Source organism: Arcobacter sp. F155, from assembly GCF_004116455.1.
GTDB lineage: Bacteria > Campylobacterota > Campylobacteria > Campylobacterales > Arcobacteraceae > Halarcobacter.
In genome coordinates, this window is sequence record NZ_PDJU01000009.1 from 1 (window position 1) to 57,334 (window position 57,334).

At 28.9% G+C, this 57,334-nt stretch carries 59 protein-coding genes and 4 tRNA genes (1 of these 63 cut by a window edge); 32 read left to right on the forward strand and 31 right to left on the reverse strand.

Features of this window, described 5'->3' with window-relative positions; all coding sequences use genetic code 11:
- Both CRV03_RS09980 and pckA read left to right on the forward strand, forming a co-directional pair.
- The coding region (locus CRV03_RS09980) for a sodium ion-translocating decarboxylase subunit beta (RefSeq protein ID WP_164968626.1) at positions 1–137 on the forward strand (137 nt) is incomplete at its 5' end.
- A 28-nt stretch (positions 138–165) separates the two neighbouring features.
- Positions 166–1,746 (forward strand): phosphoenolpyruvate carboxykinase (ATP), encoded by a 1,581-nt coding sequence (pckA, locus tag CRV03_RS09985; RefSeq protein WP_129084997.1) that lies wholly within the window; start codon positions 166–168, stop codon positions 1,744–1,746.
- A 23-nt stretch (positions 1,747–1,769) separates the two neighbouring features.
- Here the strand turns inward: pckA and CRV03_RS09990 are convergent, their stop codons facing one another.
- The gene (locus CRV03_RS09990) at positions 1,770–2,801 is read right to left on the reverse strand and encodes a bifunctional 3,4-dihydroxy-2-butanone 4-phosphate synthase/GTP cyclohydrolase II (protein WP_129084998.1); all 1,032 of its coding nucleotides are present in this window, start codon (positions 2,799–2,801) and stop codon (positions 1,770–1,772) included.
- Between the two features lie 124 nt (positions 2,802–2,925).
- Here CRV03_RS09990 and CRV03_RS09995 point away from each other — a divergent pair.
- The 6 genes from CRV03_RS09995 (at position 2,926) to CRV03_RS10020 (ending at position 5,602) form a co-directional block, all read left to right on the forward strand.
- Positions 2,926–3,000 (forward strand) — tRNA-Gln (locus CRV03_RS09995).
- An 18-nt stretch (positions 3,001–3,018) separates the two neighbouring features.
- Positions 3,019–3,095, forward strand: a tRNA-Met gene (locus CRV03_RS10000).
- A 23-nt stretch (positions 3,096–3,118) separates the two neighbouring features.
- Positions 3,119–3,195 (forward strand) — tRNA-Met (locus CRV03_RS10005).
- A gap of 102 nt (positions 3,196–3,297) precedes the next feature.
- Positions 3,298–3,374, forward strand: a tRNA-Thr gene (locus CRV03_RS10010).
- A 125-nt stretch (positions 3,375–3,499) separates the two neighbouring features.
- On the forward strand, positions 3,500–4,177 hold the full coding sequence (locus tag CRV03_RS10015) for an alpha/beta fold hydrolase (RefSeq protein WP_129084999.1): 678 nt from the start codon (positions 3,500–3,502) through the stop codon (positions 4,175–4,177).
- Between the two features lie 21 nt (positions 4,178–4,198).
- Positions 4,199–5,602 carry an ATP-binding protein gene (locus CRV03_RS10020; protein WP_129085000.1) on the forward strand — a complete coding sequence of 468 codons (1,404 nt, stop codon included), beginning with the start codon at positions 4,199–4,201 and terminating at the stop codon, positions 5,600–5,602.
- 2 nt (positions 5,603–5,604) lie between these two features.
- Here the strand turns inward: CRV03_RS10020 and CRV03_RS14115 are convergent, their stop codons facing one another.
- The 8 genes from CRV03_RS14115 to ribA all read right to left on the reverse strand — a co-directional run bounded on the left by CRV03_RS14115 (position 5,605) and on the right by ribA (position 11,477).
- Positions 5,605–5,772, reverse strand: coding sequence for a hypothetical protein (locus CRV03_RS14115; RefSeq protein WP_164968650.1), 168 nt, complete (start codon positions 5,770–5,772; stop codon positions 5,605–5,607).
- A gap of 12 nt (positions 5,773–5,784) precedes the next feature.
- Positions 5,785–7,797, reverse strand: coding sequence for a glycine--tRNA ligase subunit beta (gene glyS, locus CRV03_RS10025; RefSeq protein ID WP_129085001.1), 2,013 nt, complete (start codon positions 7,795–7,797; stop codon positions 5,785–5,787).
- Positions 7,798–7,923: 126 nt separating this feature from the next.
- Positions 7,924–9,483: a BCCT family transporter gene (locus CRV03_RS10030; RefSeq protein WP_129085002.1), complete on the reverse strand. Its 1,560-nt coding sequence runs from the start codon at positions 9,481–9,483 to the stop codon at positions 7,924–7,926.
- Between the two features lie 70 nt (positions 9,484–9,553).
- Positions 9,554–9,715, reverse strand: a complete 162-nt coding sequence (locus CRV03_RS14120) for a hypothetical protein (protein WP_164968651.1) — start codon at positions 9,713–9,715, stop codon at positions 9,554–9,556.
- Entirely contained in the window at positions 9,716–10,090 is a 375-nt protein-coding gene (locus CRV03_RS10035) for a hypothetical protein (RefSeq protein WP_129085003.1), read from the reverse strand. It lies immediately after the preceding gene.
- Positions 10,091–10,099: 9 nt separating this feature from the next.
- A complete protein-coding gene (locus CRV03_RS10040; RefSeq protein ID WP_129085004.1) occupies positions 10,100–10,324 on the reverse strand; it encodes a PP0621 family protein in 225 nt (74 codons plus the stop codon).
- Positions 10,321–10,902, reverse strand: coding sequence for a 16S rRNA (guanine(527)-N(7))-methyltransferase RsmG (rsmG, locus tag CRV03_RS10045; protein WP_129085005.1), 582 nt, complete (start codon positions 10,900–10,902; stop codon positions 10,321–10,323). Before rsmG ends, CRV03_RS10040 begins: the two co-directional genes overlap by 4 nt.
- On the reverse strand, positions 10,902–11,477 hold the full coding sequence (gene ribA / locus CRV03_RS10050) for a GTP cyclohydrolase II (RefSeq protein ID WP_129085006.1): 576 nt from the start codon (positions 11,475–11,477) through the stop codon (positions 10,902–10,904). The genes rsmG and ribA overlap by 1 nt, the downstream gene beginning before the upstream one ends.
- A 59-nt stretch (positions 11,478–11,536) precedes the next feature.
- On the opposite strand from ribA, the gene hemB reads away from it, so the two are divergent.
- Genes hemB through CRV03_RS10065 form a run of 3 tightly spaced genes read left to right on the forward strand, consistent with a single transcriptional unit; the run spans position 11,537 to position 14,399 of the window.
- Positions 11,537–12,511, forward strand: a complete 975-nt coding sequence (gene hemB / locus CRV03_RS10055) for a porphobilinogen synthase (RefSeq protein WP_129085007.1) — start codon at positions 11,537–11,539, stop codon at positions 12,509–12,511.
- A gap of 4 nt (positions 12,512–12,515) precedes the next feature.
- A complete protein-coding gene (locus CRV03_RS10060) occupies positions 12,516–13,715 on the forward strand; it encodes a PAS domain S-box protein (RefSeq protein ID WP_129085008.1) in 1,200 nt (399 codons plus the stop codon).
- Complete coding sequence (locus CRV03_RS10065) at positions 13,716–14,399, forward strand: response regulator transcription factor (protein WP_129085009.1); 684 nt, start codon at positions 13,716–13,718, stop codon at positions 14,397–14,399. It abuts the gene before it with no gap.
- On the opposite strand, the gene CRV03_RS10070 is transcribed toward CRV03_RS10065, so the two are convergent.
- Genes CRV03_RS10070 through CRV03_RS10080 form a run of 3 tightly spaced genes read right to left on the reverse strand, consistent with a single transcriptional unit; the run spans position 14,376 to position 17,278 of the window.
- A complete protein-coding gene (locus CRV03_RS10070; RefSeq protein WP_258239060.1) occupies positions 14,376–15,047 on the reverse strand; it encodes an anaerobic ribonucleoside-triphosphate reductase activating protein in 672 nt (223 codons plus the stop codon). The two genes, CRV03_RS10065 and CRV03_RS10070, sit on opposite strands and share 24 nt — an antisense overlap.
- Positions 15,028–15,186, reverse strand: coding sequence for an anaerobic ribonucleoside-triphosphate reductase (nrdD, locus tag CRV03_RS10075; RefSeq protein ID WP_129008778.1), 159 nt, complete (start codon positions 15,184–15,186; stop codon positions 15,028–15,030). The genes CRV03_RS10070 and nrdD overlap by 20 nt, the downstream gene beginning before the upstream one ends.
- Positions 15,167–17,278 (reverse strand): ribonucleoside triphosphate reductase, encoded by a 2,112-nt coding sequence (locus CRV03_RS10080; RefSeq protein WP_129085011.1) that lies wholly within the window; start codon positions 17,276–17,278, stop codon positions 15,167–15,169. The genes nrdD and CRV03_RS10080 overlap by 20 nt, the downstream gene beginning before the upstream one ends.
- Positions 17,279–17,518: 240 nt before the next feature.
- Here CRV03_RS10080 and CRV03_RS10085 point away from each other — a divergent pair, with 240 nt between their 5' ends.
- From CRV03_RS10085 to lgt, 6 genes are all read left to right on the forward strand, one after another.
- Positions 17,519–18,673 (forward strand): 5-(carboxyamino)imidazole ribonucleotide synthase, encoded by a 1,155-nt coding sequence (locus CRV03_RS10085; protein WP_258239061.1) that lies wholly within the window; start codon positions 17,519–17,521, stop codon positions 18,671–18,673.
- Positions 18,670–19,212 (forward strand): 5-(carboxyamino)imidazole ribonucleotide mutase, encoded by a 543-nt coding sequence (gene purE / locus CRV03_RS10090; protein ID WP_129085013.1) that lies wholly within the window; start codon positions 18,670–18,672, stop codon positions 19,210–19,212. The genes CRV03_RS10085 and purE overlap by 4 nt, the downstream gene beginning before the upstream one ends.
- Before the next feature lie 66 nt (positions 19,213–19,278).
- On the forward strand, positions 19,279–20,211 hold the full coding sequence (gene argF / locus CRV03_RS10095) for an ornithine carbamoyltransferase (RefSeq protein ID WP_129085014.1): 933 nt from the start codon (positions 19,279–19,281) through the stop codon (positions 20,209–20,211).
- A complete protein-coding gene (gene hemN / locus CRV03_RS10100; RefSeq protein WP_129085119.1) occupies positions 20,211–21,578 on the forward strand; it encodes an oxygen-independent coproporphyrinogen III oxidase in 1,368 nt (455 codons plus the stop codon). The genes argF and hemN overlap by 1 nt, the downstream gene beginning before the upstream one ends.
- A gap of 108 nt (positions 21,579–21,686) precedes the next feature.
- A complete protein-coding gene (locus tag CRV03_RS10105) occupies positions 21,687–22,982 on the forward strand; it encodes a (Fe-S)-binding protein (protein WP_129085015.1) in 1,296 nt (431 codons plus the stop codon).
- A complete protein-coding gene (gene lgt, locus CRV03_RS10110; RefSeq protein WP_129085016.1) occupies positions 22,982–23,800 on the forward strand; it encodes a prolipoprotein diacylglyceryl transferase in 819 nt (272 codons plus the stop codon). Before CRV03_RS10105 ends, lgt begins: the two co-directional genes overlap by 1 nt.
- Here the strand turns inward: lgt and CRV03_RS10115 are convergent.
- The 5 genes from CRV03_RS10115 to polA form a co-directional block, all read right to left on the reverse strand.
- Positions 23,793–25,079 (reverse strand): hybrid sensor histidine kinase/response regulator, encoded by a 1,287-nt coding sequence (locus CRV03_RS10115; protein WP_129085017.1) that lies wholly within the window; start codon positions 25,077–25,079, stop codon positions 23,793–23,795. The two genes, lgt and CRV03_RS10115, sit on opposite strands and share 8 nt — an antisense overlap.
- Entirely contained in the window at positions 25,057–25,317 is a 261-nt protein-coding gene (locus tag CRV03_RS10120) for a DUF2116 family Zn-ribbon domain-containing protein (RefSeq protein ID WP_114839111.1), read from the reverse strand. The genes CRV03_RS10115 and CRV03_RS10120 overlap by 23 nt, the downstream gene beginning before the upstream one ends.
- Entirely contained in the window at positions 25,317–25,520 is a 204-nt protein-coding gene (locus CRV03_RS10125) for a hypothetical protein (RefSeq protein ID WP_129085018.1), read from the reverse strand. Before CRV03_RS10125 ends, CRV03_RS10120 begins: the two co-directional genes overlap by 1 nt.
- A gap of 19 nt (positions 25,521–25,539) precedes the next feature.
- Entirely contained in the window at positions 25,540–26,238 is a 699-nt protein-coding gene (locus CRV03_RS10130; protein ID WP_129085019.1) for a response regulator transcription factor, read from the reverse strand.
- Between the two features lie 104 nt (positions 26,239–26,342).
- Positions 26,343–29,045 carry a DNA polymerase I gene (gene polA / locus CRV03_RS10135; protein ID WP_129085020.1) on the reverse strand — a complete coding sequence of 901 codons (2,703 nt, stop codon included), beginning with the start codon at positions 29,043–29,045 and terminating at the stop codon, positions 26,343–26,345.
- A 101-nt stretch (positions 29,046–29,146) separates the two neighbouring features.
- Between polA and CRV03_RS10140 the strand changes: the two genes are divergently transcribed.
- The 3 genes from CRV03_RS10140 to CRV03_RS10150 are packed head-to-tail and all read left to right on the forward strand — an operon-like array spanning position 29,147 to position 32,745.
- On the forward strand, positions 29,147–30,649 hold the full coding sequence (locus CRV03_RS10140) for a PAS domain-containing sensor histidine kinase (protein WP_129085021.1): 1,503 nt from the start codon (positions 29,147–29,149) through the stop codon (positions 30,647–30,649).
- Positions 30,646–31,371: a 3-deoxy-manno-octulosonate cytidylyltransferase gene (gene kdsB, locus CRV03_RS10145; protein WP_129085022.1), complete on the forward strand. Its 726-nt coding sequence runs from the start codon at positions 30,646–30,648 to the stop codon at positions 31,369–31,371. The genes CRV03_RS10140 and kdsB overlap by 4 nt, the downstream gene beginning before the upstream one ends.
- Before the next feature lie 57 nt (positions 31,372–31,428).
- Complete coding sequence (locus CRV03_RS10150) at positions 31,429–32,745, forward strand: diguanylate cyclase (RefSeq protein WP_129085023.1); 1,317 nt, start codon at positions 31,429–31,431, stop codon at positions 32,743–32,745.
- Here the strand turns inward: CRV03_RS10150 and lptB are convergent.
- Genes lptB through CRV03_RS10170 form a run of 4 tightly spaced genes read right to left on the reverse strand, consistent with a single transcriptional unit; the run spans position 32,742 to position 35,116 of the window.
- The gene (lptB, locus tag CRV03_RS10155; RefSeq protein ID WP_129085024.1) at positions 32,742–33,464 is read right to left on the reverse strand and encodes an LPS export ABC transporter ATP-binding protein; all 723 of its coding nucleotides are present in this window, start codon (positions 33,462–33,464) and stop codon (positions 32,742–32,744) included. The two genes, CRV03_RS10150 and lptB, sit on opposite strands and share 4 nt — an antisense overlap.
- A complete protein-coding gene (gene tsaE, locus CRV03_RS10160) occupies positions 33,457–33,867 on the reverse strand; it encodes a tRNA (adenosine(37)-N6)-threonylcarbamoyltransferase complex ATPase subunit type 1 TsaE (RefSeq protein WP_258239062.1) in 411 nt (136 codons plus the stop codon). Before tsaE ends, lptB begins: the two co-directional genes overlap by 8 nt.
- 8 nt (positions 33,868–33,875) lie before the next feature.
- The gene (gene trpD, locus CRV03_RS10165; RefSeq protein WP_129085026.1) at positions 33,876–34,859 is read right to left on the reverse strand and encodes an anthranilate phosphoribosyltransferase; all 984 of its coding nucleotides are present in this window, start codon (positions 34,857–34,859) and stop codon (positions 33,876–33,878) included.
- Between the two features lie 5 nt (positions 34,860–34,864).
- Entirely contained in the window at positions 34,865–35,116 is a 252-nt protein-coding gene (locus CRV03_RS10170; RefSeq protein ID WP_129085027.1) for a S4 domain-containing protein, read from the reverse strand.
- Between the two features lie 147 nt (positions 35,117–35,263).
- On the opposite strand from CRV03_RS10170, the gene CRV03_RS10175 reads away from it, so the two are divergent.
- Positions 35,264–36,511, forward strand: coding sequence for an argininosuccinate synthase (locus CRV03_RS10175; protein ID WP_129085028.1), 1,248 nt, complete (start codon positions 35,264–35,266; stop codon positions 36,509–36,511).
- Between the two features lie 138 nt (positions 36,512–36,649).
- Positions 36,650–37,150 carry a gamma carbonic anhydrase family protein gene (locus tag CRV03_RS10180; RefSeq protein WP_129085029.1) on the forward strand — a complete coding sequence of 167 codons (501 nt, stop codon included), beginning with the start codon at positions 36,650–36,652 and terminating at the stop codon, positions 37,148–37,150.
- A gap of 20 nt (positions 37,151–37,170) precedes the next feature.
- On the opposite strand, the gene CRV03_RS10185 is transcribed toward CRV03_RS10180, so the two are convergent.
- Genes CRV03_RS10185 through CRV03_RS10195 form a run of 3 tightly spaced genes read right to left on the reverse strand, consistent with a single transcriptional unit; the run spans position 37,171 to position 38,551 of the window.
- A complete protein-coding gene (locus CRV03_RS10185) occupies positions 37,171–37,356 on the reverse strand; it encodes a hypothetical protein (protein ID WP_129085030.1) in 186 nt (61 codons plus the stop codon).
- A gap of 11 nt (positions 37,357–37,367) precedes the next feature.
- Positions 37,368–37,751 (reverse strand): response regulator, encoded by a 384-nt coding sequence (locus CRV03_RS10190; protein WP_129085031.1) that lies wholly within the window; start codon positions 37,749–37,751, stop codon positions 37,368–37,370.
- Positions 37,752–37,804: 53 nt separating this feature from the next.
- A complete protein-coding gene (locus CRV03_RS10195) occupies positions 37,805–38,551 on the reverse strand; it encodes a response regulator transcription factor (protein WP_129085032.1) in 747 nt (248 codons plus the stop codon).
- A gap of 64 nt (positions 38,552–38,615) precedes the next feature.
- Between CRV03_RS10195 and CRV03_RS10200 the strand changes: the two genes are divergently transcribed.
- Positions 38,616–39,656, forward strand: coding sequence for a PAS domain-containing sensor histidine kinase (locus tag CRV03_RS10200; RefSeq protein WP_129085033.1), 1,041 nt, complete (start codon positions 38,616–38,618; stop codon positions 39,654–39,656).
- A 20-nt stretch (positions 39,657–39,676) separates the two neighbouring features.
- On the opposite strand, the gene CRV03_RS10205 is transcribed toward CRV03_RS10200, so the two are convergent.
- The 3 genes from CRV03_RS10205 to recR all read right to left on the reverse strand — a co-directional run bounded on the left by CRV03_RS10205 (position 39,677) and on the right by recR (position 41,411).
- Positions 39,677–40,597: a dUTP diphosphatase gene (locus tag CRV03_RS10205; protein WP_129085034.1), complete on the reverse strand. Its 921-nt coding sequence runs from the start codon at positions 40,595–40,597 to the stop codon at positions 39,677–39,679.
- 63 nt (positions 40,598–40,660) lie between these two features.
- Entirely contained in the window at positions 40,661–40,837 is a 177-nt protein-coding gene (locus CRV03_RS10210) for a uracil-DNA glycosylase (RefSeq protein ID WP_129085035.1), read from the reverse strand.
- A gap of 1 nt (position 40,838) precedes the next feature.
- Positions 40,839–41,411 carry a recombination mediator RecR gene (gene recR, locus CRV03_RS10215; RefSeq protein WP_129085036.1) on the reverse strand — a complete coding sequence of 191 codons (573 nt, stop codon included), beginning with the start codon at positions 41,409–41,411 and terminating at the stop codon, positions 40,839–40,841.
- A 71-nt stretch (positions 41,412–41,482) separates the two neighbouring features.
- Here recR and dnaJ point away from each other — a divergent pair, with 71 nt between their 5' ends.
- The 3 genes from dnaJ (at position 41,483) to trpB (ending at position 47,367) form a co-directional block, all read left to right on the forward strand.
- Positions 41,483–42,610, forward strand: a complete 1,128-nt coding sequence (dnaJ, locus tag CRV03_RS10220; RefSeq protein ID WP_129085037.1) for a molecular chaperone DnaJ — start codon at positions 41,483–41,485, stop codon at positions 42,608–42,610.
- Between the two features lie 36 nt (positions 42,611–42,646).
- Positions 42,647–46,054 (forward strand): transporter substrate-binding domain-containing protein, encoded by a 3,408-nt coding sequence (locus CRV03_RS10225; RefSeq protein WP_129085038.1) that lies wholly within the window; start codon positions 42,647–42,649, stop codon positions 46,052–46,054.
- 95 nt (positions 46,055–46,149) lie between these two features.
- Positions 46,150–47,367 (forward strand): tryptophan synthase subunit beta, encoded by a 1,218-nt coding sequence (gene trpB, locus CRV03_RS10230; protein WP_129085039.1) that lies wholly within the window; start codon positions 46,150–46,152, stop codon positions 47,365–47,367.
- An 18-nt stretch (positions 47,368–47,385) separates the two neighbouring features.
- Here the strand turns inward: trpB and CRV03_RS10235 are convergent, their stop codons facing one another.
- Both CRV03_RS10235 and CRV03_RS10240 read right to left on the reverse strand, forming a co-directional pair.
- Positions 47,386–47,913, reverse strand: coding sequence for an AAA family ATPase (locus CRV03_RS10235; protein ID WP_129085040.1), 528 nt, complete (start codon positions 47,911–47,913; stop codon positions 47,386–47,388).
- A 113-nt stretch (positions 47,914–48,026) separates the two neighbouring features.
- The gene (locus CRV03_RS10240) at positions 48,027–48,845 is read right to left on the reverse strand and encodes a ferritin-like domain-containing protein (RefSeq protein ID WP_129085041.1); all 819 of its coding nucleotides are present in this window, start codon (positions 48,843–48,845) and stop codon (positions 48,027–48,029) included.
- 66 nt (positions 48,846–48,911) lie between these two features.
- Between CRV03_RS10240 and CRV03_RS10245 the strand changes: the two genes are divergently transcribed.
- The 3 genes from CRV03_RS10245 to CRV03_RS10255 are packed head-to-tail and all read left to right on the forward strand — an operon-like array spanning position 48,912 to position 51,414.
- Entirely contained in the window at positions 48,912–49,505 is a 594-nt protein-coding gene (locus tag CRV03_RS10245) for an MBL fold metallo-hydrolase (RefSeq protein WP_129085042.1), read from the forward strand.
- A gap of 14 nt (positions 49,506–49,519) precedes the next feature.
- Positions 49,520–50,431: a GGDEF domain-containing protein gene (locus CRV03_RS10250; RefSeq protein WP_129085043.1), complete on the forward strand. Its 912-nt coding sequence runs from the start codon at positions 49,520–49,522 to the stop codon at positions 50,429–50,431.
- A gap of 8 nt (positions 50,432–50,439) precedes the next feature.
- The gene (locus tag CRV03_RS10255; RefSeq protein ID WP_129085044.1) at positions 50,440–51,414 is read left to right on the forward strand and encodes a GGDEF domain-containing protein; all 975 of its coding nucleotides are present in this window, start codon (positions 50,440–50,442) and stop codon (positions 51,412–51,414) included.
- Between the two features lies 1 nt (position 51,415).
- Here CRV03_RS10255 and cmoB read toward each other — a convergent pair whose 3' ends face one another.
- Positions 51,416–52,330, reverse strand: a complete 915-nt coding sequence (gene cmoB / locus CRV03_RS10260; protein WP_129085045.1) for a tRNA 5-methoxyuridine(34)/uridine 5-oxyacetic acid(34) synthase CmoB — start codon at positions 52,328–52,330, stop codon at positions 51,416–51,418.
- 160 nt (positions 52,331–52,490) lie between these two features.
- Between cmoB and ccsA the strand changes: the two genes are divergently transcribed.
- The 3 genes from ccsA to CRV03_RS10275 all read left to right on the forward strand — a co-directional run bounded on the left by ccsA (position 52,491) and on the right by CRV03_RS10275 (position 56,718).
- Complete coding sequence (ccsA, locus tag CRV03_RS10265) at positions 52,491–55,241, forward strand: cytochrome c biogenesis protein CcsA (protein WP_129085046.1); 2,751 nt, start codon at positions 52,491–52,493, stop codon at positions 55,239–55,241.
- A gap of 97 nt (positions 55,242–55,338) precedes the next feature.
- Positions 55,339–56,076 carry a response regulator transcription factor gene (locus CRV03_RS10270; protein ID WP_129085047.1) on the forward strand — a complete coding sequence of 246 codons (738 nt, stop codon included), beginning with the start codon at positions 55,339–55,341 and terminating at the stop codon, positions 56,074–56,076.
- Positions 56,077–56,091: 15 nt separating this feature from the next.
- Positions 56,092–56,718, forward strand: a complete 627-nt coding sequence (locus CRV03_RS10275; protein ID WP_129085048.1) for an HAD family hydrolase — start codon at positions 56,092–56,094, stop codon at positions 56,716–56,718.
- On the opposite strand, the gene CRV03_RS10280 is transcribed toward CRV03_RS10275, so the two are convergent.
- Positions 56,711–57,334: the 3' portion of an energy transducer TonB gene (locus tag CRV03_RS10280; protein ID WP_129085049.1), read on the reverse strand. Its footprint extends 57 nt past the window's final position; only the last 624 of its 681 coding nucleotides appear in the window; its start codon lies off the right edge, out of view; its stop codon occupies positions 56,711–56,713. The two genes, CRV03_RS10275 and CRV03_RS10280, sit on opposite strands and share 8 nt — an antisense overlap.

Consider the following 57,334-nt stretch of genomic DNA (forward strand, 5'->3'; position numbering starts at 1 on the left):
TGGCTGCTAGGGTTGTATCAAAAGTTGGACAAGAATATGACAAATCGAATGTATTATTAATGCATGCGATGGGTCCAAATGTTGCTGGTGTTATCGGTTCTGCCGTAGCTGCTGGTGTACTTTTATCAATTTTTTAAAAATTTTAATTAGTAGGGAATGTAGGAAATGTCTGAAATTAAAGACTCACTTGGTTTAGAAAACGTAGGTAAAGTTTATAGAAACTTAGATGTAGATAGTTTAATGAAACACGCAGTAGAAAATGAGGGAGCTAAAATCTCTTCTACTGGTGCGTTAATGGTAGATACTGGAATTTTTACAGGAAGAAGTCCTAAAGATAAATTCTTTGTTAACCAAGATCCATCAAATAAATATATTGCATGGGGTGATATTAATAGAAAAGTTTCTAAAGAAGTATATGAAGATTTAGAAGTTGTTGCTAAAAAACAATTAGGTGGTAAAGATTTATATGTAACTGACGTTTATTGTGGTTCTTCTTTAGATAGTAGAAAATCAGTTAGATTTATTACTGAAGTAGCTTGGCAAGCACATTTTATTCAAAATATGTTTATTGTTCCTCCAAAAGAGGATTTAGAAAACTTTGAGCCAGAGTTCACTGTTTATAATGCTTGTAAAACTGTAGATATGGCATATGTAAGTCATGGTTTACATTCAGAAGTATTTGTTGTATTTAATGTAGAAGATAACACTGCACTTATTGGTGGTACTTGGTATGCTGGTGAGATGAAAAAAGGTGTATTCTCAATGATGAATTATTGGTTACCTTTAGAAGGTAAACTTCCAATGCACTGTTCTGCTAATATCGGAGAAGATGGTGATACTGCCCTATTCTTTGGTTTATCAGGAACTGGAAAGACTACACTTTCAACTGATCCAAAAAGAAGATTAATTGGTGATGATGAGCATGGTTGGGATGATAATGGAGTATTCAACTTTGAAGGTGGTTGTTATGCTAAAGTTATTAACTTAGATGGTGAGTCTGAACCAGATATCTTTAATGCAATTAAAAAAGGTGCTATTTTAGAAAATGTAGTAGCCGATGAAAATGGTGTTGTTGACTATACTGATGGTAGTAAAACAGAAAACACTAGAGTATCTTATCCAATTGATCATATTCCAAACCATACTCCTGATATGAGAGGTGGTCATCCAGAGAATATTATCTTCTTATGTGCAGATGCATTTGGAGTACTTCCTCCTGTATCAAAACTTGATAAAAGACAAGCAATGTACTACTTCCTAAGTGGATATACTGCAAAAGTTGCAGGTACTGAAAGAGGAATTACTGAGCCAGTAGCAACATTCTCTTCTTGTTTCGGTGAAGCATTCTTACCACTTAACCCAACTGTTTATGCAGAATTACTTGGTAAAAAAATAGATGAGCATGGTGTAAATGTATACTTAGTAAATACAGGATGGACTGGTGGTCCTTATGGTATTGGTTCAAGAATGAGTATTAAAAATACAAGAGCTTGTATTGATGCTATTTTAGATGGTTCAATTAATAATTCAGAGTTTGAAACTCTTCCAATCTTTAATTTAGAAATTCCTAAAACACTAAACGGTGTTGATACTGAGGTTCTAAACCCAAGAAACACATGGGAAGACAAAGAGTCTTATGATGAAACAGCTGTTAAACTTGCAGGTATGTATATTGATAACTTTAAAAAGTATTTAACTTTAGAGAGTGATTATGACTTTACGTCAGCAGGACCAAGATTAATCTAAATAAATAAAACAAATAGAGTGTATTAACACTCTATTTGAATCTCTTCAATAATTTCTAAACCAAATCCATTTAATCCTACAAACGAGTGTTTTCCCCCACTTGTCATTAATTTGATTTTCTTTACATTTAATGAGTTTAAGATTTGAGCTCCTATACCATAATCTTTTTGAGACTCTTTATGTACTTTGTCTTGTCCTAAGAAGATTAATAATCCACCTTTTGCTTGTAAAAAGTTTATTGTTTTTAGCATTGAGTTTAATTTCTCATCATTTAAGAATAAATCAATATCAGGAATTACTGTATGGAATTTAACATGAGTTACTTCTTGAGGCTCTCCAAATTGAATAACAGTATGAATATCCCCTAAATGATCTTTAAACTCTCTTTTAACAGCTTTTGAACCAAAAAACTCTATATCATCTTTTTTTACTTCATCAACTAGTTTTTCATGGCTTAATCTATACTCTACTAAATCAGAGATATAAATTTGTTTCATATCATGTTTTTGAGCAAAGATATCTAAATCATCTCTTCTTGCCATAGTTCCATCATCTTTCATGATTTCACAAATAACAGCTTCACCATTTAATCCTGCTAACTTACATAAGTCAACACTACCTTCCGTATGTCCTGTTCTAACTAATACTCCACCATCTTTTGCAATTAATGGAAAGATATGACCTGGTTTTACTAATTCTACTTCTTTTGAAATAGGATTAGCTAAAATCTTAATAGTATCATCTCTCTCCCCTGCACTAATTCCTGTTGCTGCATCTGCTGCATCAACTGAAACTGTAAATGCTGTTTCATATGAAGAAGTATTTGAATTAACCATAGGATTTAAATCTAATCTCTGTGCTGTCTCTTTTGTTACAGATACACAAATTAATCCTTTTGCATGACTAGCCATAAAGTTAACCTTCTCAGGAGTACTTAATGCTGCAGCATAAACTAAATCCCCTTCGTTCTCTCTATCTTCATCATCTAACATGATTACCATGTTACCTTTTTGTATCTCTTCTATTGCTTCTTTTACTCTTTGTATTGCATTCATATTTTCTCTTTCATAATAGTATTATTTCTTGAATTTTTTATATTATATCAGAAATTTCAAAATTTTTTCTAAAAACCCTTGACAAACAAAATATTTTTTACTATAATTTCGGCACTTAAAAAGATGGGGTATCGCCAAGCGGTAAGGCACTGGTTTTTGGTACCAGCATTCGTAGGTTCGAATCCTGCTACCCCAGCCACTTTTTTAAGTAGCATATCGCGGAATAGAGCAGTCCGGTAGCTCGTCGGGCTCATAACCCGAAGGTCGTTGGTTCAAATCCAGCTTCCGCAACCAATTTTAATAAATGATGTCTTTATGTCAAGGTAGCTCAGCTGGCTAGAGCGCTGGTCTCATAAGCCGGAGGTCGAGAGTTCAAGTCTCTCTCTTGACACCATGTTAAAGCTTGAAATCGTCAAGTTTGGTAGACATCACTTTATTTTTCCCTTTATCTTACCATTGTTTAACTGTAAACTTTGATAAAGGTATTTATTTGTATGCTGATGTAGCTCAGTTGGCTAGAGCAGCTGATTTGTAATCAGCAGGTCGTAGGTTCGACTCCTATCATCAGCTCCATTTTGCGAATAAAAATGAAATAGAATTACTTTTTATACAAAAATCCTATAGAATTTCCCTCCTAAAAATTTTAATACTTTATTCTTTCTATTTCATTTTTATATCTTTTTATGTAAAATCCCTTTATGAAACAACAATTACTACTATTACCTGGACTAATGTGCAATGAAAAGCTTTGGTCTAAAATGAATTTAACAAACTACAAAACATTTGATATCCCAAGAGAAGACACTATAGATGAAATGGTAGAACAACTACATATATCTTTTGCTAAACATAAAGAACCTATAAACCTTGTTGGCTTTTCTTTAGGTGGATATTTAGCTTTAAAGTATGTTATTAAGTACCCTACTAGAATAAATAAAGCATTAATTATCTCTTCAGGAATTGATTCTTTAAAAGAGACAGAGATTCTAAAGCGAAAAAAGATGTTAGAAACATTAAAAAGAAACAACATTAACTCTTTAAGCTTTATGGCTATTTCACAACTATTAGAAGATAAGACAAATGAAGAAAACCTTGATATAATAAATCAAATGTTTGATGAGCTAGGTTTAGAAGTCTATAATCAACAATTATTTGCAACAATGAGAAGAAAACCTCTTTTTGATGAACTTATCAATGTTACTAGCCCTATTCAGTTCTTAAGCGCTACAAATGATTCTTTAGTTAATTTAGAGCCTATTAATAAACTATGTGAAATGAAAGATAATTTCCAATTAAAAACTTTAGATACTGATTCACATATGCTTCCACTAGAATATGAACACTTTTTATACAAGGAAATCCAAAACTTTTTTTAATATATAATGTTATAATTATTTATGAAAAATTTATTTAACTTAAAAAAACTAACATTAGTTTATTTTATAGTCTTTTTATCTTTAGTTTTTTGGGCTTTTTTTGCCTATTCAACTATGAATCAAATGATATCTAGTCAAAAGATATATGCTAAAATAATAAATATCACTGGTAAACAAAGAATGTTATCTCAAAGAACTGCATTAATTGCAAAACTAAGCTTTGAGAATGGAACTAGTGATTATATTGATAAAACTGCACATTTATTAAATCAAATGAAAGAAGATCACAAATTTATTATTTCAAACATAACTTCTAATGAAATTAAAGATATATATTTTAAAAAACCAAACTATTTAGATTTTCATGTACAAGCCTATTTTAAAAGTGTCGATAAATTTCTTTCTAATAAAAGTAAAGAAAACCTATTACGAGTAGAAGAGTTTTCTAATGATATTTTACCAAGGTTAGACAATGCTGTTACACAGTTTGAAGTAGAAAGTGATAAGAAAATAGAAAAACTTATGAAACAGGAACTATTTATTCTACTTGGAACACTTTTAACAATACTTCTAGAAGCTGTGTTAATTGTAATACCTTCAATTCGATATAACAAACAGAAAGAACATGAATTAAAAGAGTTAAATAATAGTTTATCAAAACAAGTAGATGCTGCTATTAAAAAGAGTAAAAAGCAAGACCTTATTATTGCAGAACATTCTAAAAACCTTACTATGAAAGAAATTTTAAATAATATAGCCCATCAATGGAGACAACCTTTGTCTATTATAACTACATGTACAAGTGGCTTAAGGCTCAAAAAAGATTTTAATAACCTAAGCGATGAAGACCTACAAGAAAGCATTGATATAATACTAAAAAACTCAAACTATCTATCTAATACAATTGAAAACTTTAGAGACTTTTTTGATGAATCATTAAATACTTATTATACTTTTAACGAAGTTATTAATAAAGCAAAAGAGCTACTAGCTCATAGGCTTGAAAATAAAAACATATCTATAATTGAAAATATAGAAAAAGATATCTCATACTTTGGAAATGAGACAAGATTAGTACAGGTATTTATACAAATTTTAAATAACTCTATTGATGTTTTACTTGAAAAAGATTTTGATAGATATATATTCATTGATGTAAAAACTAAAAACAATCTTATCTTTATAAAGATACAGGACAGTGGCATGGGTATCAATGAAAAAATTCAAGATAAAATATTTGAGCCCTACTTTACAACAAAACATCAATCTATTGGAAAAGGAATAGATTTATACAATTGTAAACAAATGATTGAGTCTTTATTTAAAGGTAAAATAACTGCAAGTAATAAAGAGAAATATTTTCAAGATAAGAAATATAAAGGGGCTTGTTTTACAATAACAATCCCCTTAAAGGAAGAAAACTAGGATTAGTCTTCAGTTGCTTCGTTAATAGCTTCTTTTGTAGCTTTGTAAGCTTTATTAGTTCCTTTTTTTGTTGCTTCCCATGCATCAGAAGAGTCTTTTTTAACCCCTTTCCATGTTGCACAACCACTAAATATAAAAAGTACACCTAAACCTAATAAAAAAGCTCTCATTTTGGTCTCCTATTAAATTGTAATCTCTTTAATATCAGCAATTTCTTTGAATGCTTGATAAACTTTACCAATAATATTTTTTCTATTTGCTTTAATGTTTTCATCTTCATGATTAACAAAAACATTATCAAAGAAATTATCAAGTTGTGGCTTTAAAGCAAATAAAGCATCTAACTCTTCTTCATAGCTTAAGTATTCTTTTGAAGTTACACTATTAAATGCCTCATAAAGCTCTTTTTCTTCTTTATCTTCAAAAAGCTCTACGTTAACTGCTAATTCTGAGTTAATATCTAAATCTTTAATGATATTTGCAACTCTTTTAAATGTTGCAGAATACTCTTTAAAGTTATCACTTAATACTATAGGATTTAAAGCACAAAGTTTTTGAGAGATTTTAAAAATATCACTCTCTTCAGAACCTAATACTGCTTTTAATACAGATGGGTTTACATCAAAGATCTTAAATAGTCTTTCATTGAAGAACTCTACAAGTTTTGCTTTTTCTAAACCTTTATAGTTAGAAGCTAGTGCATCAATGATCTCTTCTAAATCAATTGCCAGTTTATGTTCAATTGCAATTTTTACAATACCAGCAGCTGCCCGTCTAAGTCCAAATGGATCTTTTGAACCTGAAGGAATTTTTCCAACAGAGAATAGTCCCATTAAGTTATCAAGTTTATATGAAAGTGCTACAATAGAAGAGAATGTAGTTGATGGTAAGTCAGAATCCTCTCCATCTGGTAAATACTGCTCTTTTAGTGCTGTATATATTTCTTCTTTCTCACCAGCAATTTTTGCATAGTAATATCCCATAAGTCCTTGAAGTTCTGTAAACTCAAATACCATTTCAGACATTAAATCAGCTTTTGAAAGCATTACTGCTTTTTGTACTAATTCTTTATCTTCACCAAGTTTTTCTGCTAAGAATGTAGCTATTTTAGCTTCTCTTTCGCATTTTTCATACATAGACCCTAAACCTTCTACGAAAGTTAACTTCTTAAGTCCTTCATTTGAAAGTCCATTTGCAATATCATTTTTCCAGAAGAACATACCATCTGCAAGTCTAGGTCTAAGTACTTTCTCATTTCCAGCGATAATATGAGAGAAGTCTTCAGTTTTAGAGTTTGATACAACGATAAAGTTGTTTGTTAGCTCACCATCTTTATAAACAGCAAAATATCTTTGGTGTTCTTTCATTGAAGTTACAATAACCTCTTCTGGTAACTCTAAAAACTCTTCATCAAATTTACCAATTAAAGCCGTTGGATATTCAGTAATTGCAACAACTTCTTCTAATAACTCTTCATCAATATCAATTTTTACACCATTTGAAGCTTCAATCTCTTTCATTTGTTCTAAGATTCTTTTTCTTCTTTCATCTGGGTAAAGAATAACACCATTCTTATCTAGTTTGCAGAAGTAATCACCTGCAAAATCATAAGTGAAAGGCTCATATGAAACCATTCTGTGTGCAAATGAGAAGTTAGAAGATTTAACTCCAAAAAGTTCAGCCTCAACTACTTCTTCACCTAAAAGAATAGCTAAAGATCTAATTGGTCTAATAAAGCTATCAGTTCTGCTAGCCCATCTCATTGATTTTCCAAAATCTAAAGATGAAATAAACTCATTTACCATATCATTTAGTAAATCTTTTGCTTCAATTCCTGAAACCTCTTTTTTATAATATAGAACTTCACCTCTACCTTGGTCTTTTCTTTCAAGTTCATCAACACTAACACCACATTTTTTTGCAAAACCAAGTGCAGCAGGAGTAGCTTCTCCATCTTTAAATGCAATTTTTACAGGAGCACCAAACATCTCTTCAACTGAATCTTCTTGCTTAACTTGAAATTCTCTATGCCATAATACTAATCTTCTTGGTGTATAAAAAAAGTCAAAATCACATAATAATCTATTTTTTTCTAATATTTTTGCCCATTTCTTTTCAATATTTGGTAATTCTTTTAAAAATGGGATTGCTGGTAATTCTTCTACACCAATCTCTATTAATAATGGTTTATTCATCTATTCTTCCTTAGTAAACTGTATGAGAGTATATTTATCTTAAAAAGTAGATATTTTATCGAAAGAAGGCTTATTTTTTGGTTAGTAAGATAGGAGATTTAACATAGTCAAATCTCCTAATAAAAACTATTTATATAGTTTGATTTCTGTGTTTAGTCCTTTAAATAAACTAATACACATAAAGATTAATATTATAGTAAATGGAAGTCCAGTAGAGATAGAACCTGCTTGTAAAGCATCTAAGGCTTCTTTCCCTCCAATATATAAAAGAGCTCCTGCAATTAGACCTTCCATTGTTGCCCAAAAGATTCTTTGAGGAACTGGAGCATCAACTTTACCACCAGATGTTATTGAATCAATAACTAATGAACCTGAATCAGAAGAAGTGATAAAGAAAACAAGAACTAAAATAATTGCTAATGATGATGTTATTGTTGTTAAAGGTAGATTCTCTAACATTTGATACATTGCTAAAGGAACCTTTGTAATTCCATCTGCTAAGGCACCAACATTATTCATTGTTTGATCTAATGCTGAACCACCAAAAGTAGCCATCCAAACAATAGTTACTAAAGTAGGTATTACTAAAACAGCAATTAAAAATTCTCTTACAGTTCTACCTTTTGATACTCTTGCTATAAACATTCCAACAAAAGGTGACCAAGAAATCCACCATGCCCAGTAAAATACAGTCCAACCATGAAACCATGTAGAGTCATCTCTATCAACCCAGTTACTTAAAGGTACAATATTTGTTACATAGTTTGCAGTTGTTGAAAAGATGCCTGTAAAAATATCAAGTGTAGAACCTGCAATAAATACAAAAGCTAGAAGTACTGCTGCAACAAACATATTAATATTACTTAATAACTTAACACCTCCATCTATTCCTCTAACAACAGAAATGATTGCAATGGATGTAACAAATATAATAATTCCAATTTGGGTATTTATTCCAGCACTAATATCAAAAAGATAGCTCAGTCCAGAACTTGCTTGTTGAGCTCCAAGTCCTAAAGAAGTAGCAAGACCAAAAATAGTTGCAAATACTGCAAGTAAATCAATAATATGACCTGGCCAACCCCAAACTCTTTCACCTAAAAGTGGATAAAAAGCAGACCTAACGGTAAGAGGTAAACCTTTATTATAAGAAAAAAATGCCAGTGATAATCCAACTACTCCATAAATAGCCCAAGGGTGAACTCCCCAGTGATACATAGTTGCAGCCATAGCTAAATCAGCAGCTTGTTCCGTATTTGCTTCAACTCCAAGTGGTGTTTTATACCAACCAGTATAATATGCAACTGGCTCAGCAACACTCCAGAACATCAGTCCTATTCCCATACCAGCTGCAAATAACATTGCAAACCATGATAATCTAGAGTATTCTGGTTTTATATTTTTACCACCTAATCGTATTTTTCCCAATGGAGAGAATATTAATGCTATACAAAACAGTACAAAAATATTACCACCTAGCATAAATAACCAGTCAAAATTGTTGATTGACCAGGTTTTCATTCCACCTAGGATTTCTTTTGATGATGTTGGGAAAATAATAGTTATTACGACGAAAGAAAGAATCAGCAGTGCACTAATAAAGAAGACAGGGTTGTGCATATCCATCCCAAAAGCTTTGAGATTATCTTGCCCCGCTTCGTATTCGGTATCATATTCTATTTTCATAAAACTCCTTTTATTAAGTATGTTCTTCTAGGGTACAGAAAGAAACTTAATGGGCAGTTAAGGAGCTTTTCTAGTTTTTTGTTTTAGTCTCGTTTTCTTTTTCTTCAGGTTCTTCAGAAGGATTCATTCTATTTTTATGTTTTTCAATTTGTTGCTGATTAAAGCCTTTAATAAACATAAAAACAAAAAACACAAAAAGAACTAAAACGATAACATCTAATATTTCTTTCATTTATTTATCCAATAAGTTTGAGTATATTACTCCATCTATTTCATTTAAAGCAATCTTTTCAATCTCATTAGAGTCTTCGATTATTGCTAAAACTTTTGAGTCAAAAATATAGTTTTCTGCTACTTTTTGAACATTCTTTGCAAGTCTTTTTTCACAAATAATATATTTACTATTTAAAGCATTACAATAAATAGCCTGTGTTAAGTTTTCTACAACAACTGCAAACTCTATATCATTTTTGCTACTATACAATAGAAGATTTTCATCATAGTTAAAAACAACTGTTGAGTTAGCAATAGTGTATTCAATATCTGCAATTGAATCAATAAAACTTAAATTTTCTGAAGGAACTAAGTTATCACCAATTAAAATCAATTTTATCTCCTATTTATTTAATAAACACTCTTTTGAGCAAAAAAATCTTCCATTGCTTAAAATAGCTTCTTTTTTTGAAACATAAGTACTGCAAGTTGGACACTCAACCATTATATCTTCAATTTTTTCTTTCGGTTTTCTGTCTTTACTTACTTCTTTTTCTCTACCTTTTTTGAATAACACAATATAAATCAAAAAAAGTACTACTGCAGCAGCTAAAATCTTTAATATCATACATTACCTTTTAAATATAAATAGTTTCTATCTTTTCTGCTTTGAATGATACAATCTTTTAGTTTAGCTTCTTCAATTTCACTTTCTAGTAAAGAACCTTTATAAAATAAAAACTTCGTATCTTTTGTAGAGATTTCTGAAGTGATATCTAAAAGAAGTTTTGTATTAGTAACTGCTCTTGAAGTAACTAAATCTACTTTTAAGCCCTCTACTTCTTCAACTCTTTTGCAAAGAACTTCTACATTTTTTAAACCTAAACTATTTTTTACAAAATTTAAAAAAGCAACTCTTTTTTGTCTTGGTTCTATTAAATAACACTTTTTATCTGCTCTTGCCATAGCTAAAATAAGTCCAGGATAACCTGCACCTGTTCCAATATCTGCAAAACTTTCATAATCATCTATAAACTCTAAAGGTGTTATTGAGTCAATAATATTTTCCTCAATATCTTCTTTTGTAAGTCTTCCACTTAAATTATGAACTTTACCCCACTTTTGAAGTAATGAAATAAAAGTTTCACATCTATTAAAAAACTCTTTGTCTATTTTTAGTTTTTCTAAATCAATAGCTTGAAGCATTAAAACATATGTCCCATTTTTTCTTTTTTTGTATTTACATAATGTTCATTATGCACATTAGTCTTTGTAATAGCAGGTATTCTTTCTACTATCTCAACACCTAAAGACTCAACATAAGAAAGCTTTTTAGGATTGTTTGTGATAAGTTTTATCTTCTTTAAATTTAAATCTTTAAAGATTTCATCAACAACAGAGTAGTCTCTATCATCTTCTCCAAATCCAAGCTCTAAGTTAGCTTCAATAGTATTTCTTCCTTGGTCTTGTAAGGCATAGGCATTTACTTTATTTAATAAACCTATGTTTCTTCCTTCTTGTCTGTGATAAATAACTAAACCACCCTCTTTTGAAATAAATTTAAGAGATAAATCAAGTTGATTTTGGCAATCACACTTTAAACTTCCTAGTGTATCACCAGTTAAACATTCAGAGTGAATTCTTACATATGGAGATTCTAAATTTTCAAAATTTTCACTCATAATCGCTAAATGTTCTTGATTATTTTGTTTATATGCTCTTATTTTAAACTTTCCGTATTTTGTAGGTAGGTTAGCAATATTTGATTTTTCTATATTCATATCTTTTTAAACCTTAAACTGTTAAAATAGCGAGATTATAGCTAATAAAGGTAAATATTATGTTTAAAAGATTCAGAAGATTAAGAATTAATGAAACTCTAAGAAATCTAGTACAAGAAACAACTCTTACAGCAAATGATTTTATATATCCACTATTTGTAAGAGAAGGTGAAAACATCAAAACTGAAGTACAATCTATGCCAGGTGTATTCCAAATGAGTATTGATGAAATTTTAAAAGAGTGTGAATATATTAGAACTATTGGATTAAATTCAATTATTTTATTTGCAATTCCTGATGTAAAAGACTCAGTTGGTAGTGAATGTTTATGTGATGAAAGTATTATCGCAAGAACAATTAAAGCTATTAAAGCAAAATTCCCTGATATGTTTATAGTTACAGATCTTTGTTTCTGCGAATACACAGACCATGGTCATTGTGGAATTTTAGATCCTAAAACAGGAACAGTTAATAATGATAAAACATTAGAAATCTCAGCACAACAAGCGATTGTTCATGCAAAAGCTGGTGTTGATATGATTGCACCTTCAGGAATGATGGATGGAATTATTGAGTGTTTAAGAACAGCTCTTGATGAAAATGGATATGAAGACCTTCCAATCATGGCTTACTCTACTAAGTTTGCAAGTGCTTATTATGGACCATTTAGAGATGTTGCTGAGTCAACTCCTTCATTTGGAGATAGAAGAACTTATCAAATGAACCCAGCAAATAGACTTGAAGCAATTGAAGAGTCTTTAGAAGATGAGAAACAAGGTGCTGATATCTTAATGGTTAAACCAGCATTATCTTTTATGGACGTAATTAGAGATATTAGAAATAACTCTAATCTTCCAATTTGTGCATATAATGTAAGTGGTGAGTATGCTATGCTTAAACATGCAGGAGCAGCTGGACTTATTGATTATGAAAGAATTATGCTTGAAACATTAACTAGTTTTAAAAGAGCTGGAGCTGATTTAATTATTACATATCATGCAAAAGAGGCTTGTGAACTTTTAAATAAAAACTAATATTATGAGTCAAACTTACCAAGAAGCCATTGAAAACTCAAACATTGTATCAAAAACAGATATCAATGGAATAATCACTTTTGTAAACGAAGAGTTTTGTAAAATCTCTGGCTTTTCAAAAGAGGAGCTTCTTGGAAGTAATCACAATATAGTAAGACATCCTGATGTTCCAAAGGAGAATTTTACTCTTCTTTGGAATACTATTCTTTCAAAAAAACCTTATAAGACTACTGTTAAAAATCTATGTAAAGATGGTTCAACTGTTTATCTTAATACTACAATTACACCTATTTTAGATGATAATGAAAACATCAAAGAGTTCATTGCTATTAGATATGATGTTACACAAGAAGTAGAACTAAAAAAACATTTAGAACAAAAAGATAAAGAGTTAAATCTTCTAAATAAAACCCTAGAAGAAAAAGTTAAAGAACAAACTGCAAAACTACTGGAGCTAAACCAGACATTAGAACATAGGGTTGCAAAAGAGATTGAAAAAAACGAAGAGAAACAAAAACTTCTATTTTGGCAATCAAGAATGGCAAGTTTAGGACAAATGCTTGCTAATATTGCCCATCAATGGAGACAACCATTAACAGAGCTTACATTAACTCTATTTAACGTAAAAAAAGCTGTTAAAAAAGAGAATACTAAAGAGATAGATGCCTACTACAAAGAGTCCTTAGAAATAATAAATAATATGTCTAAAACAATTGATGATTTTTCTAACTTTTTTAACCCCAATAAAGATAAAGAAGAGTTTTGTTTAAAATCTTCCATAGAAGAAGCATTGGCAATAACAAAGAAAATGTTAGAAAAAAACAGTATAAAAATAGAAACTCATTTAGAAAAAATAGATATTTTTGGAGTTTCCAATGAACTTTCTCAAATTATTATAAATCTTCTTCAAAACTCTACAGATGCATTTAAAGATAAAGAAACAAAAAAGAAAATATCTATTAAAAGCTTTATAGATAAAAGTTATGCAATTATTGAGTTTAAAGATAATGCAGGTGGAATAGAAGAAAAAACATTAGATAAAGTATTTGAACCATACTTTACTACAAAACATCAATCAAATGGAACAGGATTAGGACTTTTTATGTCAAAAATGATTATTGAAAAGAGTCTAAATGGTAAAATTACTTTAGATAACTATAATGATGGAATAAATATAACTATTAAACTTCCTTTGGAGAAATAAGTGCAAGAAAATATATTAAAAGATTTAAAAGTTTTATGTGTAGAAGATGAAGAGAATATTTCAAAACTATTAAAAAGTGCAATTTCTGAATACTTTTACTCTTATACTATTGCAAAAAATGGAGTAGAAGGTCTAGAAAAGTTTAAAAAGCTAAGTCCCGATATTGTTATTACAGATATTATGATGCCTAATCTTGATGGTTTGGATATGACTAAGCAGATAAAACAGATAAATGAAGATACTCCTATTATAGTTTTAAGTGCCTTTTCTGAGAAAGAGAAGCTTTTAAAAGCCATAGATGTAGGTATTTCTAAGTACTTTATTAAACCCTTTGATCCTGAAGAGTTATTAGAGTATCTAGTTAAAATTGCAAAAAAAATAAATAAACAAAGAGTTATTTGTCTAAATAGATACTTCTCTTTTGATGTAAACAGTAAAAACTTATTTGAAAATGACGTTTTAATCAAGTTAAGTAAAAGAGAAAAAGAGTTTATTTCTTTACTTATAAAAAACTCAAAAGAGTTTGTATCAACAGATATGATGAAAAACATACTTTGGGAAGAAGATGAGGTTTCTGATGAAAGAGTTAGAACCTTTGTAAAAAGATTAAGACAAAAGACGAATAAAGAGCTTATTTTAAATATATCAGGACAAGGATATCTAATTTCTAAAACTGATATCTAAAGTTTTATCAAGTTTAGAACAATCAAATTTTGTACTACTTTGTTCTAAGTTTGCAAAATTCTCTTCTTCTAAAAAATTTTGTATGTAAAAGGTCTTTTTATAACCATTTTCATTTAATACTTTTTGCATTTTATTTATATCTTTTTCATCTAATAAATCTCTATGTAAAGTTGTTCTTACTTCATAATTTATTGAAGAGTTTGTAAGAAGTTTTAATGAAGAAATAAATCTTTCATACAAAGAACTTTTAGTAATATCTTTAAATTTTTCCTTTGTTCCTTTAAAATCTAAAGAGACAAAATCTAACAAATTTCTTTTTAAAAGTGTCTCTAAAAGTTTTGGATTTGAACCATTTGTATCAAGCTTTATTTTAAATCCAAACTCTTTTATTTCTTTGCAAATAGGTAACAAATTATGAATAGTAGCTTCCCCTCCACTTAACACAACAGCATCAAGAAGCCCTACTCTTTTTTTCAAAAAACTGTATAAGTCTTCTAACATATATTGTCCACTTTTAGCACTAACAATATTGCAGTTATAACAATACTGACATTGCATATTGCAGTGAATAAACCAAACAATACATGAAAGATGGTCTTTATAGTCAATTGTAGTAAAAGGTGTAATACTATAAATGATCTTTTTCAAGAAACTTAACCCTTTGTTTATGTTCACCTTTTTTACCAATATTGAAACTTTCAACTGGTCTATGGTAACCCATAACCCTAGTATACACTATACATTTTGTACGCTTTTCTTGTAGTTTTTTAAGCTCTAAGCTCTGCATTTTTTAACTCCTCATCTAAGATTTCTTGGTCGCATTTTGGACAATATTCATACTCCCCATTTATATACCCATGTTTAGGACAAATAGAAAAAACAGGAGTAATTGTAATATACGGCAAAGTATAATTTGATATAACATTTTGAACTAATTTTCTACAAGCTTCACTACTTGAAAGTTTCTCTTTCATATACAAGTGTAAAACTGTTCCACCTGTATATTTTCCTTGTAAATCATCTTGTAAATCTAAAGCTTCAAAAACATCTTCTGTATAATCAACAGGAAGTTGAGAAGAGTTAGTATAGTAAATATTTTTATCAAAACCTGCTTGTAAAATATTTTTATATCTTTTCTTATCTTCTTTTGCAAATCTATATGTTGTTCCTTCAGCAGGTGTTGCTTCAAGGTTATATAGATTTCCTGTTTCTTCTTGGTACTGAACCATCTTTTCTCTCATGAAATCTAAAATCTCATGGGCAAAAACAATTCCATCATTATGGGCTATATCAAACTCCTCTTGAGAAAAGTTTAATATCATCTCGTTGATACCATTTACTCCAATAGTAGAAAAGTGATTATTGAAGTTTGGAAGATACCTTTTAGTATAAGGGAATAGCCCTCTTTCATACATTTCATTTACAAAAACTCTTTTCTTTTCTAAAGTTGATTTTGCTAAATCCATTAACTCTTCAAGCTTTTCAAGAAGCTTTTCTTTGTCTCCTTGATATAAATACCCTAGTCTTGCCATATTTATTGTAACTACACCTATACTTCCTGTCATCTCTGCACTTCCAAAAAGTCCACCACCTCTTTTCAAAAGCTCTCTTAAATCTAATTGCAATCTACAACACATAGACCTAACATGACCTGGTTTATAAGCCTTATCATTTGGTACTAGGTTTCCTTGTTCATCCTTAGTATATTGGCTTCCTATAAAGTTTTGAAAGTATGAACTTCCTATTTTTGCTGTATTTTCAAATAATAAATCAGTATTTTCTCCATGCCAATCAAAATCTTCTGTAATATTTACTGTAGGAATTGGGAAAGTAAAAGGTTGTCCTGTTTTATCACCTTCTGTCATAACTTCATAATAAGCTTTATTTATCATATCCATCTGTTTTTGGAAAGCTTTATATGTCATTTCAGTTAAAGACTCAAAGCCCTTATTTTTTGCTCTTTGAAGTAACTCATCATCTTTTATACCTTCAAAAAGATGATGTTGATTTTTAGTTGGAATTTGATCTTTTAAATCCTCTGGTACCGTCCAGTCAATAGTTACGTTTGTAAAAGGGCTTTGTCCCCAACGTGCTGGAACATTAAGATTATAAATAAAACTTCTAATATTTTTCTTTACATCCTCAAAAGATAGTTTGTCTTTAAAAACATAAGGAGCTAAATAAGTATCAAAAGAAGAGAAAGCTTGAGCTCCTGCCCATTCACTTTGTAAAATCCCTAAAAAGTTTGCCATTTGTCCTAAAGCTTCTCTAAAATGATTAGGAGCAGTACTTTCAACCCTTCCTCTTACTCCATTAAAACCTTCATCAAGTAATACCCTTAAACTCCAACCTGCACAATATCCACTTAAACAATCTAAATCATGGATATGATAGTCAGCATTTCTATGGGCATAACCTTCTTCTTTAGAGTATACTTTATCAAGCCAATAGTTTGCTATAACTTTTCCTGCAGTATTGTTTATAAGCCCTGCATGAGAATACCCTGTATTAGAGTTTGCTTTAATTCTCCAATCACTTCCATTTATATACTCTTCAATTGTTTGTGTAGAGTTTATATATGTGGTATCTTCTTCTAATCCTAAGACTTGTTCTCTTTGTAGTTTATGTAAGTGTCTGTAAAGCATAAAGGATTTCATTACGTCAAAGTATCTAGCTTTAAATAGTTCATTTTCAATAATATCTTGGATATCTTCAACTGCAACTACTCTTTTTTGCTCTATAACAGCTAATACATTAAAATAAACAGATGAGTCAAAAGTTGTATGTGCACTTTTAAAAGATTTTTTTATTGCATCTTTAATTTTATAGGAATGAAAATCTTCATAATTTCCATCTCTTTTTAATATTTTATTTACCATTTTCTTACCTTTCACGATAGCAATATTAAAGCTTTCGTACTTAAAAAATAATAATTGAAAATGTCACAAAAAAGTCACTACTTAGACTATATAATCGTGTTTTACAAATAAATAACTAATTCAAATCTTTTTCATTTTATAAAAAGCAACTTTTAGATATAATATTTGCCTTTTAAGAAAACAAAAAGTTATGAAAAGTGTTTAATTTACTTACACAAAAAATTAATGGAGAAAAGATTAATGGATAAAAACTTTAACTATTCTAGTTTAAAGCTTGGAATTATTGGTGGTGGACAATTAGGTAAGATTATGTCTCAAAAAGCTAAAAAAATGGGATTTCACGTAACTATTTTAGACCCAACATTTAACTGTCCTGCAGCTCAAGTTTCAGATAAACATATCATGGGTGGGTTCTATGATAAAGAAAAACTAGAACAATTAGTTCAAGAAAGTGATGTTACAACTTTTGAATTAGAACATGTAGACACTTCTATTTTAAAAGAGTTATATGACAATGGTCACAATATTCATCCTTCTCCATATGTAATGGAATTAATTCAAAATAAATATGAACAAAAAAAACTTTTAGATGAAAAAGGTATTCCAGTACCTGCATACAAAGATGTAAAATCAAAAGAAGATTTAGGTGCATTTGGTTTCCCTGTTGTACAAAAAGCAAAACTTGGTGGATATGATGGACAAGGTGTTCAAGTATTAAAATCTCAAGAAGATGCAGATACAAAAGCACTTCAAACAGAATCTTTTATTGAAGAAATGGTTGACATTGATAAAGAGCTTGCAGTTATTGTTGCTAGAAACATTGAAGGTGAGATGAAATGTTACCCAGTAGTTGAGATGCTTTTTGATGAAAGAGTAAACATCTGTGATTCAGTAATGGCTCCTGCAAGAATTTCTAAAGAGATTGAAGAGAAGTCTTTAGAGATTTGTAAAAAATCAATTGAAGCTTTAGATGGTGTTGGTATTTTTGGAGTTGAGTTATTCTTAACAAAATCTGGAGAAATTCAAGTAAATGAAATCGCACCAAGACCACATAACTCAGGTCATTATACAGTAGAAGCATGTGCAACATCACAGTTTGAACAAATCATCAGAGCTGTAACAAACTTACCATTAGGTTCTACAAAACTTATTTCTCCTGCTGTTATGGTTAACTTATTAGGAGAGCAAGGTTATGAAGGGGAACCATTTATTGATGGAATTCATGATGCACTTGAAATTCCTGAATTATCTTTCCACTTTTATGGAAAGTCATTTACAAAACCATTTAGAAAAATGGGACATATCACAGTTTTAGATGATGATATTAATGTAGCATTAGAAAAAGCTAACAAAGCAAAAGATATTTTAAAAATTAAAGGGAGCAAAAAAGTATGAGCCAATCAGTAAATAAACCATTAGTAGGAATTATTATGGGGTCTGACTCAGACCTACCTGTTATGAGTGCAGCAGCTGATATGTGTGAAAAATTTGGTATTGAGTATGAAGTAACAATTGTTTCAGCACATAGAACACCAGAGAGATTAGTTAAATATGCTACAAAAGCAGAAAAAAGAGGACTAAGAGTTATTATCGCAGGAGCTGGTGGAGCAGCACACTTACCAGGTATGGTTGCATCAATGACTGCACTTCCTGTTGTAGGAGTTCCAGTTAAAGGTTCAAACTTAGAAGGTATGGACTCTTTATTATCAATTGTTCAAATGCCAGGTGGAGTTCCAGTTGCAACTGTTGCAGTAAATGGAGCTAAAAATGCAGGTATTTTAGCTGCACAAATGATTGGTGTAAAATCAAAAGAAGTTAGAAAAAAAGTATCTGAATATAAAAAAGAGATGCTTGATGAGGTTAACGCAAAAATTGAAAAGCTTGAAGATATTAAATATAAAAAATACTTAGAGCAAATGCCAAAGAAAAAATAAAACAATATAAGTTAAAGTAAAGGCACTTAATATATAATTTGTGCTTTTATTACAAAGGGGTACCCGATGAGACATTTTTTAACATTAAAAGATTATTCAAAAGAAGAAATATTAGAAATTTTAGAATTAGCACATAAAATAAAAAATGAGACTAAAAAAGGTGTATTTAAAGACTATATGCCAAAAAATACTCTAGGAATGATTTTTGAAAAATCAAGTACTAGAACAAGAGTTAGTTTCGAAGTTGGTATTTATCAACTAGGTGGTGTAGGACTATTCTTATCATCAAATGACATTCAACTAGGACGAGGTGAGCCTATGAGTGATACATCAAGGGTTGTGTCTAGTATGGTTGATATGGTTATGATTAGAACTTTTGCACAATCAAAAATAGAAGAGTTTGCTAAATATTCTAAAGTTCCTGTTATAAATGGACTTACAACTGAGTATCACCCAGTACAACTTATGGCTGATTATATGACTATCCAAGAAGCAGGATTAGATAAAGATTTAGTTGTTGCTTATATTGGAGATGGAAACAACCTTGCTCACTCTTGGTTAATGTTAGCTTCTAAACTTGGATTTGAGCTTAGAATTGCTACACCAAAAGGCTATGAAGTAGATGAAAACATCTTAAATGATGCTTTAGAGTTTGCAAAAGAATCAGGAGCAAAAATCTCTATTGGAAATGACCCTAAAGAAGCTTGTAAAGATGCTACAGTTATTACAACTGATACTTGGGTTTCTATGGGACAAGAAGAAGAGAAAGAACAAAGATTAAAAGATTTTGATGGCTATATTGTAGATGATGCTATGATGAAACTAGGTAGCAAAAATGCAAAATTCTTACACTGTTTACCTGCTTATAGAGGTTATGAAGTAAGTGAAGATGTTATTGAAGGTCAAGATAGTTTAGTTTTTGAAGAAGCAGAAAATAGATTACACGCACAAAAAGGTGTAATGGTTTGGCTTCACAACTTAAGAAAAAAAGAACAATAATGATTGATTTTAAAAAATTTGAAAAATATTCAAGACCAGGACCTAGATATACTTCATATCCTACGGCTCCTGAGTTTTCTGAAAGCTTTGCACAAGAAGATTTAAAAGAGTATTTTAAAAACCAAGATAGTAATAGAAACTTATCTTTATATGTACATTTACCTTTTTGTAGATCTGCCTGTTATTTTTGTGGATGCAATGTTATTTTTACATCTAAAGAGGATAAAAAAGTAAGATATTTAGAGTATTTACAAAAAGAGTTAAATATTTTAAAACAGCATCTAAATACTTCTAGAGAAGTAACTCAAATGCACTTTGGAGGAGGAACTCCAACATTCTTCTCACCTGAACAATTAGAAGAAGTAATCTCTATGATTAAAGAGGTTTTCCCTAATTTTAGTTCTGATGCTGAAATTTCTTGTGAAGTAGACCCTAGATATTTTACAAAAGAACATATGGATGTACTTAAAGCTGGTGGCTTTAATAGACTTTCATTTGGTGTACAAGATTTAAATGAAGAGGTTCAAAAAACTATTCATAGAATCCAACCATACGAAACTACTCAAAATGTGATGAATATCGCTAGAGAAGCTGGAATTAAATCTATAAATATCGATTTAATTTATGGTCTTCCTCACCAAAACAAAAAAACATTCCATGAAACTATTGAAAAAGTTATAAAGTTAAATCCTGATAGATTAGCAGTATTTAACTATGCTCATGTTCCATGGCTTATGAAAACAATGAGAAAGTTTGATGAATCAACTTTTGCTCCTCCATCAGAGAAATTAGAGATTTTAAAAGATACTATTGAATTTTTTACAACAAATGGTTATAAAATGGTTGGAATGGATCACTTTGCAAAACCAGAAGATGAACTATTTAAAGCTATTGAAAAAGGTGAGCTTCACAGAAATTTCCAAGGTTATACAACTAAAGGTGGTGCTGATTTAATAGGGATTGGTGTTACCTCTATTGGAAACGGTGTTGATTATTATGCACAAAACTTCAAAGACTTAAAACAGTATGAAGCTGCAATTGATAATGGTGATTTACCAATTTTCAAAGGTTATAAATTAAGTGATGATGATATTTTAAGACAATATGTAATCATGGAACTTATGAGTAACTTCTCTTTAAATATTAAAAGAGTTGAAGAAAACTTCAAAATAGACTTTAATGAATACTTTGATGATGCAATTGAAGCTTTAAATGAGTTTGTTGAGGCTGAGCTTGTAGAAATCACAGAAGATAAAATCCAAGTATCGCAAACAGGAACGATGCTTATTAGAAATATTTGTATGCCATTTGATGCATATTTAAATAAAATTCCTGAAAATAAAAGAAGATTTTCTAAGACAATTTAGTCTTAGAAATTCTTCAAATTATTCACTAACTCTTAACACTTTTTATAGTATAATCCCCACAATTTAATAAATATAATATATTTTAAACTAATAACTAAGGTTATAAAAGTGGCTATGGAAAAATTTGATTACACTGCTATTTCAGACGATTGTGTGAAGTGTGGTAAATGTAAACCTGTATGTACTATTTTTAATATTAACCAAGATGAAGCAACATCACCTAGGGGTTTTATTGATTTATTGGGTGCATATAAAAGAGATGAATTAGAACTTGATAAAAATGCAAAAGACATTTTTGAGTCATGTTTCTTATGTACGAACTGTGTTGAAGTTTGTCCAAATGACTTACCAACTGATATGATTATCGAACAAGTTAGAAGTGATATTGCTCAAAAATATGGAATAGCTTGGTATAAAAGACTATTCTTCTTCCTTTTAAGACATAGAAAAACTATGGACTTTTTATCAAAACTTGGATGGATGTTCCAAACATGTGCTTTAAAAATAAATGAAAAGAAAAAATCAGCACTTCCTAGATTTTCTTTACCTATTGTAAAAAAAGATAGAGCTTTACCTTATGCTGATTCTAAATCATTTTTAAATAAGTATCCAGAGACTATCTTTGCAAAACATAAAAAACAAGTAGAAGAGAAAAAAAATAAAGTTGCTATTTTTATTGGTTGTATGAGTAACTACACATATACAAAAACTGGTGATTCTTTAGTAAAAATTCTTAAAAAACTTGAACTTGATATTTTTATTCCTAAGAAACAATTATGCTGTGGTGCACCTGCATACTTTACAGGAGCATTTGATACAGTAGATTTCTTAGTAAAACATAATATTGAATATTTTGAGTCTTGGATTGATGATGTTGATGCTATTATTATTCCTGAAGCTACATGTTCTGCCATGATAAATCAAGATTGGGAACACTATTTACATGACCAACCTGAATGGAAAGAAAGAGCAGCTAAAATATCTAAAAAAGTATTTATGGCTACAAAATGGCTTGAGAATAATACTGAATTAAAAGATATCTTAGCTAAGTCTGATAAGAAAATGGATGAGTTAGTTACTTACCATGATCCATGTCATGCTAAAAAAATGCAAGGTGTATGGCAAGAACCAAGAAATCTATTAAAACAAAACTATAATCTACAAGAGATGAGTGATTCTAATAGATGTTGTGGATTTGGTGGAGTTACTATGCAAACTGAAAAATATGACTTTGCAAAAGCAGCAGGACTTCCAAAAGCAGCAATGATTAAAGATACGAAAGCACAAATTGTAAGTGCTGAATGTTCTGCCTGTAGAATGCAAATAACAAACTCTTTACATCAAGCTGATGTTGATGTTGAGTTTAAAAACCCAATTGAACTTATAGCAGAAGCTTTAGACTAATGGATTTTTGGCAAAATATATATTCTCATTTTGACCCTGTTGCAGTAAGTTTAGGTTCTATTGATGTACATTGGTATGGAATTATGTATGCCCTTGCCCTACTTTCTGCAATCTTTGTAGCAAAATGGCTTATTAAAAAAGATAAACTACCTATTTCATCAGACCTTTTTGACTCATATATTTGGTGGGTTGAAATAGGAGTTATTTTAGGAGCTAGATTAGGCTATATTATATTTTATGACCCTAATTCTATGTATTATTTAACTCATCCGTGGCAAATATTTAATCCTTTTATAAATGGAGAGTTTACTGGTATTTCTGGAATGAGTTACCATGGAGCCTTTATTGGATTCTTAATTGCTTCAATTCTTTTTTGTAAAAAGAACAAAGTATCTTTTTGGTTCTTAGCTGATATTGCTGTACTTGGTATTAGTGCAGGATATGTATTTGGAAGAATCGGGAATTTCTTTAATCAAGAGTTAGTAGGAAGAGTTACTGATGTTTCTTGGGCTATTAATGTAAATGGTGTATTAAGACACCCTTCTCAGCTTTATGAAGCAGTATTAGAAGGTTTATTAATCTTTGCTATTCTTTACTACTTTAGAAATAAAAAAAGCTTTGATGGTCAATTAGCTATCATGTATGGAGTTTTATACTCTATTGCAAGAATTATTGCAGAAATTTTTAGACAACCGGATGTTCAATTAGGATTTATTTATAGTGACTGGTTAACAATGGGAATGCTAATCTCAGGTATTTTTGCAGTTTTAAGTTTAAGTGTTTTACTTGTAATAGATAAAAAAAGAAAGACTACCTAACGGTAATCTTTCCATACTGCTTCTCATAAGCCTCAATTAAATCTTCTAAATCAGCAATTTTCTTTCTATATTCATCAATATAACTTTGTAAAGTTTTTATTGCTTCTTGCGACTTCTCTATTTTTTCTGTAATTAAAGCATTTTTCTTTTTGAAACTATTGTATTTCTCTAAAGAGATTACAGCTGTTTTATGAAGTTTTTCTACTTTTTCTTGATATGCTTTTTGCATATTGTCTAGTTTATCATTAGACTCTTTATATTTTCTCTCTAAAGATAGGATTCTACCTTTATCATCACTATGTTTTTCTCTAAGGCTTTTAATCTGCTCATTAAGACCTTGGATAAACTTAGCCATCTTTTCATCAGTTTCCATCTTTGCAGCATGTACAGCATCTTGAAACTCTTCTTGTAGCTGCTTTTCATGTTTTACTTTTTGAGACTTCTGATGCATGATATATTTTTTAAGTTTATGTCTTTCTTCTTCTTGCTCTGTAATTAAAAATCTACTTCCAACGTATTTTTCAATATTACCTTCATTGTCTAAAATAGGGAAAACTGTAGCCTGTACATAATAAGTACTGCCATCTTTTGCTCTATTTTTAATTTTACCCTTCCATGTCTCTTTATTTTGGATTGTTTCCCAAAGCTCTTTATAAACTTCTTTTGAGATATCAGGGTGTCTTACTATACTATGTGGTTTACCAATAAGCTCTTCTCTTGAGTATCCAGAAACCTCACAGAAAATATCATTTGCATAAGTTATGATACCTTTTAAATCTGTTTCAGAAACTAAATTTTCTTTATCTAAAATATCTTTATAGATAACAAGCTCATTTCTTTGTTTTTCTACAACTTTTTTATTTGCAATGTCATCAAGTATTTTATGCATTATTTTAAGTGTAGTATTCAACTGCATAGGTTTTACAATATAGTCTGTGATTTTTAATTTGATAGTTTTTATTAACTGATTAATATCATTAAAAACTGTGAAAATAAGAACTGGTATCTCGGGGTCTTCTTCTCTTACATGAGATAAAAATCCTATGCCATCAAGATTAGGCATATCAATATCAGTTATGATTAAATCAACTTCAGATTTATGAGTAAGGAAGAGGTCTAACCCTTCCTTCCCATCACTTCCAACTAAAACTTTTTTAAAAACCTTCTCAAGAGTTGATAAAGTATCTTTTCTTATTTGTTCATCTGGTTCTAAAAATAATAGTGTTGATTCATTTAAGATAGTGTCAGAAAACTGACTAATTTGACTCGATGTATCCATATTCTATTGCCAATTCTTCAATTTTCTTTTGCAATAGATCAATTCTCCAGCCATGTCTATTTCCAAAGTTTTCAATCTCTACTTCTCTTTGTTCAGGAGTACAAAAAACAAAAATTCTTTTTAAAAATGGTTTTGGTACCTGTATTGCAATTAATTGAAAATAGTTCTCTTTACAGCTTCTTGAACAAAAAGCCTTACTCATAGCAATCTTTTTACCACAGTATGGACAATGTGACATTAGTATCTTCTCCCCTCTTCTTTAGGTATTATTTTATAAAATTTAGCATTGGTTACGTCTTGTAAATATTTTGGTTCAACATCATGTAAAGCAATTATTTCAATCTCTTTACCATCCATCAACCAAGCCTTATCTGTATCAATAATAACTTCGTCTTCAAATAATTGAACTAATTCACTTTTTGATAATATTTGTTCTTCCATATTTTACTTCATTAAAAATTTATTCTTTAAATTCTAATGTATAACCTTTATTAGAATGGTTTCTAACAATTTCATAATAAGTTTTTTGTCTAATTTTATTTACAATGTTTCTCATTGTATAAATAGACATATTTTTACCTTTCCAAACAACTTCTTTAATTGTATCATAATCTACAACCTCTCCTCTTTTAGAGATAAGAAGTTTCATGAATCCTTTTTCTAATCTAGTGAAGTCAACCAAACTTCCACCTGATTTAAAGAATTGGTCTCTATATTCATCAAAGTAGATTCCATTGTTGAACTCTACTTTATCACCTCTTTTTGTTTGGTTTAAACACATAATAACAGAAAGTTTAATATCTTCTGGTCTTAAAGGTTTTGTTAAAAAAGTATACGCACTATTATTTATTGCTGTAACAATATCTTCATTACTTCCTCTGTCAGAAATAACTACTTTTGGTAAAGTTGGAGCAACCTTAGTAATCCCAGAACAAGCATCATCAAAATCTTTTGCTTCAACATTTGTATCAATAATAGCCATATCAAAACTATGACCTCTTAGTAATTCAATTGCTTCCGCAGAACTTTTAACCAGCACCAATTCTTTAAAGTACTCATCAAATTCAGCTTCGATACTATTTTGTACTTCACTATCATTACTTATTACTAGTAGTTTAGCATTATATAGTTTTCTTATATTTTTTAAAGTTTTAAGCATAATATCACTCTTTACTTAATGATTTTTTTACATTTTATCTAAAATATTTCAAATTGTCAAAGAAAAATTATTAAAAAATAAATTTATTATACACTATTTGAATACTATTTTAACTCTTGCCATGTATTACCAATAGTTTTTGATACTTTTAATGGTATCTTTAACTCATAAATATTTTCCATTATTTCTACTAGTTTATTCGTTATTTTCTCAACCTCTGATTCTTTTACTTCAAAAATAAGTTCATCATGGATTTGTAATAACATTTTTATATCTTCGTTATCTTTAAACTCTTCATATATTTTAAGCATCGAAAGTTTGATTAAATCTGCAGCACTTCCTTGGAAAAGTGTATTTACTGATTCTCTTAAATATGCTGCTCTCATCATTGCATTTGCAGAGTCAAAATCAAAAAGTCTTCTTCTTTTTAATAGTGTTTCAACATAACCTTCTTCTAAAGCACCATCTTCAACTGATTTAAAATAGTCTTTTACACTAACAAAGGCTTTAAAATATGATTCAATATACTGCTTTGCTTCTTTAGTTGATATTCCTAAAGTATCAGCAAGTTTTCTACTTCCCATTCCGTATAAAAGTCCAAAGTTAATTGATTTTGCAATTGACCTTTTCTCTTTAGCTTCCTCTTCACCAAAAATTTTAACTGCTGTTTGGTGGTGAATATCTTTATCATCATTAAAAGCAGATACTAAAGCTTCATCTTCACTAAAGTGTGCAAGTAGTCTTAACTCTATTTGAGAGTAATCAATTCCCACTAACTTATATCCATCTTTTGGAATAAATACACTTCTAATCTCTGCTCCAGCTGGTGTTCTAACTGGAATATTTTGTAAGTTTGGATTTTTAGAACTTAATCTTCCTGTTGCTGTTCCTGTTTGTAAAAATGATGTATAAATTCTATTTTCATCATCTTTTAAAGCTAACTCTAAAAGTGGCTCAATATATGTTGATTGTAGTTTAAATGCTTCTCTATACTCTAAAATTAAAGGAATAACAGCATGCTCTTCATATAGTTTTTGTAATACAACTTCATTTGTACTATAACCACTTTTTGTCTTTTTAGAAGGAGGAAGTCCTAAAGTATCAAAAAGTACTTCACCAAGCTGTTTTGGTGAATTTATATTAAACTCAACACCAGCTGTTTCATAAATTTTTGATTTTAACTCTATTATGTGAGCATTACTTTTTTCTTTTAGTTCTTCAAGTTTTTTAACATCAAGTTTGATACCATTTTCTTCCATATTTGCAAGAACATAAATAAAGTCGAACTCTTTTTCATGGGCTAATTCAACTAAATGCTCAATTTCCTTCTCTTTAAACTCATCAAGTAGTTTAAAATAGATATTTCTAGTAAATACTGCATCTTCTGCTGCATATTTACAAGCTTCATTAATATCTACATTTGAGAAGTTTTCTCCTCTTTTTACAATACTTTTAAAGCTAATCATTTCATGGTCAAAATATTTTTGCGCAAGAGCATCAAGACCAATTTTTGAACTTGTATCTAAAAGCCAAGCTAAAATCATAGTGTCAGCATAAAGGTTTAGTTCTACTCCTAATTGATTTTTTACTATTGCAAAATCATATTTGAAGTTTTGTAATACAAGTTTTCTTTTATTTAAAATCTCAATTGCTTGTTTTGAAACTTCCTTTGAAACTTGATTAGGAACACCTAAATAATAATGTCCTACAGGAACGTAATAACCTTTTCCTTCTTCAAAAGAGAAAGAGAATCCTACTAAAGAAGCATTTCTTACATCTAAGTCAGTTGTTTCAGTATCAAAAGCAACAATAGCAATCTCTGGAATTGATGAAACTACTTCTAAAAGTTTTTTCTCATCATTTAATAAAATGTACTCTGTTTTTAGCTCTTGCTTAACTTCAACAGGTTTTTCTTCATATCCTTTTGGAATAGAAGTTTTATAGCTTAAACCATCTTTTTCAACTTTAGAAATAATTCTATTTAAATCATATTCAATTAAAGTATCTGCTATTTTTAAAATAGGATTCTCTTGAGGTAAAACATACTTTTCAATATCTTCAATAGCATGACACTCTGTATAAAGTGTTACAAGCTTTTTTGACACGTATGCTAAGTCTTTTCCTTCTGTTAATAGATTTTTCCATCTTGTTTTTTCAATATTCTCAAGGTTTTCATAAATATTGTCTAAGTTATCAAACTGTTTAATTAAAGCTTCTGCTGTTTTAGCTCCAACACCTTTTACTCCTGGAACATTATCGGCACTATCCCCTAATAAAGATTGATAGTCTGTAAATTGTGCTGGTGTTACACCATATTTATCAAAACATTTTTGCGCATCTACTACTGATTTTTTTATTGGGTCAAATAAGTAAACATTATCGTCAATTAATTGATATAAATCTTTATCATGAGAAACAACTCTTACTTCAAGGTTTTTCTCTTTTGCATCTTTTGCAATTGAAGCAATAACATCATCGGCTTCATAACCATCTTCCATAGCAGTTTGAAAGCCCATTTGTTCAATCCACTCAATTGCAATAGGAAGTTGTTTTAATAAGTCTTCTGGAACATCTGGTCTATGAGATTTATACTCTTCATATATCTCTTTTCTAAAAGTATCTCCTTTTGCATCAAGGGCAAATACTAAGTAGTCTGTTTGAAAATCTCTTCCTATATTTGATATAAAGTTCATAAAACCTGTTAAAAGACCTGTTGGAAAACCACTTTTTGATTTTAAAGGTGGTAATGCATAATAAGCTCTAAATAAAAATCCAAATGTATCAATTACTGTGATTGTTTTTTTCATAAAATGTTTCTCTCAAAATTATATTTTTTAAATAAAGTTCTCTTGTTTAAAGATTTTATATTATAATAAAAAGAACTGAAACTAAGGTTTATTTACGGATAATGAAAGAGATAGAAAAACTTCAAAGAAATAATCAAGAATTACAAGAGATTATAAATAACTCTTGGGATGGTATCGGAATTATAGATTATGACACAAACTTAGTCTATTTAAATAATGCCTTTATTCCCATGCTTGGATTTGACAAAAATGAACTAAAAAATAGACCCTTTATTGACCTAATGGAAGAAGAATATAAAAAGCCTTTTTTAAAGCTTTTAAAAAAAGAGTTTAAAGAAAATAAGTACAAAGCTGAAATTGATATTGCTTGCTTAAGAAAAGACAAACAAAAAATATTTTTAAAAGTAACTATCTCTTCTATGTTAAATAGAGACCTTTTTGTAATAAATACAAAAGATATTACAAGTAGTATCTCTGATGAACAAATTGTTGATGACTTCGTACTTTCAATGCATACTGATTTACATGGACATATTACAAAAGTTAGTAAGGCTTTCTTAGAGTTTTTCACTTTTGAAAAAGATGCTTTAATAGGAGAACATTATAGTAAAATAATCCATGAAGACATAGACCCTATTGTTTTTAAAAACATTAATAAATCACTACTTACTTATCAAGAATACAGTGGAAAAATCAAGGGTAAAAATAGTTTAAATGAAGCTATCTGGTTAAATATAAAAGCAAAAGCAATATTCAATAAATATGGGGATATTACAGGGTATACTTATCTTTTATTTGACATTACAAATGAGGTTACATCAAAAGATGAGATTTCAATATTAAATAAACAAGTAGAAACCTCTAAAAAAGAGATTGATATAAAAAACAATCTACTTAAAGAGCAATCTAAACTATCAATTATGAATGAAACTCTGCAAAGATTGTCTCATGAATGGAGACAACCACTAAACTTTATTTCAATACAAGCACAAAAGCTAGAACTTGAATACTCTATGGGCAATGAACCTTCAACGGATGATACACTAAATGTACTTGATAATATTAAAGAAGAAGCAAATAATCTATCAAATACAATAGAGAAGTTTTCTGAGTTTTTAAAACCAAGTAGTAAAAAAACACAAATAGAGCTTCAAAGCTTTTTTGATAAAATCAATGATTCACTTAAAGAAGAACTAAAAGACTCTAAAGTCCAACTAAATATTAAACTAAATAATAAGCTATCGTTTTTATCTTATGAAGAAGATTTCAAAACACTATTTTTAAATATTTTAAAAAACTCAATTGAAAACTTTGAGAAAAATAGTATAAGTAATAGAAAAGTTGATATTATTCAAAGTTTTGAAAATGGAAGATTATATTTTAATATTACTGATAATGCAGGTGGAATAGAAACTTCAATTTTAAATAAAATATTTGAGCCATACTTTTCAACAAAGACTGAAAGAAATGGTGTTGGCTTGGGATTATATGTATGTAAAATGATTGTAAACTTACATTTAGATGGTATAATTACAGCCACAAGTGAAAATAAAAATACAATAATAAAAATTTCAATACCCATAGAAGAGGATTTAATTAAATGATTATAATACCAGCAAGACTAAATTCAAGTAGATTTGAAAACAAAATATTAGTAGATATTTTAGGCTTACCAATGGTTATAAGAACTGCAAAACAAGTTAGTTCATTAGATAAAGTAGTAATTGCAACAGATTCACAAGAAGTTATTGATTTAGCAAAAGAGCATGGTTTTGATGCTGTTATGACATCAAGTGAGCACCAAAGTGGTACAGATAGAATAAATGAAGCTGTAAATAAATTAAATTTAGCAGAAGATGAAATAGTTGTAAATGTACAAGCTGATGAACCTTTTATAGAAGAAGATGTTATAAAAGCAGTTATTAATAGAGTAGAAAAAGTAAGAGAAAATGATGAAGATATTATGATAACATCATGCTATAAAAAAATATCTTCTGAGTTAGCAGATGACCCAAATCATGTAAAAGTAGTTTTAAATGAAACTAAAAATGCTATTTACTTTTCAAGAGCTAAAGTTCCATATCACAGAGACCATTATGAAAACTCTCAATACTATGGACATTTAGGTATTTATGGATTTACTAAAAAATCTTTAAACAAATTTTGTAGCCTTAACCCTTCTACTTTAGAAAATGTAGAGAAACTAGAGCAGCTAAGAGCTATTGATAATGGTCATAAAATAGCAATGGTTGAAGTTGAGTCAAAATCTTTTGGTATTGATACTCAAGAAGACCTAGAAAATGCACTTAAAATATTTGATAAGTAAAACTTGCTATAATGTAACACAATTATATAAATTTTATTAAATTTAAAGGCACTATTTATGAATAAAGAAATTTTAAAAGATATTAATGTTTTATATGTTGAAGATGAAGATGATGTAAGAGAGTTTACAAGTAAAACAATTAGTACTATAGTAAATAGTGTAGAAACTGCTAGAAATGGAAAAGAAGGTCTTGAAAAGTTTCAGGAAAATAAAGAGATTAATCTAATTTTGACAGATATTAATATGCCTAAAATGGGTGGTTTAGAGATGTGTGCTGAAATTAGAAAAATCGATAATGAAGTTCCTATTGTAATAACAAGTGCCCATAGTGATCCAGACTTTCTTAAAAAAGCAATTGATGTAAAAGTAAGTGCTTATGCTATGAAACCAATAGATTTATATCATTTAATAGAAAGTATGATTAAAGCTGTTGAGCCAATTTTTTTAAGAAAGAAACTTGAATATATAAACTTAACTTTAGAGAATAAAGTAGAAGAAGCAGTAAAACAGACTAAATCTATCCTTGATGCACAGGATAACATGGTTATTTTAACAGACCTAGCAAATCCAATTGATGCAAATAAAAAGTTCTTTGAATATTTCCAAGTAAGTAATCTAGAAGAGTTTTTAGTTAAACATAATTCTATTTTAGATGTATTTAAAAGAGATAATAACCTTTTAAACAAAGATATCTTTGAAGACTCAAAAAACTGGATAAGTAAACTTTCTGAGTTAAATGAAATAGATAGAACAGTAAAAATTGAAAATAAAGATGGTGAAGATAGAGTTTTTACTATCAATATAGATGATTATGAGCAAAAAGGGGAACACTATGTTATCTCTTTTACTGATATTACTGAATTAAAAGAGAAATCAAATCTTTTAGAATATCAAGCAAACCATGACCAGCTTACAGGTCTATTTAATAGACAAAAATTTAATGAAATCTTTAAAAAAGAGATAAAAAGAGAAAAGAGATATAACAATAATTTATCTCTAATTATTTTTGATATTGATAACTTTAAAAACTTCAATGATGACTTTGGTCATAATGTTGGAGATGAAGTTTTAAAAATCATTTCAAAAGTTCTTTTAGAAAATATTAGAGAGCATGATTCAGTTGCTAGATGGGGTGGAGAAGAGTTTTTAGTACTACTGCCTCAAACAGATGAATTAGGTGCGAGAAATGTTGCTGAAAAAATTAGAAAAGCAATAGAAAGCTATAAAAGAGATGATATTCCAAGACAAATAACTGCTAGTTTTGGTGTAACAAGATTTAAAGAAGATGACAATGAAACTTCTGTTCTAAAAAAAGCAGATGATGCTTTATATAAAGCTAAAAAAGAAGGTAAAAACAGAGTTGAAGTTTTTTAAAAACTAAAACTCTCTCCTAGATAGTGTTCTCTTACACTACCATCACTTTTGATATCTTCAGCCTTACCAGAAGCTAATAAAGACCCATTTTTCATAACATAAGCTCTATGACAGATTTGTAGAGTTTCTCTTACATTATGGTCTGTTATTAAAATACCAATACCAAATTTAGTAAGCTCATTGATAATCTCTTGAATATCTTTTACAGCAATAGGGTCAACCCCTGCAAAAGGTTCATCAAGAAGTAAAAACTTTGGTTTTGATACTAAAGCTCTAGCAATCTCTGTTCTTCTTCTCTCTCCACCAGATAAAGAGATACCTTTTCTTTGTCTAATTGGTTCAATATTAAATACTTCAAGTAAATCTTCTACTCTTTTTCTTTGTTCATCTTTATCTTTTGTGATAATTTCTGCTGCAAGTAAAAGGTTATCTTCAACACTTAAATCTTTAAAAATAGATGATTCTTGTGGTAAGTACCCTATTCCTTTTAATGCTCTTTTGTGTAAAGGCAGTTTTGTAATCTCTTCATCATCAAAAAATACCTTTCCACTAGTTGGTGCTACTAATCCACAAACCGTATAAAAAGTAGTAGTTTTTCCTGCACCATTTGGTCCAAGTAAACCTACGATTTCACCTGCATTTACTTCTAGTGAGATTCCATGTAATATTTGTGTTTTTTTGATACTCTTTTTAATATCTTCAATTCTTAATTTACTCATTTATAATATATTGCCTTTTATCATCTTCTTTTTTTATATTTAATACTAGTACTTCAAAGCCATATGATTTTAATAGTTTTTCTAAACGTTCATCACCCCACTCTACAAAGTGAATTCCAGCTTTTTCAAACTCTTCTAATAAGCCTAAAGAGATAAAATCTTCTAAACTTTTATTATAAACATCATAATGAAAAACTTTGTCTGAATAAATGGATTGTAAAGAAAAAGTTGGTGAAGTTACTTCATCATCTAAACCTAAATCTTTTACAAAATGTTTTACAAAGGTAGTTTTACCACTTGCTAAGTCTCCCCTTAAAATAACAACACAGTCATTATTCTTCTTAGAAGTTAAAGAAGAGACTTTTTTTACTATTTTATCAATTTCATCTAAAGCTAAAATCAATATTCTACCTAGTTTAATTTTGAAGATACATCAATAATTTGTTCTAGTTTAGTTTTTGCTTTTCCACTTTGAATAGCTTCTTTTGCAATCTCTAAACCATCTTGTATATCCCTTGCTTTTCCATCAACTTCTAATGCTGCAGCGGCATTGATTAAAACAATATCAAGCATAGGTCCATCAATTTTATTTGATAAAATATCCCTTGTTATTTGTGCATTTTGTTTTGCATCTCCACCTACAATTGACTCTTTTGGAGCTAACTTTAATCCATAAGCCTGAGGGTCAATTTCAAAGTCTTCAATTTTTCCATTTTCTAATCTTGTTGCATATGTAATATCAGAAATAGAGATTTCATCCATTCCATCTTTTGATGAAACTACAATAGACTTTTTAGTTTCAAGTAAATCTAAAGCTGTTGCAATTCTATTGATATAAGATTTATCAAAAACACCAATTAACTGTTTTGATACAGTTGCAGGATTTGATAATGGTCCTAAAATATTAAAAATAGTTCTATGGTCAATTGATTTTCTAATTGGCATTATATATTTCATTGCAGGATGATGATTTTGTGCAAACATAAAACAAAAACCTGTTTCTTCTAGCATTTTTGCAGTATTATCTAAAGATAAATTTAGATTAATACCTAACTCTTCTAACATATCAGCACTACCACTTTTACTTGTAACACTTCTATTTCCATGTTTTGCAACATATGAATCAGTACCAGCTAAAAGAATTGAAACTGTACTTGAGATATTAAAGCTATAACTTTTATCTCCACCTGTTCCTACAATATCAATAGCTTTTTCTTTTAATTCATAATGTAAAGGAAGAGGAATTAAATGCTCTCTCATAGCACTTGCAGCACCAGCGATTTCTGCTGCTGTTTCACCTCTTTCATATAGTTCTATTAAATACTCTCTTACTTCTTCTTGTGGTAATCTGTTTTCAAAAATATCATCAAATTTTAATTTTGCCATATTAAACATATCCATTATCCTTGCAATCTTTTTACGTATTCATCCATCTTTGATTTTGGAGTAGATTTTGTTGTTGGTATTTGAAGAACTTCGAATTTATCAGTTCTTTCAAGATATTTTATTTCAATAATATCCCCAACTTTTACCTCTTTTGCTTTTTTAACAGCTTGCCCATTTATAAACACTACTTTATGTTCAAGCATATCTTCTGCAACTGCTCTTCTTTTTGTTATATTAACTGCATTTAAATATTTATCAATTCTCATAGTATGGATTATATCTAAAGAGTACTAAAATAAACAGAATAGAAATAGATATTTTCAAAGATTTTATCTTAATTAATTAAACAGAATTATATTTAATTTTAGATATTATATATGCCTTGAAATTATGATGATTATAGGATAAGTTAAATGAATAAAAAAGATGTAAAAAAAGTTGTATTAGCATATAGTGGTGGGCTAGATACATCAACTATTTTAAAATGGCTTCAAGATGAGTATAATGCAGAAGTTATTACATTCACTGCTGACTTAGGACAAGGTGAAGAAGTAGAACCTGCAAGAGAAAAAGCTTTAGCTTGTGGAATTAAACCAGAAAATATTTTTATCTTAGATATAAAAGAAGAGTTTGTTAAAGAGTATGTATTCCCAATGTTTAGAGCAAATGCAATCTATGAAGGTGAATATTTATTAGGTACTTCAATTGCTAGACCACTTATTGCTAAAAAGCAAATTGAAATTGCAAATAAAATGGGTGCAGATGCTGTATCTCATGGTGCAACAGGAAAAGGTAATGACCAAGTTAGATTTGAGCTTGGATACTTAGGGTTAAACCCAGATATTACTGTAATTGCTCCATGGAGAGAATGGGATCTTAACTCAAGAGAGAAATTATTAGCTTATGCAAAACAACATGGAATTGAAATTGATAAAAAACATATTGATGCAGAAGGTAATCCTGTAATTTCTCCATACTCTATGGATGCAAATCTTTTACATATTTCTTATGAAGGTTTATCTTTAGAAGATCCAAATGCAGAGCCAAGTGAAGATATGTGGTTATGGACAAATTCACCAGAAGAAGCTCCTGATGAAGCAGAATATATCACAATCTCATATAAAAATGGAGACCCAATTGCAATCAATGGTGAAGAAATGTCACCAGCAACTATCTTAGAAACTTTAAATAACTATGGAAACAAACATGGTATTGGAAGAATAGATATTGTTGAAAATAGATATGTTGGAATGAAAGCAAGAGGTTGTTATGAAACTCCAGGTGGAACAATTATGTTAAAAGCTCATAGAGCAATTGAATCTATTACTTTAGATAGAGAAGCTGCTCACTTAAAAGATGAGTTAATGCCTAAATATGCTAAGTTAATTTACCAAGGTTACTGGTTCTCTCCTGAAAGAGAAATGATGCAAGCAGCAATTGACAAAACACAAGAAAATGTAGAGGGAACTGTTAAGTTAAAACTTTACAAAGGAAATGTTATTGTTGTAGGAAGAGATTCTGAAAAATCTTTATTCTCTGAAGCACACTCAACTTTTGAAGAAGACGAAGTATATAACCAAAAAGATGCAGAAGGGTTTATTAGACTTAATGCACTTAGATTTATCATTTCTGGTGAAAACAAAAAATACTATCACTTATAAAATATAAAAAAGTCAAGTTAATCCTTGACTTTTTTACCCCTACTATTTAAAATCCTCAGCTTTTCAATAAAAACCCTTGCTATTTTCATATTGCACTAGTTATAATTTATCTTTAAATATAAGACTAGGGAGAATTATATGTTATTAAAATTTAAAGGACACTATCCAAAAATTGCACCAACTGCTTGGGTTGCAAGTAGTGCTGATGTAATAGGAAAAGTTGAAATAGGAGAAAACTCTTCTATCTGGTTTGGTTGTGTTTTAAGAGGTGATGTAAATAGTATCAAAATCGGTAACAATACAAATGTTCAAGACTTATCAATGATTCATATGGATACAGATTCTCAGACTATTTTAGGTGATAATGTAACTATTGGACATAAAGTAATGCTTCATGGCTGTACTATTGAAGATAACTGTTTAATTGGTATGAGTGCAACTATTTTAGACCATGCAGTAATTGGAGAAGGAAGTATTGTAGGAGCAAATTCACTTGTAACAGCAGGGAAAAAATTTCCACCAAAAAGTTTAATTATGGGAAGTCCAGCAAAAGTAGTTAAACAATTAACAGATGAAGACGTTGAAAAGCTTATAAAGCACGCAGGACATTATGTAGAATATAAAAATGACTACTGTTAAAATTAGAGTATTTTAATACTCTAGTTTTGTTTACAAAAACTTCTTACTTCGTATTCTCCAGTTCTAAAATTAAGAACTTTCTCTTTTTTATATTTTAATCCTAAAGATTGACACTCTTCTTTTGTAACTGTTTCATTACCTGCACAAGAAATGAAAAATAATGAAAGAAAAACAAAAGATACTATCATTAAAAATAGCTTTTTCATTTAGACTCCTTTTACATCGAATCTAATACCTTCATACTACAGTTAAGTAAATCTTTCATATCAAAAGGTTTTGCTATGCATTTACTAACACCTAAACTTTTAATTTTTTCGATTATATCTAAATCAACAGCCGAAGTAATAATACATGGAATAGTAGGATTTATATCCCTTATCTCTTTTAACATTGATATTCCATCTTTTAGAGGCATATTTATATCTGTGATAATTAAATCTACTTTTTCACTAGTAAACTTTTCGAGACCTTCTTTTCCATTTTCTGCGATTACTACATTGAAGATATAGTTCAAACAAACTTCAACATTTGATCTTACAATAGTCTCGTCTTCTACATATAAAATAGTATAATCTTTATAATTTTCTGATGTATTTAACATGATACACCTCCACTATAAAAATTATACTAATAAATAGTACTACAAAGGTATCATTATTTTAAATTTATTCGATATCCAAAGCCATAAACATTTTCTAAATCTAGTTCAGGGACTTTTTTTCTAAGTCTAGAGATAATATTTTTAAGATTAGAGATATTTGGGTTCTTCTCTTCGTCTTCTGACCAAAGAATAGTTAGTAGTTCTTCAATTGTATGAGTCTTTTCACTGTACTTTAAAAGTACTTCAATTAAAAGTATCTCTTTTTTTGTAAGTTTGATACTTTTGTCATCTTTTAATAATTGTTTTGTTTCTTTATTCCAAGAAAGATTATCATTTATTTTTAAAATGGTACTAGAAATATTTTCATCTTTATTACTTTTTTCATATAACTCTTTTAGTTTTGTATATAAAACATGTACAAAAGAGTCATAGTTTAATGGTTTTGTAATAAAATGAGAAATACCTATATTTACAAGTTCTAATAAATAGTTTGATTCGCTATGAGCAGATAGTATTATTAGTAATTGCTCCTTATTTATATCATAAACTTCTCTTGTAAGTTCTATACCATCTTTATTTGGCATTTTTATATCACTGATTACAACATCATAGTATGAATTTGTACTTTTATAATACTCTTTATACTTTTCAATTGCTTCTTCACCATCAAAAGCAACATCTACTTTTGGGAAAATCAGTTCTAGCAATTCACTTGTTTCTTTTATAATATCTTTATCATCTTCTACAAAAAGAACACTTTTATCTTTTGCATATTTTTCTAAAAGAATATAATCAACCATTTTAGCTCCTAAAAAGTGTTATTAAATTATACTATAAAGATATTTTATTTTAATTAGGACAGCAATGAATGACAATCATTTTGAATGCTTTTTCAATAATACTATAGAAGGTATTTTAATTATAGAAAATGGTTTTATAGTAAATATTAACCAAGCTATGATTGATATCTTAAAATACAACAATAAAGATGAAATTATTGGAAACCTTGCAACGGGTATATTAATCCCAACAATTAATCATAAATACCTCGAATACAACAATGCAACCTTTGAAGAAGTTTCTTTAATAACAAAAGAAGGTGAAATAATTCCTGCAATAATAAGAATCAAAGATATCAAAGAAAATAATAACACTTATAAAATGGTTTTTATTCAAGATTTAACAGATTTAAAAGAGAAAGAGAGTCTATTAATAGAGCAATCAAGAATGGCAGCAATGGGTGAAATGATTTCAATGATTGCACACCAATGGAGACAACCTTTAAGCTCAATAGGAACTGCTGTTTCCAATCTAAAACTTCGTATTAATATGAAAAATTATGATGAAACAACATTTAATAAAAAGTTGGACGATGTAGAAAACTATTTAGAGTATATGTCTACAACAATTGATGACTTTAGAAACTTCTTTAAAAAAGATAGAGATAAAGAGCTTACAAATATTCCATATATAACAAATATTGCCGTTGAAATGTTATATGAAGCCTTTGAAAAAAACAGTGTTAAAATAGAGAATAAAAATAGTATTAAACTTGACAATATCTTTTTATATAAAAATGAACTTCTTCAAGTAATCATTAATATTTTAACAAATGCAAAAGATGCTTTTAATGATAAGCAAAACCAAGGTGATAATAAAATAGTAATAGAATATAAAGAGTCAAAGAAAGTTCAAAAAATTATAATAAGTGATAATGCTGGAGGAATACCAGAAAATATCATTGATAAAGTATTTGATCCATATTTCTCTACAAAAGATAATAAAAATGGAACAGGTATTGGATTATATATGTGTAAAACTATTATTGAAAAACATTTTCAAGGTAAGATAAAAGTATCAAATAAAAAAGATGGTGCTTGTTTTGAGATAACTATTTCAAAGTAAAGAGAAGACTCTTTACTTTGTTAGTTTGAAGGATAGTTTTCTTCTAGTTTAGAATATAATTCATCGAAACTTACATTTTCCATATTCTCTAATACAGAAACCATGATAACATTATCTTCGCTACCATTCCATGTTTTAATATAAGTTCCCTCTTTATAACCATGGTCTTGTCTAAATTTATTTAAACAGTTTTTACCAATATAAAGTTTTTGTAACCAAGTAAAAGAAAGTCCAGAGATTTTACAACATCTAAAGAACTGGTCAATAAATCTTTCTATTCCACCAAAAGATGGGATATTTCCAGTCTCAATTGCTAAGGCAATATATGATAATTTCTCTGCTTCTTTTACCATTGCTTTTACATCAATATCTTCTGATGCTTCATAGATACAATGTGTGTTTACTAAAGAAACAGCTCTTGGTACATTTGTTTCTTGTAAAATATAAGACATTAAGAAATGCCAAATATCAACTAGCTCTACATGAATATTATTCATATCTGGTTCAGAGTTGATATTTTTCCAGTGTTTCCATGGAGTTGAATCAATTAATTCAGCAACTTCCATATGAATACATCTAAGCCAATTAATCTCTTTTCCAAACTTATTTCTTCCTAATTCCCAGTTTTTACCATTTGTAGAGTCATTTAACTCTTTTTGTAATAAAAACATCTCTTCTAACTTGTAAGGGAATGATGATGCTTCCTCTAATAGTTCTGCTAGAGGTAAACACTCTTCTACTAAACTATCTAACGATTTATTATTTGGTAAGTCTCTATCACCTTTTAATAAGTGAATAATTAATGATACTGTGTAAGGAACTTCATCTTTTTCTTCCCACTCTAAAATATCTGAAGGTGTAACCCCAATATATTGAACAAAATCTTCAATAGAAAGGAAACCAAGAGACTTAATACTATCTTTCAAATCTTTGTATAACAATTATAACTCCTAAACTAAATAAACTTAGATTATACTCTAAAATAACTTACAAAAAATCTTGTACTATTTTTGAGGATTTTTCAACTGAAAAAACGAACAAGGTAAGCCACTACTATTCTTTACTACTACAGAAGGAATAATTTTAGACTTAAAGCCGTAAGCTTTGCAACCATGGGGTTTACTTTGTTGCCATGTAACAAAATAGTGAATACATTTTTGACATACTATTCTATCAGTCATTTTAAATATCTACCCTACTTTGTATTGCTTTTGCTAAAGACAACATATCAACATTTTCTAAACTAACACCTGTTGGTACACCTTGTGCAATTTTAGAGAATGTAATATTAAAATCTTTTAGTTTATCTTCAATATATAACATAAATGCATCATTTGATAAAGATGGGGTTATTGCAAAAAGAGCTTCTCTTATTACGTTATCTTTTACAAAATTAAGTAATCTATCTAAACTTTCACTCTCTAACTCTTCAATAACAAAATATAAGCCATCAAATTGTTTTGAATCTTCAATTAAAAAGATATCTTTAGCACTTTGTACAATACAAACCTTCGATGAGTCTCTTCTATCATCTAAACAAATCTCACAAATCTCATGTTCACTCATTGAGCCACATTTTACGCATCTTTTAATACTTTTTAATGCACTTTCTATGCTGTGAGCTATTTTAATACCACTGTAGTGATCATTCATTGTGACATGATAAGCTAGTCTTAATGCAGATTTTTTACCAATAGTTGGTAAAGACTCAAAGGCTTCAACTAAATTATAAAACTTTTCTAAACCTTTTTTCATGTATTTATTATATCAAAGATTAATGGTATTTTAGATAAAATCGCGAAAAATATATATTTAGGAGTTAGCAATTGACTGAAGTGGATTACTATGAATTATTAGAAGTTGCTAGAGATAGTGATAAAGGAACTATTAAAAAAGCCTATAGAAAAATGGCAATGAAGTATCATCCAGATAAAAACCCTGATGATACAGAAGCAGAAGAGAGATTTAAAGCTGTAAATGAAGCCTATCAGGTACTAAGTGATGAAGAAAAAAGATCTATTTATGATAGATATGGAAAAGCTGGACTTGAAGGTCATGGACAAGGTGGAGGTTTCTCTGGTGGTTTTGATGATTTAAGTTCAATTTTTGAAGAGATGTTTGGAGGTTCTGGATTCGGAGGCTTCGGCGGTGGTTCAAGAAGACAGAGAAAAACATATAACTATAACTTAGATATTGCAATTGAAGTAACAATTGAGTTTAATGAAGCAATCTTTGGATGCAAAAAAGATGTTGAGTTTAAATACAAAGATGCTTGTGGTGACTGTAAAGGAACTGGTGCAAAAAATGGTAAACTAAACACTTGTCCTCACTGTGATGGGCAAGGACAAGTTCATATGAGACAAGGTTTTATGACATTTGCTCAAACTTGTCCTCATTGTAATGGAACAGGTCAAGCAGTTACAAGTAAGTGTAATACTTGTAATGGAACTGGTTATGATGAGAAAAAAGAGACTTTTGAAGTAAATATTCCTGAAGGTGTAAATGATGGAAATAGAATCAGAGTTTCAAATAAAGGAAATATAGCACCAGATGGGACAAGAGGTGACTTATATTTACAAATTAAAGTAAATGAAGATTCACATTATGTAAGACATGATGATGATATCTATTTAGAAGTTCCAATTTTCTTTACTCAAGTAGCTTTAGGTGCAACAATTAAAATTCCAGGTCTTAGAGGAGAACTAGAATTAAAAGTTCCAGCAGGAACTAGAGATAAAGAACAATTCAAATTTAAAAATGAAGGTGTTAAATCAGTTCAAGGTTATGGACAAGGGGATTTAATTGTACAAATTAAAATCAACTATCCTGAGTCTTTAAATAGTGAACAAGAAGAGCTTTTAGAGAAACTTCAAGAGAGTTTCGGGGTTGAAAGTAAACCTCATGAATCAAACTTTGAAGGTATGTTTGAAAAAGTTAAAAAGTGGTTTTCTTAAAATCTTATTTGGTATAATTACCAAATAAGGTTTAAAATGAAACACATTATAAAATTATTTTTTATATTTATTTTTATCACTACTTCTTTATATAGTAGTGATAAAATAACTCTAACAAAAAAAGAAAAAGAGTTTATAAAAAAACACCCTCTTATTAAAGTTGGTGTAGAGACAAATTGGCCTCCTTTTGAGTTTGTTGAAGAAGGCCAATATAAAGGTCTTACAAAAGGCTATTTAGATATTATTAGTCAACAAACGGGTATAAAATTCCAATATATTATTGATGATAGCTGGTCTAATCTTCTTCAAAAAACACAAGCTAAAAAGATTGATTTACTCCCTATTCTAACAAAAACAAAACAAACAGAAAAATCTTTACTATTTACGCAAAAATATATTAGTATAAGAGAGTATCTATTTTCTAAAGAAATACAATATAACAATCTAAATGATTTGATAAACAAAACGATTGCAATTCCAAAGGATTATGCATACGAAACATATATAAAAGATAAATATCCAAATATTACTGTGCTTTCTGTAAATAATATGCTTGAAGCTATTGATGCAGTTGTTACAAATAAAGCAGAAGCTCTTATTGCTAATCCTGCAATTATAAGTTATCTAACAAAAAAACATAATATAACTGATATTCTCGCAAACTTTCCTCTAAGATATAATAAGAATGAAATGTTTATGGCAACAAGAAATGACTTTGGAATTTTAATTGATATCTTAAATAAAGTACTTAATAATATAAGTATTGAAGAGAAGCAAAGGCTTCATCATAAATGGGTATTTTCAAATAAAGTTGCAACTACTTCTAATATCATTTTTACAAATGAAGAAAAAGAGTTTTTAGCTGAAAAGAAAAAGGTTTATATTTCAAACGAATATGACTTTAGACCCTATGATTATAATGAAGATGGCGTTCCTAAAGGTTATATCGTTGATTATTTAAAACTTTTATCAAAAAAATTAAACCTTGAACCTGTATTTATTACAGATAAATGGTTTGAGTTAGAAAATAAAATTAAAAACAAAGAGATAGATATACTTCCTATGATTTCAGTAAATGAAAAAAGAAAAACATATCTACACTATACAAATAAAATTTTATCTCAAGAGTTAACTATTGTTACAAAAGCTTCTAAAACAGAAATTATAAATATTGATGATTTAGAAAATAGAAAAATTGGAATGATTCGAAGCTGGAATATTACAAATAAAATTAAAAGTAACTATCCAAATATCAAAGTTATTGAGTTTGACACCATTGAAGATATTTTAGAAGCAATCAAATTAAACTTTATAGAAGCAACAGTATTAAATGAATTATCTGCTAAGTATTATATCAATCAAAATAGATATGAAAACCATTTAAAAACAGTAGGTGGTGTGACAATTGATGGCTTTTATAAAGACTTATATATGGGAGTAAGAAAAGACCTACCCTTACTTAAAACTCTTTATAATAAAGCCCTTGGAAATGTAACAGCAGAAGAAGAAAAAGCATTAAAAGAGAAATGGCACAATAGCTCTAAAGCTCTAACCTTAACAGATAAAGAAAAAGAGTTCATACAAAACAATGTAATTAATATCTCTTTTACATCAAATTGGAGACCCTTTAGTTTTGTTAAGGACAATCAACCACAAGGGCTTGCTTACGACTACTGGAATCTTATTAGCAATAAAGTAAATCTAAAAACAAACTATATTTATGAAGATAATTTTACAACTGCTCTAAAAGAGATAAAAAATAAAAATAGAGATATTATACTTTTAACTTCAAATACAAAAGAAAGAGAAGAATACTCAATATTTAGTGATACTATCTTTAAAACACCTATTGGTATAGCAACAATAAAAGATGAAAACTATATTCCAGATGGTTCATACCTAGAAGGGAAAAAAGTAGCAGTAGGAAAATCTTATACAGCTCAAAAACTTTTATCAAAAATTTATCCTAAAATAGAGTTTGTTGAAACTAAAAATTTAAAAGAAGCCTTTGATTTATTGTCTGAGAACAAGGTATTTGCAGTAGTTGATAGTATGCCTGCTTTATCAGACCAAATTAAAGAGTTTGGATATACAAATATTAAAATTTCTGGTAGTACAAAAGTTATTTTTAATATGAAAATGCTGATTAGAGATGACTATGAGATTTTAAAGTCTATTGTTAACAAAGTACTTTTAACTATCTCAGAAGAAGAGAAAGAGAAAATAAAAAACAAATGGATTGACTTAGAGTATAAAGAGAATTTTAACTATTCATTAATCTGGAAAATAGTTTTAGGTTTTACTTTAGTACTTCTGTTTGTAATGTATAAAAACAGACAATTAGTAAGATTTCAAAAAGAGTTGAAAAAAACTAAAGATAATCTAGAAAACTCTTTAGAGAACTTTAGATTACTTCTAGATGTAAACATTGCTGGTATTTTAATTGTTAGAGATAATAAAATCAAGTATTTAAATGATGAACTATTAAATATCCTAGAACTTGACTCGAAAGAGCTTCTTTTTGAAAAAAGTTTTGAAACATTATTTCCTAATCAAAATATAGAAAGCTTAATAAATGAAAATAAAGAAAATGATTCCTTTGAAATTGAATTAAATTATGACAATAAACTTACTATTCCTGTATTAGTAAAGCTAAAAGATATTATTTATGACAATAGAAAATCATATATTATTTCAATAATCGATTTAACAGATATAAAAAGCAAAGAAGAGCTTCTTTTACAGCAATCAAAAATGGCAAGTTTAGGAGAGATGATAGGAAATATTGCCCATCAATGGAGACAACCCCTTTCTACTATTTCAACGGCTGCTTCTGGCTTAAAAATACAAAAAGAGTTTGATACTTTATCTAATGAAATGCTTATAAATAGTCTTGATACAATAACTCGTACAACACAATTTTTATCACAAACAATCAATGATTTCCAAAACTATATAAAAGATGATAAAAAAAGAGTACCTTTTATTATCAATGATAGTTTTGAGAAAGTACTATCTATTTTGGATACATCTTTTATAAACCATAATATCGAAATAAAAAAAGAGATAGAAAATATAGAAATCAATAGTTATCAAAATGAATTAAATCAAGTTCTATTAAATATATTTGCTAATTCAAAAGATGCATTAAAAGAGATAAAAAATGATAAAGAAAAATATATATTTATAAAAGTATTTAAAAAGAATAACAATGCAATTATTGAGATTATTGATAATGGTGGAGGAATAAAAAAAGAGCTTTTAGAAAAAGTATTTGAACCTTATTTTACAACTAAACATAAATCCCAAGGAACAGGATTAGGATTATATATGACTCATAAAATCATTACTGAAAGTATGAAGGGTAAAATCCAAATTGAGAATTGTAAATATGCAGGTTTTAATAACTGCACAAAGGTTACAATCTTACTTCCTATTGAGTAAAACTCCTTAAGTAGCCTTATATAAAGGGCTATTTAAAAAAATATAAATATAATAATCGAAATAAAAATATAAGTTCATTACACACACGAAGGAAAATAATGTCAAATTATTTAGAGAATACACCAGATGAAAATGGTTATTTTGGAAGATTTGGAGGTTCTTTTATTCCTCCTGTTTTAGAAAAACCATTTGAAGATATAAAAGAAGCATATGAAAAAATCAAAAAAGACCCAAAATTTATTGAAGATTTAAAATATGTAAGAAAACATTACCAAGGAAGACCAACTCCAATTAGCTTTGCAAAAAACTTAAGTGATTATTGTGGCGGGGCAAAGATATATTTAAAAAGAGAAGATTTAAATCACTCAGGAGCACACAAACTAAATCACTGCATGGCTGAAGTGATTTTAGCTAAGCACATGGGATACAAAAAAGTTATAGCTGAAACAGGAGCTGGTCAACATGGTGTTGCACTGGCAACTGCTGCTGCTTATTTTGGATTAGAATGTGAAATTCATATGGGTGAAGTAGATATTGCAAAAGAGCATCCAAATGTTGTAAGAATGAGAATTCTTGGAGCAAATGTAATTCCTGCAACTCATGGATTAAAAACTTTAAAAGAGGCAGTTGATTCAGCCTTTGAATCATATATTAATCAAGCGGACACTGCTATTTACTGTATTGGTTCAGTTGTTGGTCCACACCCTTTTCCTATGATGGTAAGAGATTTCCAAAGTATTATTGGAATAGAGTCACGAGAGCAGTTCTTTGAACATGAAGATAACTTACCTAATAATGTTGTTGCTTGTGTTGGTGGTGGTTCAAATGCAATGGGAATCTTTTCAGGCTTTATTGATGATAAAGAAGTAAACCTTTATGGAGTTGAGCCAATGGGTAAAGGTGAGAAAATAGGTGAACACTCTGCAACTTTAACTTATGGAGAAGAAGGTGTAATGCACGGATTTAATTCTATTATGCTAAAAGATGAAAATGGAGAACCTGCTGCTGTTCATTCTATTGGTTCGGGAATTGACTACCCATCAGTTGGACCAGAGCATGCCCACTTAAAAGATATAGGAAGAACTAAAGTTGGTCTTTGTAATGATGAAGAAGCGGTGGATGCATTTTATAAACTTTCTCAACTTGAAGGTATTATTCCAGCATTAGAATCAGCTCATGCAGTTGGCTTTGCAATGAAACTTGCAAGTGAACTAACAAAAGATGAAACTATTTTAGTTAGTTTAAGTGGTAGAGGAGACAAAGATATTGATTTTGTTGTGGAAAACTACCCTATTCCAAACGCAAAATTTTAATAAGTCATAAAAGAGTAATTAAATTTCACAAAGAGATTTAATTAGCTCTTTAAATTTTTCTATTGATTGTTCTAAAGGTAAAGAGTTATCAAAGTTTATAAGTTTTTTACACTCTAACTTTAGATAATTTCTTTCTAACCTTTTATCAATTTCTTCTTTTGATTCACGAGCTCTTTTTTCAAGTCTTTTTCTTAGAACTTCTTTTGAAACAGTTATATTTATTGTAAATACTTTTTCATAACTACTTTCAAAATCTTTAATTCTTGACCTTGAAATAGATATTATATTTATACCCTTTTTTATTGATGACCTTGATATTCCATAACTATTACCATGGGCATACCATGATGAAATAAAAAAACCTTGTGTTTGTAAAACAGTAAAAGCACTCGTTTCTAAAAAATAGTTATTTTCATGACTATCAGCTTCTCTTGTAATATATCTTCTTACAAAATTTATATTACTAAACTCATTTCTTAATGCTTTTAATAAAGTGTCTTTACCTGCTCCACTATCACCTACAATCAATATGATTTTTTCGTCCATTTACTTCCTAATTAATTATATTTTACGTTCAAATGTAAAATACTTCTATATATAGTAACCATGTTAACTCTTTTTAATTAATTTATTTAATTATAAAAAAGATACATTACAAACTAATTACAGTCATCTTTCTTTGCTAAGAATTTCAATTCATCACAAGAAAAGCCTGCTTTTTTCCTTGCTTCAATATTTAATTGATATTTTTTTGTTGTACTTCCAGGGAATACTTTTTCAAGTATTTCAATATAAGTTTTTTCTGGGTCTAGTCCTTGTCTTTCACACTCAAACTTAAACCATCTATCACCTTTAGTTACATGATCAACCTCTTCTTCTAAAATGATTTCTAATGCATCTAGTATTTTTTGATTAAAATCATCTATATTTGAATTTAATTTCTCCATGATTTTTGGGTTTTGTTCTAAACCATTTGCTTCTAAAAACCTTGGAACAACAGCCATCCTTGATAATAAATCAGGTGTACTTTTCATTGCTTCAAAAAGGTTTGTATGAACTTCTAGCTCACCATAATAAGAACCTAACTCTTTAAGTAATCCCTCAAGCATCTCAAAATGTCGAACTTCATCATTTGCAACTTCTAACCAATCATCATAATACTCATCTGGTAAATCTTTAAATCTCAATGCTGCATCAAGAGCTAAATCAATCGCACTATACTCAATATGTGCAATTGTATGTAGAAGGATTATTTTCCCTTCATTTGTCTTGAAATGCTTTGGTGTTTTAACATGTTTTGGTAATACAATTTTCAAAAAATCATTATATGATGGATTTTTTAGCTCATATGGTGTATAATTGTAATCAAATTGTGATTTTTTGTTTAAATAATCGTTATAAAAGGCTTTAAAGTCGCTAATCTTCTTTTTAGGATTGGCTTCAAGTACGATATTTTCTAGCCTTAAATGATAATGCATAATCTTCCTTACAGTTTTAATTTAATATACTAGATTAAATTTTAGCTAACTAAGGATTAAAGAACTATGTCATTAAAAGTCCAACCAATGGGTGATTATCAAACAAATTGTTATATTATTACTGTAGATGGAAAAGATTTTATAATTGATCCAGGTGTTGGAGCAACAAGATGGGTACTTCAAAACGTACAAAATCCTGTTGCGATTTTAAATACACATGGACATTTTGACCATGTATGGTCAAACAAAGAAGTGAGTGAAGAATTAGGTTTAAAAATCTACACTCCAAAAGAAGACAACTTTATGCTTGAAAAAGACCCTTATGGGTTTGGGATGACTCCATCATGTGCTGATGTATTAGTTGAGCCTGATGAAGAGTTTGACTTTGACGGTGTAAAAGTTAAGTTTCACTATTTTCCTGGTCATACTCCAGGATGTTCTGCAATTGAGATAGATAAACACTTGTTTTCAGGTGACTTTATCTTTAATAACTCTATTGGAAGAACAGATTTTCCTTTTTCTAGTCCAGAAAAGATGAGAAAAAGCATTGATAAGATTTTAGCTTGGGAAAAAGATATTAGAATCTACCCAGGGCATGGGCCAGCTACATCTTTAAATAGTGAAAGAGATTCTTTAATAAATTGGAAAAATTATTTATAATAGTTAGGTAAAAAATGAATTATAATAAGTTAAACTCTTATAGTTTTCAAATGATTATTGCGTTAAATGATCACTTAAAGACTTTACATAAATTAGATGATATCTTCGCATATTTATCATCGTATTTAAATAAAGACTTTGGAATATCTAGGTTTAAAGCAGCTATCAACAATAGAAGTATTTATTCAAATATTGATTCAAATAAAGATTTTAAAAGTAAAAATCTATTTATTAAACTTGATGAAAGTGATGAATTAGAAGTAACTTTTTATTTTGAATCAGGATTAGAACAAGATAAGATTGAATCTACTTCAGAGATAGTAAGAACAACGTTTAACTTAATTTCACAAACTATTTATAATAAGTACCTAACATCTCAACTAAAAGAGTTATCATTAAAAGATAACTTAACAGGTCTTTATAACAGACAATATGTAGATGAATATTTAAAAACAATGCTTCCTCTTTCTTCAAGGGAGAAGAAAAAAGTTGCGTTTTTGAAAATAGGTATTGACCATTTCAAAGCTGTTATTGATGAGTTTGATTACAATACAGGAGATAAAGTTTTAAAAGAGCTTGCAGTAAGTTTAAAAAACTCTGTTAGAACTTCTGATATTGTTGCAAGAATTGAATCTGATGAGTTTTTAGTTATATTATATAATATAGATAGTGAAGATAATGCAATTAAAGTTGCTGAAAAAATAATAGAAAACTTTAAGAATAAAAAAGTTATTGTTAACATTGACACAAATCAAACGTTGATGAAAACAATTTGTGCTGGTATTTCTATGTTTCCTGATGATGCAAGTAAAACAGAAGAGATTTTTAGATCTTCTGATATTGCACTATATGAAGCAAGAAATAAAGGAAGAAGCCAACTTTTCAAATTTAAGAAAGAAGAGACAAATACAATAGATCTTTTTTAAGGGATAGAATGAAGAATAATATTTTAGAATTAGTAAAATCAGCAAAAACAAATGAGAAAGACTTTAAAGCTTTAGAAAATATTTATAAATTATATGACCAATTACAATACTCTTCAAACTTAAAACAAATGGCAGAAGATATTTATCTTTGGTTACACACAAACTTTGAAGTAGATAACGTAACATTTGCCCTATTTGATATAGAAAGAAATAATAGAGAAAATGTATTTATTGAAGGAGATGAGTTTTATTTAGATGATTCATTATCTTTTTTCTTCATTGTAAACACACATACAAACCTAAATGCTATCGTATCATTCTGTGCTTCATCAAAAGAACACCATGACATACTTGCAGAACAGTACAATGTAATTGAATCAGCTCTATTTCAAATTTCACCAATTATTCAAAATGGTATTATCAAGAAAAACTTTATTGAATCACTTTCATTAGACTCTGTTACTAAAGTTTATAATAGACACTATTTAATTGAAAATCTAAATAAACAGATAACTTTATCTAAAAAAGAGTATAAAAGTATTTACTTCCTAATGATAGGAGTTGACCACTTTAAAGCAGTTATTGATGAGTTTGACCATGAAGTTGCAGATCAAGTTTTAGTTGAACTTGCAAGGGTAATTCACTCAAATATTTCTGAGTTTGATATGGTTGCAAGACTAAGTGGTGATGAATTTTTAATCTCAATGCTTAGTACTACAAGTGAATCAGATATTGCAAAAATTGCACAAAATATAATAAAAGATTTTGCGGAAGTAAAAGTTACTGTAAATGACTTAGGACATACACTACAAAAAACAATCTGTATTGGATATGATGTATTTAATACTTCTGATGATAGTGATACAATAGATAAAACTATTAAAAATGCAGATATAGCTCTATATGAAGCAAAAAATAGAGGTAGAAGCCAATTCTTTAACTATAAAGATTTAACTCCTGATGATACAATAGATTTATTCTAATCTACTGTATCTTTCTAGCTTTCATATAAACTCTTTTTGGAGCAGGATAACCCTCAACTGTTTTTGTTGGGTCTTCAGGGTCTAAAAAGTCTTCTAAACTTTGATCAAATGACCATTTTGTTTTTCTTTGTTCTTCACTAGTAGTTGTTGTTGTTGCAATTACTTCAATATCTTCAAAACCAGCTCGACTTAACCAATTTCTTAAAGCAGGAATAGTTGGAATAAAATAGATATTTGGAATTTTAGAGTATCTTTTATCCGGAGTTAAACAAATCTCATCTTCTCCATCAATCATAAAAGTATCAATTAAAATCTCACCCTTTGAGTTTAATCCTCGTGCAAGTGATTTTAATGTTCCAACAGGGTCTGGTCTATGATATAAAACACCAAGCATAAAAATAAAGTCAAATTTATGATTATAATACTCTAAGTGCTCTACTCCAAGCATCTCATAAATGATATCTGATTTAACAAAGTGATTAACAAACTCAAACTGATGTAATGTTAAAGCACTTGGGTCAAAACCAATTAATCTTTTTGGCTTATCTTCAAGCATTCTAAACATATAATAACCATTGTTACAACCAATATCTGCAACAACCTTATCTTTTAAATTAAAATGAGGTCTTATTAGATTGTATTTTATATTACTCTGCCACTCACTATCAATTTCAAGACCAAATAGATTAAAAGGTCCTTTTCTCCAAGGAATAAGTTTTTGTGCTGTTTCTTCTATTAAAGCAAATTCACTATCAGTTAAATCTTCTCTTTTTCCAATAGTAAACCAATCACCATAATCTACGTGTAATTTCTCTTTGTGTAAGTCAAAAACCTTTAGTAATTGATTATACCAAGGTTCAACATTTTTCCATTTTCTACAGTCGTCTTTTTTCTGTTTAAGTTCTTCTAAATTCATTTTAGAATTATAATCTTAATTTATTTAAAAACTTGTTTTAAATCAAGAATAAGTAAAGTTTTTTGGTTATAATAACGAAATTTTGTAAAAAATACTTTCTACACGTTAATTAAATAGATAATACGTATAATTAGCGGTAACTTTTTAAAAAGGATTTATATTGAAACAGCTAACTGACGTCTTGTTCTCCTTCAAGACAACACTTACTTTATTAGCTATTCTAGCCATTGGGGCAGGAGTAGCAACTTTCATCGAAAATGATTTCGGTACATCATCTGCTAGAGTTCTTGTTTACAATCACTTCTGGTATGAAGCAGTATTAGTTTTAACAACTATTAACCTTGCAGGTATAATCTATAAATATAAAATGTGGAAACATAAACCAAGATTTATCTTCCATTTATCATTTGTTGTAATATTAATTGGTGCAGCTGTAACTAGATATGTTGGTTATGAAGGAATTATGCAAATTAGAGAAGGTCAGATTCAAAACAGAATGATCTCTTTAGAACCTTATTTACAAGTTAAAATAAAACAAAAAGACTCTACTTTCTATAAAGAGTACCCAATGGAATTCACTGCTTTAGGTAGTAATGATTTTTCTCATAGTATTTCTTTTGACAATAAAGAGTTAACTGTAGATTTTAACAACTATATGTATGCTAAAAAAGGTAAAAATGACATGGGTATTTTAACAGTAGATGTTTCATTAAATGGAGAAACAAAAACTGTAAAACTACCAGGTAAAAGAGGAATGAAAGGTGTTACAAAAGTTGAAGACTTTGGTGATGCAGTTGTAACACTAGAGTATGGTTCAAAAACTCTTGAACTTCCTTTTGCTATTCAATTAAGAGACTTTCAACTTGATAGATACCCAGGAAGTATGGCTCCATCATCTTATGCTTCTGAAGTAACAGTAATCAAACCTGATGGTAGAAAATATGACTATAGAATTTTTATGAACAGAACACTTCATGAAGGAAACTTCTTATTCTTCCAAAGTTCATATGACCCAGATGAAAAAGGAACTGTATTGTCTGTAAATAATGACCCAGGTAAATGGCCAACTTATTTTGGATATTTCTTACTTACTTTAGGACTTATTTGGAATTTATTTGATAAAAAATCAAGATTCTGGAAACTTACTAAATATGTAAGTGGTAAAAACTTAGCATCAATTGTTGCTGCCTGTTTTATTACTTTTGCAAGTACAAACTTACAAGCAGAAGACCAACTAGCTAATTTTACTCCTGATAAACAAGAGATTGAAAAGTATTTAGAGAGATTTAAAAATGACTCAGCAGAAACTGCTAAGAAGTTTTCTAAAATCGTAGTTCAAAGTAATGGTGGTAGAATGAAACCACTTGACACTCTTAACCATGAGATTCTAAGTAAACTTGCTGGTAAAAAGTCAATGTTTGGTATGAATGCAGACCAAGTAGTATTAGGTATGCTTACTAGACCAGAGATTTGGCGTAATATGAGAATGATTAGAGTAAAAACTCCAAAACTAAAAGAGTTTTTAGGAATTGAAAAAGATAGAAAATATATTGCCTTTACTGAAGTATTCAAAGACAATAAATATATTCTTCAAGAAGAGACTCAAAGAATCTCTATGATTAGTCCTAATCAAAGAGGAACTTATGAAAAAGATATTGTAAAACTTGATGAAAGACTAAGTATTTCATATATGGTTTATAATGGAAGTTTATTTAATATTTTCCCTAAAACTGGTGCACAAAAACTTGAAAACAACAAATGGTACTCTCCATTAGATGCGATTCAAGGCTTTGAAGGTGATAACCAAAAAGCAATTGAAACACTTGTAAGAGGTTTTTTAAACTCAGTTATTAGTGAAAAATGGGAATTATCAAATAGATTTATTGATATGATTCAAGAGTATCAAACTCAAGTTGGTAAAGAAGTTATGCCTCCAAAGTCTCAAATAGATAGAGAAATAGCATTCAATCAACTACAAATTTTTGAAAAACTAACACTTGCTTATTTATTTGTTGGATTTATTATGCTTGTTGTAGCATTTATTGTTGTATTTAACCCAAATATTAAACCAAGAAAAACAACATTATTCTTCTTTATTATGCTAAGTTTACTGTTTGCTGTACATACATTTGGTATGGGATTCAGATGGGTTATCTCAGGACATGCTCCTTGGTCAGATACTTATGAATCACTACTTTATATCTCATGGTCAGCAGTATTTGCAGGAGTTGTATTCTTTAGAAGATCATTACTTGCATTAAGTGCAGCGGTTATTGTTGCTGCTATCTTTATGTTTACAGCACATCTTACAAGTATTGACCCACAAATTACAAACTTAGTTCCTGTACTTAAATCATATTGGTTAACTATCCACGTATCGATTTTAACAGCATCATATGGTTTCTTTGGACTTAGTGCAATTTTAGGATTTATGGTTTTAATTCTATTTATTTTTAGAAAAAATAGACCACACCTTGATGAAACAATTAAACAAGTAACTGCTATTAATGAAATCTCATTAATCATTGGACTTAGTGCAATCACTATTGGTAACTTCCTTGGTGGTGTTTGGGCAAATGAGTCTTGGGGTAGATATTGGGGATGGGACCCAAAAGAGACTTGGGCTTATGTATCAATTGTAATTTATGTATTAGTAGTTCATATGAGATTTGTTAAAAAACTTAATAATCCATATGCATTCTCAGTTGCATCATTATTATCATTTGCATCAATTTTAATGACATACTTTGGTGTTAACTTCTACTTATCTGGTCTTCACTCATATGCAACAGGTGACCCAGTACCAATTCCAATGTGGGTTTACTATGTAACTGCGTTAGTATTTATTACTATAGCATTAGCATATAAAAATAGAAACCTAAAAGATGACATTTGTCATACAAAAAAATAGATTAAGTCTTCGGACTTAATCTTTCCTTCAATTTATTACTTAATTATTTTAAAATCTAAAACAGACTATAATCATCCTTTAGAAGGATAGTTATAAAATGAATCAAGATAATCTTCAAGATATTATAAAATCAACAAAAAACTTACGTTTACTATATATAGAAGATAATGAAGATGTTAGGGAACAAACTCTTAAAATGCTTCAAATATTTTTTGATGATATAGTTGTAGCAAGTGATGGTCAACAAGGTTTAGAAGAGTTTCAAAAAAACAATAAATTTGAATCTACTTCATATGATTTAATTATCACAGATATTGAAATGCCACAAAGAGATGGTATCTCAATGATTACTACTATTAGAGAGTTTGATAGTGATATTCCTATTTTAATATTCTCTGCCCATAGTAATACTGACTACTTCTTAAAATCTATAAATGCTGGAATTGATGGCTATATTTTAAAACCATATAATATCGAGCAAATATCAAATTCATTGATGAATATTATAGAAAAAAACAAACTTATGCCTACAAATGAGCATATAGTACACCTTCATGATGATTTCATTTGGAATAATCAAGACCAAGCTTTATTTAAAGATGAAGAACCTATAAAACTTACTAAAAATGAAACAAAACTATTTAAACTATTTATAAAATCAAAAGGTTCTTTGAAAACTTATGACGAAATAGACAACTATATCTTTAATGATTTTAGTGATACAAATAAAAGAGTTAGAAACCTAGTTTCAAGATTAAAAAATAAACTTAATTGTGAACTCTTTGAATCTATTTATGGTCATGGTTATAAACTAAAATATAAAAAATTTATCTAATCATATAGGAATTTCATGGCATTAATAATGTTTGATATGGATGGTACTTTAATAAATAGTAGTACTCCATTAGTAAATACAATCAACTATGTACGAGAAAAACTAGGGTTTGAAAGACTTGAAAGAGAGCTTATTTTAGAAAGTGTTAATGACCCTAAAATAAATGCTGCCGAGTTTTTCTATGGAACTTCTGATTTTACATTACAACAGCAAAAACTATTTGAAGAGTATTATGATGCAAATTGTTTAAACGGTTTACAACTTTATGATGGAATCAAAAAATTAATTGATGATCTTAGCTCAGATTTTACATTAACTGTAGCTACAAATGCTAACTCTTTTTTTGCAAAAAAAATGCTTGACCACTTAGAAGTAGGTCATTATTTCAACACTATCTTAGGTTTTGATAGTGTTAAAAACCCTAAACCACACCCTGAGATGATAAATAAAATCTTAGATACTCATAGTATAAAAAATACAAAAGCTCAGGTAATAGGTGACTCTCACAAAGATATCATGGCTGCTACAAATGCTGGTGTTGATTCAGTTTTAGTTAACTGGGGATTTTCTAATCATACGAAAGATGCAATCGAGACAATCGAAGAACTTGAAATAAAAATAAAAAATAAATTTCTTATATAAGCTTATAAACAATAGGAAGCTTTATAGTTATATCTTTACTTACTTTTGGAAAATATGATGAAGCTTCATAAATAGCTTTTATAGTACTTTTTCTAAGAAGTCGATGACCACTTAAAGTCACAATATCTCCTTGAATACCACTACTTGTTAATTTAAATCTTACTAAAACTTCCCCTTGGATATTTAATCTTTTTGCTCTTGATGAATATTTTATATGTTTTTGAATCTGTTTTTGAATAAGTAATAAGTTTTTATGTAAAAACTCTTGCTCATAGTTATATACTTTTTTTTCAGCTACTTCTTGTTCTTCTATTTTCGCTTCAACTTTTTTAACTGTTTTTTTAACTACTTTTTTTATAGGAGTAGTTTCTTCTTTTTTAGAGTTTTGTTTTACTATTTTTTTAGGTTTAGTTATAGTTTTTTTCTCTTGTTTTTTTACAAGCTCTTTTTTCTTTTCTACTTTTTTAACTGCTTCTTTTTTAGGTTTTTTTTCTTGTACTTTTTGTTTTTCTTGCTTTTCTTGTTTTTGAATATTTACAAAGTTTAAAGATATTTTCTTTTCTTCTACTTTTTTATCTACAACTTTAAACTCATTAAAACTAAAGAAAATAGCCCC

What these genes read in the sequence shown, in the direction of transcription:
- pckA (WP_129084997.1), top strand. Translation starts at nt 166, where the DNA reads ATGTCTGAAATTAAAGACTCACTTGGTTTAGAAAACGTAGGTAAAGTT.
- CRV03_RS09990 (WP_129084998.1), bottom strand. Translation starts at nt 2,801, where the DNA reads ATGAATGCAATACAAAGAGTAAAAGAAGCAATAGAAGAGATACAAAAA.
- CRV03_RS10015 (WP_129084999.1), top strand. Translation starts at nt 3,500, where the DNA reads ATGAAACAACAATTACTACTATTACCTGGACTAATGTGCAATGAAAAG.
- CRV03_RS10020 (WP_129085000.1), top strand. Translation starts at nt 4,199, where the DNA reads ATGAAAAATTTATTTAACTTAAAAAAACTAACATTAGTTTATTTTATA.
- CRV03_RS14115 (WP_164968650.1), bottom strand. Translation starts at nt 5,772, where the DNA reads ATGAGAGCTTTTTTATTAGGTTTAGGTGTACTTTTTATATTTAGTGGT.
- glyS (WP_129085001.1), bottom strand. Translation starts at nt 7,797, where the DNA reads ATGAATAAACCATTATTAATAGAGATTGGTGTAGAAGAATTACCAGCA.
- CRV03_RS10030 (WP_129085002.1), bottom strand. Translation starts at nt 9,483, where the DNA reads ATGAAAATAGAATATGATACCGAATACGAAGCGGGGCAAGATAATCTC.
- CRV03_RS14120 (WP_164968651.1), bottom strand. Translation starts at nt 9,715, where the DNA reads ATGAAAGAAATATTAGATGTTATCGTTTTAGTTCTTTTTGTGTTTTTT.
- CRV03_RS10040 (WP_129085004.1), bottom strand. Translation starts at nt 10,324, where the DNA reads ATGATATTAAAGATTTTAGCTGCTGCAGTAGTACTTTTTTTGATTTAT.
- rsmG (WP_129085005.1), bottom strand. Translation starts at nt 10,902, where the DNA reads ATGCTTCAAGCTATTGATTTAGAAAAACTAAAAATAGACAAAGAGTTT.
- ribA (WP_129085006.1), bottom strand. Translation starts at nt 11,477, where the DNA reads ATGAATATAGAAAAATCAAATATTGCTAACCTACCTACAAAATACGGA.
- hemB (WP_129085007.1), top strand. Translation starts at nt 11,537, where the DNA reads ATGTTTAAAAGATTCAGAAGATTAAGAATTAATGAAACTCTAAGAAAT.
- CRV03_RS10060 (WP_129085008.1), top strand. Translation starts at nt 12,516, where the DNA reads ATGAGTCAAACTTACCAAGAAGCCATTGAAAACTCAAACATTGTATCA.
- nrdD (WP_129008778.1), bottom strand. Translation starts at nt 15,186, where the DNA reads ATGCAGAGCTTAGAGCTTAAAAAACTACAAGAAAAGCGTACAAAATGT.
- CRV03_RS10080 (WP_129085011.1), bottom strand. Translation starts at nt 17,278, where the DNA reads ATGGTAAATAAAATATTAAAAAGAGATGGAAATTATGAAGATTTTCAT.
- CRV03_RS10085 (WP_258239061.1), top strand. Translation starts at nt 17,519, where the DNA reads ATGGATAAAAACTTTAACTATTCTAGTTTAAAGCTTGGAATTATTGGT.
- purE (WP_129085013.1), top strand. Translation starts at nt 18,670, where the DNA reads ATGAGCCAATCAGTAAATAAACCATTAGTAGGAATTATTATGGGGTCT.
- argF (WP_129085014.1), top strand. Translation starts at nt 19,279, where the DNA reads ATGAGACATTTTTTAACATTAAAAGATTATTCAAAAGAAGAAATATTA.
- hemN (WP_129085119.1), top strand. Translation starts at nt 20,211, where the DNA reads ATGATTGATTTTAAAAAATTTGAAAAATATTCAAGACCAGGACCTAGA.
- lgt (WP_129085016.1), top strand. Translation starts at nt 22,982, where the DNA reads ATGGATTTTTGGCAAAATATATATTCTCATTTTGACCCTGTTGCAGTA.
- CRV03_RS10115 (WP_129085017.1), bottom strand. Translation starts at nt 25,079, where the DNA reads ATGGATACATCGAGTCAAATTAGTCAGTTTTCTGACACTATCTTAAAT.
- CRV03_RS10120 (WP_114839111.1), bottom strand. Translation starts at nt 25,317, where the DNA reads ATGTCACATTGTCCATACTGTGGTAAAAAGATTGCTATGAGTAAGGCT.
- CRV03_RS10125 (WP_129085018.1), bottom strand. Translation starts at nt 25,520, where the DNA reads ATGGAAGAACAAATATTATCAAAAAGTGAATTAGTTCAATTATTTGAA.
- CRV03_RS10130 (WP_129085019.1), bottom strand. Translation starts at nt 26,238, where the DNA reads ATGCTTAAAACTTTAAAAAATATAAGAAAACTATATAATGCTAAACTA.
- polA (WP_129085020.1), bottom strand. Translation starts at nt 29,045, where the DNA reads ATGAAAAAAACAATCACAGTAATTGATACATTTGGATTTTTATTTAGA.
- CRV03_RS10140 (WP_129085021.1), top strand. Translation starts at nt 29,147, where the DNA reads ATGAAAGAGATAGAAAAACTTCAAAGAAATAATCAAGAATTACAAGAG.
- kdsB (WP_129085022.1), top strand. Translation starts at nt 30,646, where the DNA reads ATGATTATAATACCAGCAAGACTAAATTCAAGTAGATTTGAAAACAAA.
- CRV03_RS10150 (WP_129085023.1), top strand. Translation starts at nt 31,429, where the DNA reads ATGAATAAAGAAATTTTAAAAGATATTAATGTTTTATATGTTGAAGAT.
- lptB (WP_129085024.1), bottom strand. Translation starts at nt 33,464, where the DNA reads ATGAGTAAATTAAGAATTGAAGATATTAAAAAGAGTATCAAAAAAACA.
- trpD (WP_129085026.1), bottom strand. Translation starts at nt 34,859, where the DNA reads ATGTTTAATATGGCAAAATTAAAATTTGATGATATTTTTGAAAACAGA.
- CRV03_RS10170 (WP_129085027.1), bottom strand. Translation starts at nt 35,116, where the DNA reads ATGAGAATTGATAAATATTTAAATGCAGTTAATATAACAAAAAGAAGA.
- CRV03_RS10175 (WP_129085028.1), top strand. Translation starts at nt 35,264, where the DNA reads ATGAATAAAAAAGATGTAAAAAAAGTTGTATTAGCATATAGTGGTGGG.
- CRV03_RS10180 (WP_129085029.1), top strand. Translation starts at nt 36,650, where the DNA reads ATGTTATTAAAATTTAAAGGACACTATCCAAAAATTGCACCAACTGCT.
- CRV03_RS10185 (WP_129085030.1), bottom strand. Translation starts at nt 37,356, where the DNA reads ATGAAAAAGCTATTTTTAATGATAGTATCTTTTGTTTTTCTTTCATTA.
- CRV03_RS10190 (WP_129085031.1), bottom strand. Translation starts at nt 37,751, where the DNA reads ATGTTAAATACATCAGAAAATTATAAAGATTATACTATTTTATATGTA.
- CRV03_RS10195 (WP_129085032.1), bottom strand. Translation starts at nt 38,551, where the DNA reads ATGGTTGATTATATTCTTTTAGAAAAATATGCAAAAGATAAAAGTGTT.
- CRV03_RS10200 (WP_129085033.1), top strand. Translation starts at nt 38,616, where the DNA reads ATGAATGACAATCATTTTGAATGCTTTTTCAATAATACTATAGAAGGT.
- CRV03_RS10210 (WP_129085035.1), bottom strand. Translation starts at nt 40,837, where the DNA reads ATGACTGATAGAATAGTATGTCAAAAATGTATTCACTATTTTGTTACA.
- recR (WP_129085036.1), bottom strand. Translation starts at nt 41,411, where the DNA reads ATGAAAAAAGGTTTAGAAAAGTTTTATAATTTAGTTGAAGCCTTTGAG.
- CRV03_RS10225 (WP_129085038.1), top strand. Translation starts at nt 42,647, where the DNA reads ATGAAACACATTATAAAATTATTTTTTATATTTATTTTTATCACTACT.
- CRV03_RS10235 (WP_129085040.1), bottom strand. Translation starts at nt 47,913, where the DNA reads ATGGACGAAAAAATCATATTGATTGTAGGTGATAGTGGAGCAGGTAAA.
- CRV03_RS10240 (WP_129085041.1), bottom strand. Translation starts at nt 48,845, where the DNA reads ATGCATTATCATTTAAGGCTAGAAAATATCGTACTTGAAGCCAATCCT.
- CRV03_RS10245 (WP_129085042.1), top strand. Translation starts at nt 48,912, where the DNA reads ATGTCATTAAAAGTCCAACCAATGGGTGATTATCAAACAAATTGTTAT.
- CRV03_RS10250 (WP_129085043.1), top strand. Translation starts at nt 49,520, where the DNA reads ATGAATTATAATAAGTTAAACTCTTATAGTTTTCAAATGATTATTGCG.
- CRV03_RS10255 (WP_129085044.1), top strand. Translation starts at nt 50,440, where the DNA reads ATGAAGAATAATATTTTAGAATTAGTAAAATCAGCAAAAACAAATGAG.
- cmoB (WP_129085045.1), bottom strand. Translation starts at nt 52,330, where the DNA reads ATGAATTTAGAAGAACTTAAACAGAAAAAAGACGACTGTAGAAAATGG.
- CRV03_RS10270 (WP_129085047.1), top strand. Translation starts at nt 55,339, where the DNA reads ATGAATCAAGATAATCTTCAAGATATTATAAAATCAACAAAAAACTTA.
- CRV03_RS10275 (WP_129085048.1), top strand. Translation starts at nt 56,092, where the DNA reads ATGGCATTAATAATGTTTGATATGGATGGTACTTTAATAAATAGTAGT.